The 41,052-nt window shown below is 64.0% G+C and carries 44 protein-coding genes and 1 tRNA gene (1 of these 45 running past the window's edge); 18 read left to right on the plus strand and 27 right to left on the minus strand.

Annotated elements, in window-relative coordinates; translation table 11 throughout:
• From M653_RS0106165 to M653_RS0106175, 3 genes are all read right to left on the minus strand, one after another.
• A protein-coding gene (locus tag M653_RS0106165) for an FAD-dependent oxidoreductase (RefSeq protein WP_027142538.1) crosses the window boundary here: on the minus strand, positions 1-577 show its 5' end (the start). Its footprint begins 1,115 nt before the window's first position; 577 of the gene's 1,692 nt are visible here — the first part of the coding sequence; its start codon is at positions 575-577; its stop codon lies off the left edge, out of view.
• A gap of 181 nt (positions 578-758) precedes the next feature.
• Positions 759-1,787, minus strand: a complete 1,029-nt coding sequence (locus M653_RS0106170; protein WP_032935039.1) for a hypothetical protein — start codon at positions 1,785-1,787, stop codon at positions 759-761.
• Positions 1,788-1,815: 28 nt separating this feature from the next.
• Complete coding sequence (locus tag M653_RS0106175; RefSeq protein ID WP_027142540.1) at positions 1,816-2,577, minus strand: DUF1883 domain-containing protein; 762 nt, start codon at positions 2,575-2,577, stop codon at positions 1,816-1,818.
• A 263-nt stretch (positions 2,578-2,840) separates the two neighbouring features.
• Between M653_RS0106175 and M653_RS0106180 the strand changes: the two genes are divergently transcribed.
• Positions 2,841-4,226, plus strand: coding sequence for a hypothetical protein (locus M653_RS0106180; RefSeq protein ID WP_156938154.1), 1,386 nt, complete (start codon positions 2,841-2,843; stop codon positions 4,224-4,226).
• Between the two features lie 461 nt (positions 4,227-4,687).
• Here M653_RS0106180 and M653_RS0106185 read toward each other — a convergent pair.
• The 9 genes from M653_RS0106185 to M653_RS0106225 form a co-directional block, all read right to left on the minus strand.
• A tRNA-Leu gene (locus tag M653_RS0106185) sits at positions 4,688-4,772 on the minus strand.
• 123 nt (positions 4,773-4,895) lie between these two features.
• Positions 4,896-5,516, minus strand: coding sequence for a 2,3-bisphosphoglycerate-dependent phosphoglycerate mutase (locus tag M653_RS0106190; protein ID WP_027142542.1), 621 nt, complete (start codon positions 5,514-5,516; stop codon positions 4,896-4,898).
• A 92-nt stretch (positions 5,517-5,608) separates the two neighbouring features.
• Positions 5,609-6,454, minus strand: a complete 846-nt coding sequence (gene dapB / locus M653_RS0106195) for a 4-hydroxy-tetrahydrodipicolinate reductase (protein ID WP_032935040.1) — start codon at positions 6,452-6,454, stop codon at positions 5,609-5,611.
• The gene (locus M653_RS0106200; protein WP_027142544.1) at positions 6,451-8,310 is read right to left on the minus strand and encodes an ABC transporter ATP-binding protein; all 1,860 of its coding nucleotides are present in this window, start codon (positions 8,308-8,310) and stop codon (positions 6,451-6,453) included. Before M653_RS0106200 ends, dapB begins: the two co-directional genes overlap by 4 nt.
• A 78-nt stretch (positions 8,311-8,388) precedes the next feature.
• Complete coding sequence (locus tag M653_RS0106205; RefSeq protein ID WP_027142545.1) at positions 8,389-9,435, minus strand: glucokinase; 1,047 nt, start codon at positions 9,433-9,435, stop codon at positions 8,389-8,391.
• A 187-nt stretch (positions 9,436-9,622) separates the two neighbouring features.
• A complete protein-coding gene (mepA, locus tag M653_RS0106210; protein WP_027142546.1) occupies positions 9,623-10,711 on the minus strand; it encodes a penicillin-insensitive murein endopeptidase in 1,089 nt (362 codons plus the stop codon).
• 58 nt (positions 10,712-10,769) lie between these two features.
• Positions 10,770-11,684 (minus strand): SDR family oxidoreductase, encoded by a 915-nt coding sequence (locus M653_RS0106215; RefSeq protein ID WP_027142547.1) that lies wholly within the window; start codon positions 11,682-11,684, stop codon positions 10,770-10,772.
• The gene (gene queG / locus M653_RS0106220) at positions 11,681-12,835 is read right to left on the minus strand and encodes a tRNA epoxyqueuosine(34) reductase QueG (protein ID WP_027142548.1); all 1,155 of its coding nucleotides are present in this window, start codon (positions 12,833-12,835) and stop codon (positions 11,681-11,683) included. Before queG ends, M653_RS0106215 begins: the two co-directional genes overlap by 4 nt.
• Positions 12,816-13,508, minus strand: a complete 693-nt coding sequence (locus tag M653_RS0106225; protein ID WP_015314714.1) for a glutathione S-transferase family protein — start codon at positions 13,506-13,508, stop codon at positions 12,816-12,818. Before M653_RS0106225 ends, queG begins: the two co-directional genes overlap by 20 nt.
• Positions 13,509-13,829: 321 nt before the next feature.
• Between M653_RS0106225 and M653_RS0106235 the strand changes: the two genes are divergently transcribed.
• Positions 13,830-14,636, plus strand: a complete 807-nt coding sequence (locus M653_RS0106235; protein WP_027142549.1) for an undecaprenyl-diphosphate phosphatase — start codon at positions 13,830-13,832, stop codon at positions 14,634-14,636.
• A 99-nt stretch (positions 14,637-14,735) separates the two neighbouring features.
• Here M653_RS0106235 and M653_RS0106240 read toward each other — a convergent pair whose 3' ends face one another.
• Positions 14,736-15,113, minus strand: coding sequence for a YraN family protein (locus M653_RS0106240; protein ID WP_027142550.1), 378 nt, complete (start codon positions 15,111-15,113; stop codon positions 14,736-14,738).
• Between the two features lie 105 nt (positions 15,114-15,218).
• A complete protein-coding gene (gene rsmI, locus M653_RS0106245) occupies positions 15,219-16,115 on the minus strand; it encodes a 16S rRNA (cytidine(1402)-2'-O)-methyltransferase (RefSeq protein ID WP_027142551.1) in 897 nt (298 codons plus the stop codon).
• Between the two features lie 168 nt (positions 16,116-16,283).
• Between rsmI and M653_RS0106250 the strand changes: the two genes are divergently transcribed.
• The gene (locus tag M653_RS0106250; protein WP_027142552.1) at positions 16,284-16,469 is read left to right on the plus strand and encodes a hypothetical protein; all 186 of its coding nucleotides are present in this window, start codon (positions 16,284-16,286) and stop codon (positions 16,467-16,469) included.
• Positions 16,470-16,476: 7 nt separating this feature from the next.
• Positions 16,477-16,665 carry a hypothetical protein gene (locus M653_RS0106255; protein ID WP_027142553.1) on the plus strand — a complete coding sequence of 63 codons (189 nt, stop codon included), beginning with the start codon at positions 16,477-16,479 and terminating at the stop codon, positions 16,663-16,665.
• A 58-nt stretch (positions 16,666-16,723) separates the two neighbouring features.
• Here M653_RS0106255 and M653_RS0106260 read toward each other — a convergent pair whose 3' ends face one another.
• The 5 genes from M653_RS0106260 to rph form a co-directional block, all read right to left on the minus strand.
• Complete coding sequence (locus M653_RS0106260; protein ID WP_027142554.1) at positions 16,724-17,047, minus strand: low molecular weight protein tyrosine phosphatase family protein; 324 nt, start codon at positions 17,045-17,047, stop codon at positions 16,724-16,726.
• A 3-nt stretch (positions 17,048-17,050) separates the two neighbouring features.
• Positions 17,051-18,229 carry a radical SAM family heme chaperone HemW gene (gene hemW, locus M653_RS0106265; RefSeq protein ID WP_027142555.1) on the minus strand — a complete coding sequence of 393 codons (1,179 nt, stop codon included), beginning with the start codon at positions 18,227-18,229 and terminating at the stop codon, positions 17,051-17,053.
• Positions 18,226-18,903 carry an RdgB/HAM1 family non-canonical purine NTP pyrophosphatase gene (gene rdgB / locus M653_RS0106270; RefSeq protein ID WP_027142556.1) on the minus strand — a complete coding sequence of 226 codons (678 nt, stop codon included), beginning with the start codon at positions 18,901-18,903 and terminating at the stop codon, positions 18,226-18,228. Before rdgB ends, hemW begins: the two co-directional genes overlap by 4 nt.
• A complete protein-coding gene (locus M653_RS0106275; RefSeq protein WP_027142557.1) occupies positions 18,903-19,313 on the minus strand; it encodes a VOC family protein in 411 nt (136 codons plus the stop codon). The genes rdgB and M653_RS0106275 overlap by 1 nt, the downstream gene beginning before the upstream one ends.
• Positions 19,314-19,495: 182 nt before the next feature.
• The gene (gene rph / locus M653_RS0106280) at positions 19,496-20,212 is read right to left on the minus strand and encodes a ribonuclease PH (protein ID WP_027142558.1); all 717 of its coding nucleotides are present in this window, start codon (positions 20,210-20,212) and stop codon (positions 19,496-19,498) included.
• A 290-nt stretch (positions 20,213-20,502) separates the two neighbouring features.
• Here rph and hrcA point away from each other — a divergent pair, with 290 nt between their 5' ends.
• The 6 genes from hrcA to M653_RS0106310 all read left to right on the plus strand — a co-directional run bounded on the left by hrcA (position 20,503) and on the right by M653_RS0106310 (position 26,174).
• Positions 20,503-21,585 carry a heat-inducible transcriptional repressor HrcA gene (gene hrcA / locus M653_RS0106285; protein WP_027142559.1) on the plus strand — a complete coding sequence of 361 codons (1,083 nt, stop codon included), beginning with the start codon at positions 20,503-20,505 and terminating at the stop codon, positions 21,583-21,585.
• 140 nt (positions 21,586-21,725) lie between these two features.
• On the plus strand, positions 21,726-21,923 hold the full coding sequence (locus tag M653_RS0106290) for a hypothetical protein (protein ID WP_015314792.1): 198 nt from the start codon (positions 21,726-21,728) through the stop codon (positions 21,921-21,923).
• 83 nt (positions 21,924-22,006) lie between these two features.
• On the plus strand, positions 22,007-23,353 hold the full coding sequence (locus M653_RS0106295; protein ID WP_032935042.1) for a sorbosone dehydrogenase family protein: 1,347 nt from the start codon (positions 22,007-22,009) through the stop codon (positions 23,351-23,353).
• A 129-nt stretch (positions 23,354-23,482) separates the two neighbouring features.
• Complete coding sequence (locus M653_RS0106300) at positions 23,483-24,100, plus strand: LysE family translocator (protein ID WP_027142561.1); 618 nt, start codon at positions 23,483-23,485, stop codon at positions 24,098-24,100.
• Positions 24,101-24,277: 177 nt separating this feature from the next.
• Complete coding sequence (cysK, locus tag M653_RS0106305; protein ID WP_027142562.1) at positions 24,278-25,258, plus strand: cysteine synthase A; 981 nt, start codon at positions 24,278-24,280, stop codon at positions 25,256-25,258.
• A 289-nt stretch (positions 25,259-25,547) separates the two neighbouring features.
• Complete coding sequence (locus M653_RS0106310; protein WP_027142563.1) at positions 25,548-26,174, plus strand: glutathione S-transferase family protein; 627 nt, start codon at positions 25,548-25,550, stop codon at positions 26,172-26,174.
• 34 nt (positions 26,175-26,208) lie between these two features.
• Here the strand turns inward: M653_RS0106310 and M653_RS0106315 are convergent, their stop codons facing one another.
• Both M653_RS0106315 and M653_RS0106320 read right to left on the minus strand, forming a co-directional pair.
• Complete coding sequence (locus tag M653_RS0106315) at positions 26,209-27,453, minus strand: RNA polymerase sigma factor (protein WP_027142564.1); 1,245 nt, start codon at positions 27,451-27,453, stop codon at positions 26,209-26,211.
• Positions 27,454-27,460: 7 nt separating this feature from the next.
• Positions 27,461-27,829 carry a YciI family protein gene (locus tag M653_RS0106320; protein WP_027142565.1) on the minus strand — a complete coding sequence of 123 codons (369 nt, stop codon included), beginning with the start codon at positions 27,827-27,829 and terminating at the stop codon, positions 27,461-27,463.
• Between the two features lie 257 nt (positions 27,830-28,086).
• On the opposite strand from M653_RS0106320, the gene M653_RS0106325 reads away from it, so the two are divergent.
• The 3 genes from M653_RS0106325 (at position 28,087) to M653_RS0106335 (ending at position 31,860) form a co-directional block, all read left to right on the plus strand.
• Positions 28,087-29,046: a TAXI family TRAP transporter solute-binding subunit gene (locus M653_RS0106325; protein ID WP_027142566.1), complete on the plus strand. Its 960-nt coding sequence runs from the start codon at positions 28,087-28,089 to the stop codon at positions 29,044-29,046.
• Between the two features lie 233 nt (positions 29,047-29,279).
• A complete protein-coding gene (locus tag M653_RS0106330; protein WP_027142567.1) occupies positions 29,280-31,400 on the plus strand; it encodes a TRAP transporter permease in 2,121 nt (706 codons plus the stop codon).
• A gap of 76 nt (positions 31,401-31,476) precedes the next feature.
• A complete protein-coding gene (locus tag M653_RS0106335) occupies positions 31,477-31,860 on the plus strand; it encodes a DUF1850 domain-containing protein (protein WP_027142568.1) in 384 nt (127 codons plus the stop codon).
• On the opposite strand, the gene M653_RS01000000132130 is transcribed toward M653_RS0106335, so the two are convergent.
• The 3 genes from M653_RS01000000132130 to M653_RS1000000135355 form a co-directional block, all read right to left on the minus strand.
• Entirely contained in the window at positions 31,773-33,500 is a 1,728-nt protein-coding gene (locus M653_RS01000000132130) for an SDR family oxidoreductase (RefSeq protein WP_084636460.1), read from the minus strand. The two genes, M653_RS0106335 and M653_RS01000000132130, sit on opposite strands and share 88 nt — an antisense overlap.
• Positions 33,501-33,591: 91 nt before the next feature.
• Positions 33,592-34,020 (minus strand): DUF393 domain-containing protein, encoded by a 429-nt coding sequence (locus M653_RS1000000134315; protein WP_245262067.1) that lies wholly within the window; start codon positions 34,018-34,020, stop codon positions 33,592-33,594.
• A gap of 172 nt (positions 34,021-34,192) precedes the next feature.
• Positions 34,193-34,333: a hypothetical protein gene (locus M653_RS1000000135355; protein ID WP_084636462.1), complete on the minus strand. Its 141-nt coding sequence runs from the start codon at positions 34,331-34,333 to the stop codon at positions 34,193-34,195.
• 401 nt (positions 34,334-34,734) lie between these two features.
• On the opposite strand from M653_RS1000000135355, the gene M653_RS0106355 reads away from it, so the two are divergent.
• From M653_RS0106355 to ligD, 3 genes are all read left to right on the plus strand, one after another.
• On the plus strand, positions 34,735-35,241 hold the full coding sequence (locus M653_RS0106355) for a ferritin-like domain-containing protein (RefSeq protein ID WP_027142569.1): 507 nt from the start codon (positions 34,735-34,737) through the stop codon (positions 35,239-35,241).
• Between the two features lie 100 nt (positions 35,242-35,341).
• The gene (locus M653_RS0106360) at positions 35,342-36,211 is read left to right on the plus strand and encodes a Ku protein (RefSeq protein WP_027142570.1); all 870 of its coding nucleotides are present in this window, start codon (positions 35,342-35,344) and stop codon (positions 36,209-36,211) included.
• A 9-nt stretch (positions 36,212-36,220) separates the two neighbouring features.
• Positions 36,221-38,743, plus strand: coding sequence for a DNA ligase D (ligD, locus tag M653_RS0106365; RefSeq protein ID WP_027142571.1), 2,523 nt, complete (start codon positions 36,221-36,223; stop codon positions 38,741-38,743).
• Positions 38,744-38,952: 209 nt separating this feature from the next.
• On the opposite strand, the gene M653_RS0106370 is transcribed toward ligD, so the two are convergent.
• Positions 38,953-39,627: a winged helix-turn-helix domain-containing protein gene (locus M653_RS0106370; RefSeq protein ID WP_027142572.1), complete on the minus strand. Its 675-nt coding sequence runs from the start codon at positions 39,625-39,627 to the stop codon at positions 38,953-38,955.
• Positions 39,628-39,637: 10 nt separating this feature from the next.
• Positions 39,638-39,841: a hypothetical protein gene (locus M653_RS1000000136590; RefSeq protein WP_027142573.1), complete on the minus strand. Its 204-nt coding sequence runs from the start codon at positions 39,839-39,841 to the stop codon at positions 39,638-39,640.
• 164 nt (positions 39,842-40,005) lie between these two features.
• On the opposite strand from M653_RS1000000136590, the gene M653_RS0106380 reads away from it, so the two are divergent.
• Positions 40,006-40,338 carry an NIPSNAP family protein gene (locus tag M653_RS0106380; RefSeq protein ID WP_027142574.1) on the plus strand — a complete coding sequence of 111 codons (333 nt, stop codon included), beginning with the start codon at positions 40,006-40,008 and terminating at the stop codon, positions 40,336-40,338.
• Positions 40,335-40,679 carry an antibiotic biosynthesis monooxygenase gene (locus tag M653_RS0106385; RefSeq protein WP_027142575.1) on the plus strand — a complete coding sequence of 115 codons (345 nt, stop codon included), beginning with the start codon at positions 40,335-40,337 and terminating at the stop codon, positions 40,677-40,679. Before M653_RS0106380 ends, M653_RS0106385 begins: the two co-directional genes overlap by 4 nt.
• Before the next feature lie 83 nt (positions 40,680-40,762).
• Here M653_RS0106385 and M653_RS0106390 read toward each other — a convergent pair.
• Positions 40,763-41,052: transposase (locus tag M653_RS0106390; protein WP_027142576.1), on the minus strand; the 290-nt coding region annotated here is incomplete at its 5' end.

Raw genomic sequence — 41,052 nt, forward strand, 5'->3', positions numbered from 1 at the left:
CATGGAAGTGCTCGAACAGGGTCTTCGCGCAAGGATCGGTTTTGGAATCGAGCACGCGGTGGGGCTGGCCGCTGCGGGCGAGAAAACCCTGCAGGCGAAGGACGTCGCCATTGTCGGCCGGTCCGACGATGATCGGACCGATCGTGCCGCTCTCGAGCAGCCCGACGCGGCGCAGGATCAGCGCCCGCATGATGCGCTCGCCGAGATTGGCCTCCTGCACCATCAGGTCGCGCAACCTCTGCGAGGAGATGACGAACGCCTGCACCGGCTCGGCCGCCTGCGCATTGACCAGCGCGGGACGGGCCGAAAGCTGCGCCAGCTCGCCGACGAAGCTGCCCGGACCATGGGTGACGATCGTCTCGCGCCGGCCGAGCTTGCCGTCCTGCGTGATGTCCACCTTGCCCGACAGGACGACGATCAACCCCGGAGACACATCGCCGGCCTCGAAAATGTGCTCGCCGGCGGCATAGGCGCTAGCCTCACCGAACCGGCGCATGCGATCGATGTCCGCCTCGGCCAGCGCTGGAAAGGCCTGGTCGCGGCGGGCGCCGAAGATCGCGGCGGCGGATTGAGACATGGGAGCGAGCGTAGCGAAGCAGGAGCGCGGTTTGAAGCGGTTTGTGTGGGGACTGGCCAGGAGGGGAGGTCACTGGCTTGAGCTTCTGAACCGATCGAACGGCTCGAAACGGCATTCTGGTGCCCAGAAGAGGATTGAGCTCTGCGCCTCTTCCATTTCATGATGTTGTAACACAGTGGCGTCACACACTGACAAATCCCGTTCCGTGTCCCGGAAAGTCCTCAGGGGGCTCGCCTAGGTCTTGGACTGAATGGCACAGCCGGCCGAATTCGGGATACGCAGTTTCGACGCGTCTTCGATCCTGTTGTTGGAATAGTGGGTGATTGATGGCTGTGATGATGGTTGTTGAAATTCTACCATTCGCGAATTTGCCCGTGGAGAAAGTGCCGTTAGTGAAAAACACGATGGATTGCGGCCAGAGGCGTTTTGGGTCCTGCCGGGACTCTAGCTCACTCAACGTAGTGCCGACCTCCCTGTGCCAGGGCACTCGATAAAATTCTGCGGTATCGTGTGGCAGGTTCACGTCAATGAATGTGATGCGCTCATGATCCGCTTGCTTGCCCAGCGCCTTCTGCACAAGTCGCAAAATTCCAGCCTGCTCTACGCCGCTGTCCGTCCGGTGCCGGCTTTTGGCCTCGACGGAATATGACTTCTGAGTGCTCTTGCTGGTGGCTGTAAATTCACAGTGCCTTCGCGTGGGGTCATCCTCTCGCTCGAATTCAATTGCAAAGCCCCCGCGCAAAAACGAGGCAGCCACAAAGACCTCGTATCGGGCACCCTGATAGAGCGACGGTTTCTTCAGACGCTCGATAAGCGCGGCTTGGACGCCAACATTGTCGGCTACGGTGAACAAGTCCCAGCTCAAATGAATAAACGCGTCCAATTCGCAGCTTACGCCTAAGAGCCGCGCCGTGCCCTCCCCCTCAGCGGTGACCAGGCGGGCAGCCATAAGTTGCTTGGCAAGGGAATGCTTCGGATTCTGCTTGTCGGTTTCAGCGTTGACGACGTGGCGGCCGATAACGCCTAATCCATAGGACAGGAGAAATTCGCGAAAGTTCCATGACAGCGGGACGCTGTAGATCACAGGGCCTGCTACCACCAATCGGTCGCCATCTAAGTCAAGTTGCAGCGGGGAACGTGACCCACCAAAGCGACTCAGCTGCTGCTGAAAATGACGGATACGCTCCTCAATGTCGGAATGGTCTGTCACAAACTCGTGCCTGTCACTGATGCGCCAACTATCTGCCGTCCAACAATTCAGCTATCTCGGTGGCGATTTCATCCGGAGTGTTGTCAAGGGTGCTACGTGCCACCTTGTCTACGAGGGACGGGCTAAAGCGCATTACGTCCGCTTTCGATACCTTGTGCCATATCGGCAGCAACTGTTGTTCACCGTTCACCGATCGGCTCACGATCCCGTCCAATTCGTAGTTCGTCCAACCCTTCTTGAAAAAAGCTTCCGACAGAATGACCAAGCCCACACGGCTGTTTGCAAGCCCATGGTCAATCTTGCGACGAAGGCTGTCCCCTATTCGAAGCTCAAATTCGTCATACCAAACTTTGAGTCCCCGCGAGCGAATCGCAGTCGCCAGTTCTCGAACTATTTCTTCTTTGTCTTCCGACGCGTGGGAAATGAATACGTCATATGCCCCAGCGAGGGCTAGGGCCTCAGGAGCAACGTCGCGGACAAGGCTGGGCACCGTCGAAAGCGGGGCCTCTCGAATTTCGGGAAGAGGCCCGGGGATTTTCCTAACCGACGACCTTGTACCATTTCGCAAGCCGTCCACATCGACGGTGACATACCAGTGACTTGAGTGTGGGACTTGAAGCCTAACGGGGGAGCGTGTCGCAAGCCCCCCTTGAAAACGATAAGAGCGGCCCTGCTTAAATGCAGAAAAGTTGGAATTATCCATTAGTCGGACGTTTGCGCCGTTGGTCAAAGTGACTTCGATTATTTCGCCACGCGAGCAGTGGCCCAAGTCGTATTGTGTGAATTGCATTGTCTTACCCCATCACAGGCTTCCGATTTATGAAGTGAGTCGGGGCAAAACTGGAGTCCCATCGTAGCTGGTCCCCTGAAACTTAGGGATCTTCCCGTTGCGCGAGGTCTTAGGACTAAACAGGCGGCCAGAGACAACTTGGGATCGGTCGCTACGCCGCGTCTCGTTGCCCTTGGCAACGCGAAGCTTTACTAAGAGTGGGCCTCCGAACGACTCGCAAAGTCCGTCAAATGCAGCACTTACAAGCCCTATTTGAGCGCTTCTTGGCTGAAGCTGATGCGTTCGCCGAGGCGCACGTTTCCCCCTCCTTTCACTATATCGCTTACCGGGAGGATCAGACCTGGAATCTGTTTCGGGGCCGTCTGTTTCTATCCAGTGATCCCGATGTCCCCCTTAAGCCAACGTTTAGTACGCCCCGGATTCGTGTGGGCGAATTCCGCTTGGCGAACGGCAAGGAAGCTGTGCGCGATGTGTTCGAAGAGTTTTGCGCGGGACAGATCAACACTCCTGACGGGCCGCTTGCCTTGTCGTTTGACGAAACACAACGATCAAGGTTCATTCCATTCCACGAGGAGGGCATAGCCGCGCAGAATCGGCTTAGCGTTCTCATCATCGAGCCGACCCAGATGGCTATGCCTTTCGCCGTCCCCGATGTTGATTGGGAATTGCGCTCGGCAGAGGTGCCCTTCGACAACGTTGGGGAACTATCAACGTATTTCAACATGGGCTTTCCGCAATCGCGGGGCGTTGTCTTCGAGATGATCGCCAACCCCGTCGCGTGGGTGGTTTACGCTTCTCCGATATCCGGCAAGACAGCCAGTCCGACAGTTCAGATGAGTCCTAGCCTCGATCCTGCAAGCGTCAGCTTGGGCATTCGTATAGAGAGTGGTGGCCGAGTGGTAGAACGCTATGTCATCCCCGGCGCAGAGTTGTCATGGTCACGTGACGGAAACTTCCTGCGCGGCGTGAAGGAGATACCCATCCCGGAGGGAGCGTTGGTGCAATGCATTGTCCGATATCGTGACCGAGCTGTGCACTTTGCTTGGATCAGAGATCAAAACCAGAGTCAGAACATACGGAGAGTGGTCTTCGAGACCTTCGACCCGCAGTCCAGCATACTGGCAGATTTTCTTTTCGCAGACCCCGGAAAATCCAAGTCAATGCGGTCTTCTGATTTTGAGCAGGCAGTCGCTTGGTTGCTCGGGTATCTTGGTTTCTCGGTCGCCCACCTAGGCAACTCTCCGAGGATGACTGACGGGCCCGACGTACTGGCTTTTACCCCTCAGGGGCGACTAGCAGTTATCGAGTGCACAACAGGTCTATTGCGGACGGAGAACAAGCTGGCCAACCTTGTGGCGCGAGTGAACCGCGTAAAGGAAGCCTTGCGGGTCTCAATTCACAGCGGGGTGAAGCCGTTACCCGTCATCGTAACGTCGAGAACTCGTGAAGAGATAGCTGCGGAGGTCGAGACTGCTGAGCAGCTTGGCGTCTTCGTAGTCACCCGGGAAGGATTACTTGAGGCGTTGAACGTCCGCTCTCCAATGCAACCCGATGCGGACAGGATGTTTGTAGAGGCCGAGAAATATCTAGCAGCTAAACGCGAGACAGCCGCAGCGACGGCTATCCCAAATCTTGCAACTCTCCAATGAAAATTGAGGCAAAAATGTACGGCCCCATCTCGCCTGAGCGTGGGGCGAGACTTCCCCCCCGTACCCCTATTGGCGCTGCACGGGAAAGCGCCACGGCCTATCGGTGCGACAAGACCAAAGGTGACTCTCGTAGGCCTTGGCATACGGTTTCCAAATAGCCGGTCACTTGGGCTTGGCGCATCTTGATTTCCCTTGGAGCGGAGGCCCGCAGCGACACGCGGACAGTATATCCTTGGAGGTGACCGTTTTCTTTACGATCTGCCGGCCAACCGGAATGTGGAGCGTGATGCCTACCGCACGTCCGCCGGAATGCGCTGATTGAATTGCTAGTTGATGGTGCCTGTTCGCTTCATGGATCTGACCAGACGGAAATGCATTGCTGCACACCTTTGTAACACACAAGGCGAGCGCATTGAATTCAAAAGGCTTATCTTCTTGATCCCGTTGGTAGTCGGGAAAAATGGTGCCCAGAAGAGGACTCGAACCTCCACTCCTTGCGGAACACGGACCTGAACCGTGCGCGTCTACCAATTCCGCCATCTGGGCTGGTGCGGGCTCAATAAGCGGGCAAGCGATTGCTGTCAACGCGCTTTTTGGAACAGGACGCCAAAAGCTGGGAAGTCGCTTTAGCAAAGCTGGTGGAGGCCCGCCACCGCAACTCGCCAGCCGTCAGCCTTCCAGCACTTCCTTCGAGGCCACGGTCGAATCGGTGTTGAGCTGGTAGATGACAGGCACGCCGGTGCCGAGCTCCAGCTTGACGATCTCCTCGCCCGACTTGCCGTCCAGCGCCATGATCAGCGAACGCAGCGAATTGCCGTGGGCGGCGACCAGCACGGTGCCGCCGCGCAGCACATGCGGCTGCAGATCGTGCAGGTAGTAGGGCCAGACGCGGGCGCCGGTGTCCTTCAGGCTTTCGCCGGCGGGCGGCGGCACGTCGTAGGAGCGGCGCCAGACATGCACCTGCTCCTCGCCCCATTTCTTGCGCGCATCGTCCTTGTTGAGACCGGAGAGGTCGCCATAGTCGCGCTCGTTGAGCGCCTGGTCGCGAATGGTCTTCAGGTCGCTCTGGCCGACGGCGTCGAGAATGTGCTGGCAAGTCTTCTGCGCCCGGACCAGTGCCGAGGTGAAGGCAATGTCGAATTTCAGGCCGCGCGCCTTGAGCTTCTGGCCGGCGGCCTTGGCCTCGGCATGGCCCTGCTCGGTCAGGTCGACGTCACGCCAGCCGGTGAACAGGTTTTTCAAATTCCATTCGCTCTGGCCGTGGCGCACGAGCACGAGAGTTCTCGACATTTTTGCTCCTCTGGGGTCTGAGCATTCCAGGAAAACTGTGTAGCGGTTTTCCGTCCGGACTTGCGTAAGAACGAAGATGGTTCAGGGTCGTTTCAGGCAAGCCCGAGCACATCCCGCATTGAGTAAAGGCCCGGCTTCCTGCCGCGCGCCCAAAGTGCGGCCTTGACCGCGCCGCGGGCAAAGATGGCGCGGTCCTCGGCATGGTGAGACAGCGTGATGCGCTCGCCGGTGCCGGCCAGGATCACGCTGTGGTCGCCGACCACCGAGCCGCCGCGCAGCGCGGCGAAACCGATCGAGCCGGTTTGTCGCACACCCGTGTGGCCGTCGCGTGAACGCACATCATTGCCGGCCAGTGCAATGCCGCGCCCGGCGGCGGCGGCCTCGCCGAGCAGAAGCGCGGTGCCCGAAGGCGCGTCGACCTTGTGCCTGTGGTGCATTTCAAGGATCTCGATGTCGAAATCATCGGCATCGAGCGCGCGCGCCGCCTGTTCGACCAGCACCGCCAGCAGGTTGACGCCGAGGCTCATATTGCCCGACTTGACGATGGTCGCGTGGCGCGCGGCGGCAGCGATTTTCGCATTGTCGTCGGCCGAACAGCCGGTCGTGCCGATGACATGGACGACGCGCGCCTGCGCCGCGTAGCCGGCGAACTCGACCGTCGAGGCCGGGGTGGTGAAATCGAGCACGCCGTCGGCCCTGGCGAAGACCGGCAGCGGATCGCTGCCGATCGGCACATCGATGCGGCCGACGCCTGCAAGTTCGCCTGCATCCTTGCCCAGATGAGGCGAATCCGCGCGTTCGACCGCGCCGATGACGCGGGCGCCCGGAATGGCATGGATGGCGCGGATCAGCGTCTGGCCCATGCGGCCGGCCGCGCCGACCACCACAAGTCCCATATCGCTTGCCGGCTCGCCTGATATTGCCGATGTTTCGCTCATGCCGTGCTCCCGGCGATGTTCCCGGTCTCTAATTCCTGAACCGAAATCTCGGCCGGCGCGCTGTCGTCGACAAGCCCCAGGCCCTTGACCCCCTGTATCCGGTGGAAACGGGCATAGACGCCGTGCGGGTCGGCCATCAGCGAGGCGTGCGTACCCTCTTCGACCAGATGGCCCTGTTCCAGCACGATGATGTGGTCGGCATTGACCACGGTCGACAGGCGGTGCGCGATGACGATGGTGGTGCGCCCTTCCATGACCTTGGTGAGCGCCTGCTGGACACGGGCTTCGGCCTCGTTGTCGAGCGCCGATGTCGCCTCGTCGAGCAACAGGATCGGCGCCTGGCGCACGATGGCACGGGCGATCGATACACGCTGGCGCTGGCCGCCGGAGAGTGTGGCGCCATTCTCGCCGACCGGCGTGTCATAGCCTTGCGGCTGCTGGCGGATGAACTCGTCGGCCGCGGCCAGGCGCGCGGCCTGTTCGATCTCGGCGTCGGTCGCCGAGGGGCGGCCATAGCGGATGTTGTCGCGGATGGTGCCTTCGAACAGATAGGGCGCCTGCGAGACATAGGCGATCGAGCCGCGCAGCGACTGTTTGGTGACCTTGGAAATGTCCTGGCCGTCGATCTCGATCGTGCCGCTCTCGACGTCGTAGAAGCGCTGCAGCAGCGCCACCAGCGTCGTCTTGCCGGCGCCGGACGCACCGATGACGGCGGTCATCTTGCCGGCGGCGGCGACGAAACTCAGACCCTGAAGGACAGGCGCCTCCTCGACATAGCGGAAGGACACGTTGCTGAAGCGTACTTCGCCGGTGGTGAAATGTGCCTGTGTGGCGCCTGGAGCGTCGCCCTGCTTCGGCTCGAGGTCGAGCAGTTCGTAGATCATGCGCGCGTTGACCAGCGCCCGTTCCATGCCGACCTGCATGCGCGCCAGGCGCCGCGCCGGGTCATAGGCCAGGATCAGCGCGGTGATGAACGAGAAGACCGCGCCCGGCGGCTGGCCCAGAACCAGCGCCCGGTAACCGGAATAGGCGATGACGGAGGTGACGGCGAGACCAGCCAGCATGTCGGAGATCGGCGACAGCCGTTCGGAGACGCGGGCAATCTTGTTGGAGCGCTGTTCGGCGTCGTTGGCGAGCTTGCCGATGCGGCCCGACAGCTCGTCCTCCATGGTGAAGGCCTTGACGATGGCGATGCCTTGCGTGGCTTCCTGAACCGCGCCGATCAGCCGCGAATTGATGAGCACCGATTCCCGGGTTATGCGCCGTACGCGGCGGGTGAGGTAGACGACGGCCCAGATCAGCGGCGGCCCGATCAGCAGCGAACTGAGCGACAGGACCGGATCCTGGTAGACCATGACGCCGAGAAGCCCGATCAGCGTCACGGCGTCACGGGTAATCGAGGTCAGCGTCAACGACAGCAGGTCGCGGATGCCGCCGACGTTTTCGTTGACCTGCGCCGCCAGCCGGCCGGAGCGTGTGTCGTTGAAGAAGCCGACGCCGAGCTTCATCAGGTGATCGAAGATGCGCTTCTGGTAGCGCGCCACCAGATTGTTGCCGATCTTGGCCAGCGCCACCGCCTGGCCATAGCCGGCGAAGCCGCGCAGCAGGAAGGCCGCCATGAAGCCGGCGCAGATCCAGACGATCGCATCGCCACGCCGTTCGTAGAAGATCTGGTTGACCATCGGGGCCATGATCCAGGCCGTGAAGGCGGTCGTGCCCGAAACGATCAGCGAGCAGGTGATGACCATCACATAGGTCCAGCGATAGTCATGGCTGTTCTCAGCGAGAATGCGGCGCAGCACCGCTGTGACCTCGCCGGGCCGGGCTTTCAGCTTGTTTGGAGTTTGAAGTGTCAAATCAGAGGGCTTTGTCGGTTTCGGCTTCCCGTGGCCGGGCAATTCGGCACCCCTATTAACGCCAAGCAGCCGGCTTGCCTATGCCTTGGGGTGACTAACTTCGTCGCGCCAGCGCCGGCCCGATGTCTGGACACCGAACAGCGAGGGGTTCCTGGCATAGGCGGCAAGGCCGAGGAGCGCCGCCAGCGGATGGGTGATGACATAGACCGGCATGGTGCGCATCAGCGCGCCGTGCGGCGCCTTGTCCTCGAAGGCGGCGCGGAAATTGCCCTTCTTCAGCGCCGGTACGATCTTTTGCGCGATGCCGCCGGTGAGGAACACGCCGCCCCGGCTCATGAACACCAAGGCAAGGTCGCCGGCGGTGCGGCCAAGGCAGGTGACGAAAGTCTCCAGCGCTTCCTGCGCCACAGGATCGGTCTTGGCCAGCGCCGCAGCGGTGACCTCGGCTGGCGTGGTGAAGGGCGATGGCTTGCCGTCCGCCCTGGCCACCGCCCGGTAGACGTTGACGAGGCCTCGCCCGGACAGGATCTGCTCGCCCGAAATGCGGCCGTCGAGCTTCTCGATGTGCGGGAATACCTGGAAATCGCGGGCCGAACGCGGCCCGATGTCCATATGGCCGCCTTCGCCGGGCACCGGTATCCAGTGATGCAGCGCGTGGACCAGCCCGGCGACGCCGAGCCCGGTTCCCGGTCCCAGCACGACGCGGCCGGCATTGGGCTCCGGCGTGCCGCCGCCGATCTTTTCCATCTGCTCTTCGCCGAGCGCGACGACGGCCAGCGCCTGCGCCTCGAAATCGTTGAGCACGACGATGTCGCTCAGGCCGAGGCTGGCGAACATCTGCCGGGGCTTGACGACCCAGGGACAGTTGGTGAGTTCGATCTCGTCGCCATCGACCGGACCGGCCACCGCCAGCACAGCCGAATTGGGTCGGACCGAGGAGCGATTGAGCACGGCCGACTGGATCGCCTCGTCGATGGTGCTGTAATTGGCGGTCTGGACGATGGTCGGCTCGCCGGCCTCGGAATTGGCGTCGAGCACGATCGAAAAGCGCGCATTGGTGCCGCCGATATCGCCGATCAGGATCGGAAACCGCAGCAAAGTCTCGTCATCGCCTGTGCTTGGCATGCTCTCGTCCGTCCCCCGGCGCCCTCGATGGCATTTCGCCGTTCTTCCGTTGACTAGCGCATGAGTTTGAAAAGGGAAACGGTTTTCGGACCCGGCGACGCGCAGGGAGAGGTTCTGCGGCCAAACGGCCACTGTTTCATGAAAGCAGGCAGCTAAACCGATTGAGCTTGCCGACGGCGCCCGACAATCACTTCGCGGGCGGGCGTGGACGCGGCACCGGCACGCCTACCTCGGGTGTCGCCGTGAAGGCGTTCAACGCGCTTGGCAGGCCGGCCGTGCTGCTGGCCGTGACGGCGGGCAGCGATGGCGTTTCGGGTACGGGCGCGGGCGCCACCGCGATCGGCACCGTGTCGCCGTGATAGGTCGCGGCCTCGGCCGAGGCAGGCCCCGGCGCGTCGAGCACCGCGCGGCATTCCTTGGGCAGGTTGGCCATCGTCATCAGGTCGCGGGCCTTGGGCGCATCCGGGTTCTTGTTGGGCCGCCACGGCTCCTGCGTGAACCACCAGGCCAGCGGCTTGCCGCAGCCGTCATCATCCGGTGTCGCTTCCTGCGCCTTGCAATTGGGCGAGCCCGGCTGACAGCCGATGCGCATGTGAAAATGATAATCGTGGCCCCAGAACGGCCTGATCTTGCGCAGCCAGGAGCGGTCGCCCTTGACGGTGTCGCAGAGCTTCTTCTTGATGCCCGGATTGACCAGGATGCGCTCGACCTGCGGATAGCTCGCCGCGCGCTTCAGCAACGCCGTATGCCGCGGCGTCCACAGCGCATCCTTCACCAGATGCGTCTTGTCGTCGACCATCAGCGTGGCGCTCATGGTCTCGCGCCGCGCCCTGCTCATCGTGCGGTCGGGCATCGGCGTCAGCCAGATGTCGGCGTCGAGCCCGATCTGGTGCGAGGCATGGCCGGTCAGCATCGGGCCGCCGCGCGGCTGCGCGATGTCGCCGATCAGCAGGCCGGGCCAACCGTCGGCGACGGCATCGCGCGACAATCTCTCGATCAGGGCGATCAGCGCCGGATGGCCCCAGCGGCGATTGCGCGATGGACGCATTACCTGCCAGGTCGGGCCATCCATGGGGATGGCGACGCCGCCGGAAAAACAGCCCTTGGAATAGAAGCCGAATGATTGCGCCGCGGCAGCCGTCGGCAGTTTCTCGGCGCCGAACAGGTCTTTTGCCCGTTCCTCGGCCGCTGCGGGCTGCGCGGCGAGACCTGCCAGGGCCAGCGCTGCCGCCAACACCGAATTTCTGGCGCCAGGCGATCGCGTCGATGATTTCATGAACCGCACCCCCGTGCCTCCAACGCCGAATCATACCACGCCAAGCGCCGCGCTTCGATCATCCTAATCCCTTCGCGGCCTTCATCGGACTGCGCGGCGCGCCATCGCGCCAGTCGCCGCTTGCCCACATATGGTCGAAGGCGGCGCGATAGTCGGGAAAGCGAAACCGATAGCCCGCCGCCTTGATCGCCGCGTTGGCGACCCGCTTGTTCTCGCCATAGAAGGACCGCGCCAAGGGCGAAAGTTGGGCGGTCTCGAAGGGAATTTCAGGCGGCGGCGCGACACCCATCAGCGAAGCGGCATAAGCGACGACATCCTGCGGCGGCGCCGGCTCATCGTCGGTGACGTTGAAGATGCCGCCCGTATTGCCGCCGATCAGATGCCACAGCGCGCCCGATATGTCGTCGCAATGGATGCGGTTGAAGACCTGGTCCGGCTTGACCAGCCGCCTGGCCGTGCCGTTTTCCAGATTGACCAGCGCGTTGCGGCCCGGACCGTAAATGCCCGACAGCCGCAGGATCGCCACCGGCCGGTCGATGTCCTCGCCAAGCGTCAACCAGTCCTGCTCGGCCTCGACCCGCATCGTCGAGCGCTTCGAAACCGGCCGGCACGCGGCCGTTTCATCGACCCAGGCACCGCCATGATCGCCATAGACCCCGACGGTCGAGAGATAGCCGATCCATTGCAGGTCAGGCATCCCTGCGATCGCCTCGCGGGCGGCATTCAGCACGGGATCGCCGGCTTCCTCCGGAGCGACGGAAATCACCAGATGGGTGGTTTTCTCCAGCGCTTCGCCGATTTCGCCGGTTAGCGCGCCATCGAACAGCAGCGGGCCGATGCCGGCTTGGCGCAGCGCTTCGAATTTTTCCTCGGAGCGTGTCGTGCCGAAGATCNGGGCGGCTCCCCTATTGGCGCGGCCAAAGGCCTTGCCCGAATAGCCGGCACCGAAGATGAGGATCCGCTTTTCGTTCATGCATGCATCCTGTTTGGCCGTGCCAGGCGCCATTCCTCGCGGACGGCGCCATCGCCCTCGCTCTTCAGGCCGTTCGCGGCCCGTTCGGCATATTCGGTTTCCGGCACCAGCCGCGCCAGCGCCCATATTGCCGCGCCCCGCACCAGCGGCGAGGCGTCGCCGAGCAGGTCCCGGACGCTATCGGCAAGCGCGGCCTCGCCGGAATTGCCGGCGGCGATCAGCACGTTGCGGACAAAGCGGTCGCGGCCGATGCGTTTGATCGGCGAGCCGGAAAAGAAGGCGCGGAAGGCAGCATCGTCGAGGGCCAAAAGGTCGGCGAGTTCAGGCTCGCGCAAATCGTCGCGCGCGGCGAGCTTGGCCTCCGAAGCCGCACTTGCGAACTTGTTCCACGGGCAAGCCGCGAGGCAGTCGTCGCAGCCATAGATGCGGTTGCCGATCGCCTCGCGGAATTCATGCGGGATCGGCCCCTTGTTCTCGATGGTGAGATAGGAGATGCAGCGCCGCGCATCGAGCCGATAAGGCGCCGGAAACGCGTCGGTCGGGCAGGCGTCGAGGCAGGCGCGGCAGGAGCCGCAATGGTCGATCTCGGCGCTATCCGGCACCAGCTCGGCCGTGGTGAAGATGGTGCCGAGGAACAGCCACGAGCCGTGCACGCGGCTGACCAGATTGGTGTGCTTGCCTTGCCAGCCCAGCCCTGCTGCCTCCGCCAGCGGCTTTTCCATGACGGGTGCGGTATCGACGAAGACCTTCACGTCGCCGCCGGCGCGCGCGACGATCTTGCCGGCGATTTCCTTCAGCCGACCTTTCATCACCTCGTGATAGTCGCGGTTTTTCGCATAGACCGAGATCGCAGCCCGGTCGCGCCGGGCCAGCACGTTGCGCGGATCATGGTCAGGCCCATAATTCATCGCCAGCACGACGATCGAGCGCACGTCGGGCCACAGCGTGGAAGGCTCGCTACGGCGCGCAATCGTTTCGGCGATCCAGTCCATGGTGCCGTGAAAGCCGTCGGCGACGAATTCGGCCAGCCGGGCCGGCGCCAGCGGGATCGCATCGGGAGTGGTGACGGCAACGGCATCGAAGCCGGCGCGCCGCGCCTCCGCGTCGATCAGCGCACGCAGTTTTGACGCGTCAGAAGTCGAGGTCCGCATAGTGCGACACCGGCGACAGGCCGCGCACGCGGTCGGTCAGGAGCGGCCGGAACGAAGGCCGCGATTTCACCCGCGTGTACCATTCGCGCGCGGCGGGGTGTTCGCGCCAGTCGATCTCGCCGAGATAGTCGAGCACCGACAACGTCGCGGCGGCCGCCAGATCGGCATAGGTGACCCTGCCGCCGGCCAGCCAATGACGGGTGCCGGCCAGCCAGTTGGTGTATTTCATGTGCTGGCGGATGTTGGCGCGCGCGGCGCGGATGGCGCCCGAATCGGGCGAGCCGCCGCCCGCCGTTTCCGGCATCACCGGCTTCAACACGCGCTCGCGCACCAGATGGCGCGTCACTTCGCTTTCGGCCTTGTTGAGATACCAGTCGATCAGCCTGCGGATTTCGGCGCGCTGCATCGGGTCCTCGGCGAACAGCCGCTTGTCGCGCTTGAGCACACCGCGCGTCTCGTCGAGATATTCCGAGATCACCGTCGCACCGATGATCGGCACGTCGCCCTCGGCCAGCAGGATCGGCAGCGTGCCGGCCGGATTCAGCGCCAGAAACTCCTTGCGCCGCGTCCACGGCTTTTCCTCGATCAGCGCCAGCTCCTCGCCATACTCGCCAAAGGCGAGGCGGACGAAGCGGCAGGTGGCGAACATGGGATGGTGGAAAAGCGTCAGCATGGTTCCGCGATGATAAAGCGCACTAATGTGGTTTGGATTTGAAGTTCCTGCCCCTCAATGGCATCCGCGTTCAGGAACTTCAAATCCAAACCACATTAGAACTCAAAGTTGACAGTGTGGCTCAGAATCCGGAATTCGCGCATCGCGCTCGTCCGGAGTGTGGCGAATTCCGGATTGCCACACTGGCGAATCGCAGGGCGCACCGGTAAGTCTTGGCCGCCCGGTTAGCGGGCCGTCAGGGGTGTTGCGACCTATAGGGGGACTTCGGCGCCATGACAAGCAAGCCATTCTGTTAGCCGTCACGCCAACGCCGAGGTAGAAATGGAAAGCCAGACCATCGTCGAAGCCCTGCTGCTTGGCCTGCTGGAAGGGTTGACCGAATTCATACCGGTGTCTTCGACCGGCCATATCCTGCTCGCCGGCCATTTCCTCGGCTTCCAGTCGACCGGCAAGGCCTTCGAGATCCTGATCCAGCTCGGCGCCATCCTGGCGATCCTCAGCGTCTATTTCCGGCGCCTGTGGCAGATGCTGCTCGACCTGCCGCATGACCGGCTGACGCGGCATTTCGTCATCGGGATCCTCATTGCCTTCCTGCCGGCCGCGGTCATCGGCGCGTTGGCGCACGACTTCATCAAGACGGTGCTGTTCGAATCGCCAAGACTGATCTGCATCATGCTGATCATCGGCGGCGTGGTGCTGCTGGTCGTCGACCGCATGAACCTCAAGCCGGTCTATCGCGACGTCGAGCGCTTTCCGACCAGGCTTTACCTGCAGATTGGGCTTTTCCAGTGCCTGTCGTTGATCCCCGGCACATCGCGCTCGGGTTCGACCATCGTCGGCGCGCTGCTCCTGGGTGTCGACAAGCGGGCGGCGGCGGAATTTTCCTTCTTCCTCGCCATCCCGACCATGGTCGGCGCGTTCGCCTTCGACCTGTTCAAGAACCGCAACGTGCTGACCTCGGCCGACCTGCCGATCATCGCCATCGGCTTCGTCGCCGCCTTCGTCACGGCGTTGTTCGTGGTGCGCTTCCTGCTCGATTACGTCTCGCGCAACGGCTACTCGCTGTTCGGCTGGTGGCGGCTGGTGGTGGGTGTTGTCGGCCTGGTGACGTTGATGATCTGGGGGTGAGGAGCGGTCCGCACCTCCGCGCCTTCGTCATCCACGGGTCTCCGCGACGTCGCTTCGCTCCTGCTCCGCCCATGGATGACGAAGCATGTTTTGCCGCTCTCAACTCCTCCCATAAAACGCATTCGGGACATGCACGGGCCAGCGCCAGGGCAGCACGGCAACCATGTCGAAGCGCATCGACAGCCTGCCATAGTCCGGCTGGCGCGACAGCCAAATGTCGGCCGCACCCTCGATACGGCGCTCCGATTCGTGGCCGATCGCGTCCATGGCTTCGATCAGCGTGCGGCGCGCCTTGACCTCGACGAACAGCACCAGGTCGCCGCGCCGCGCGATCAGGTCGATCTCGCCAAAGCGCGTGCGGTGGCGGCGCGCCAGGATCCGGTAGCCTTTCAGCATCAGCGCGGCAGCCGCCAGCCATTCGCCGCGATGGCCGCGCCGGTAGGCCTTTTGGCGGCTGGCGCTCGGGCGTTCAGCCATCGCCGGCTCCGGAACTTTGCTCGACCACGGCTTCTGGACAAACGAAACCGTTTGTCCGAGAAAACCGGCTTTCACTTTTTGCATTCGCTGACCCTCGGTTCGGGATCATGGTCTGTCCTTGAGCTCGAGCAGCCGCCGATAGAGCGCCTGCTTCTGGCCGCCGGTCATTTTAGCGGCTTCCGCCGCCGCCTTGGAGGCCGGCATTTCGGCGGCGAGCGACAAAAGCAGACGATCGATGTCTTCGGGTTCGTCGGCCTTGGCCTCGGCGGGGCCGATGCAAACGACGATCTCGCCCTTCGGCGTATCGGCCGCCGCATAATGGTCGGCGAGCACCTGCAGCGTGCCGGTGCGCATTTCCTCGAACGTCTTGGTCAATTCCCGGCCGATGGCGGCTTTGCGTTCGCCGCCCAGCGCCTCGACCATGGCGCCGAGCGACTCAGCCAGCCGGCGCGGCGACTCGAAGAAGATCAGCGTCGCCGGCACCGCCTTCAGTGTCTCCAGCCGTGACAGCCGCTGGCCAACCTTGACCGGCAAAAAGCCGGCGAACAGGAAGGCATCGGATGGCAGGCCCGACGCCGTCAGCGCGGCAAGCGGCGCCGACGGGCCGGGGATCGGCACGACGCGAATGCCCTGGTCGAGCGCCTCGCCGACCAGCCTGTAGCCGGGATCGGAGACCAGCGGCGTGCCGGCATCCGAAATCAGCGCCACGCTCTGGCCGGCTTCGAGTGCCGCGATCAGCTTCGGCCCGGCCTCGCCGGCATTGTGTTCGTGATAGGCGGTGGTGCGGCGGCGAATGCCGTAGCGGTCGAGCAGCACGCGCGAGACACGCGTGTCCTCGCAGGCGACGATGTCGGCGGCGGCCAGCGTCTCCAGCGCGCGCAGCGTGATGTCGGCGAGGTTGCCGATCGGCGTCGCCACCAGATAGAGCGCCGGATCGAGCGGACGAGCCGCGATCTCGGCCTGCCCGACCACATAGCTGCGCTTGCCCGTCTCGCCAGTCACCAATGCCGTCTCCGTTCAGGCCTGTCTGGCCCGCCAAATCTTGTTTGGCATGGCTGGCGCCGGCTTGCAAAACTCGCACCGATGTAAGGCAATCGCCATTCCTTCGCCACAGTAGGGAACGAAACCGGGTTTGGCAGATTTAGCCCCTGATTCCCAAGGGAGGACAGGATGGACAGCCTCACGATACAGGACGCTTTCGAGCCTTACTATGCCGGCCGCAGCCGGAGTGCCGCACGCCAGGACAAACGGCTGCCAGCCCGGAACGACACCAGCCTGACCAAGCAGGCCGCGAGTGCCTTGCCAACAGACGTCAGGCTTTCCGACAACAAACCCGATAGCACGACGGAGCACTGACCGGACGATGCCCAATCGCTTCGATATCTTCATCACCCGTCTTGAAACGAAAACCGCCCGCAACGGCGTACCGCAATCTCCGATAGGCGACCAGCACCGTGGCCGCCGCGACAAAGACGGCGCCAAGCCGGTCCGGAGCGGCGAGACGCATGCAGAGAAGGAGCGCGGAAAGCACCGCCACAAACACGACGCCTGATCTGGCTCAGATCGGCGAGGCGGCCGCGAAGGCGGAGGGGCGAACGCCGGCCAGGCGCTCAGTCCAGATATCGTGAAACGCGCGCCTTCAGAAGCGCTATCAGCTCCGGGTCCATGAATTCGTAGTCGTCCGGGATGTCGAGGCAGATGACCTTGGCCGCCTTCAGGCTGGCCTTGAATTTCTTCTGCAGTTTCGTCCGGTGGATCTTCTCCATGACAAAGATGATGTCGGCCCAGACGACAAGTTCGTGCGTCAGCGGAGTGTCGGCATCAGGATTGGTGCCGGCCGAGGCGACTTCTATGTCGCGCCGCGTGGAAAACACCTGCTCGGCGGTAGGGCTGCGCAAGCGGTTTTGGCCGCAGACGAAGAGGACGTTTTTCAATGGTTAGCGCGCCAGGTCCGCCACCACGGCGTCGAGCACGATCATGCCGGCCGGCGTGGCGCGCAGCCGCGCATTGCCGATCGGCGCCACCAGCCCCTCACCCTGCAGCACCGACAGCCGCGCGCTCGATAGGCCGCGTCCGGAAAACGCCTCGTAGCGGGAGAGGTCAATGCCTTCGGCGAGCCTGAGCCCCATCAAAAGAAACTCGTCGGCCTCCTCGGAGCGCGTCAGGAGTTCGCCGCCGGTGATGCCATGGCCCTTGGCCTCGACCAGATTGGCCCAGGTCTCCGGCATTCTCTCGGCAATCGTCACCACGCGATGGCCGTTCTCGATGAAGCGGCCATGCGCGCCTGGACCGACGCCGACATATTCGCCGTAGCGCCAGTAGGTCAGATTGTGCCGGCTCTCGGCGCCCGGCCTGGCGTGGTTGGAAATCTCGTAGGCCGGCAGGCCGTGCGCCGATGTGATTTCCTGCGTCAACGCGTAGAGATCGGCGGCGTGATCGTTGTCGGGAATGACAAATTTCTTCGCCGCGTGCAGCGCATGGAAGGGCGTGCCTTCCTCGATGGTCAGCTGATAGAGCGACAGATGGTCGGCGGCATGGCCGATCGCCTGTTCGAGTTCCGCCTGCCAATCTTCCGGCGTCTGCCCGGGGCGCGCATAGATCAGGTCGAAGGACAGGCGCGGAAAGATTTCGCGCGCGAGCCCAATGGCGTGCAAGGCTTCCTCGACATTGTGCAGCCTGCCGAGAAAGCGCAAATCCTTGTCGTTCAGCGCCTGCACGCCGAGCGAGACGCGGTTGACCCCCGCCGCCCGGTAGCCACGGAAACGCTCCGCCTCGACCGAGGACGGGTTGGCCTCGAGCGTCACCTCGATGCCATCGCGCACCGTCCAGTTCCTGGCCACCGCATCCAGAACCCTGGCCACCGTTTCCGGCTTCATCAGCGACGGCGTGCCGCCGCCGAGAAAAATGCTGGTCACGTCGCGCGGCCCGGTGCGCTGGCGCATCGTCGCCAACTCGGCCTCGAAGGCGGCGGCAAAGCGCTCCTGGTCGACCGGCTGGTGGCGGACATGGCTGTTGAAGTCGCAATAGGGGCACTTGGCCGCGCAGAATGGCCAATGCACGTAGACGCCGAAGCCGGGACTGCGGTCGAGCGCCATGGTGGCTGCGGGTCCGATCATGCGGAGCCAAGCCTGACCGAATCAAGCCGAGCTTGGGCGAATTTCTGGAAGGCGCGGGCGCGGTGCGACAGCGCCGTCGCCTGGCCTGGCTTCCAGCCGTGCTTTTCCTCGGCACTCATCTCGCCGAAGGTTTTGTCGAAGCCATTGGGCAAGAACACCGGATCGTAGCCAAAGCCGAGCTCGCCGCGCGGCGGCCAGACCAGCGTGCCCTCGGCCTCGCCGCGATAGTATTCGGCCTCGCCGTCGGGAAAGGCGAGGCAGATGACGGCGACGAAGCGGCCCGTGCGCCGTTCGGGCGTGGCGGCGCCGACTTCCTGCAACGCGACTTCGGTGCGCTGCATGGCCATGGCGAAATCGCGCGATCCCTCCGGCGTCTCGGCCCAGTTGGCGGTATAGACGCCGGGCGCGCCGTCGAGCGCGTCGACGCAGAGGCCGGAATCGTCCGACAGCGCCGGCAGGCCGGTCGCCTTTGCGGCGGCGAAGGCCTTGATGTAGGCGTTCTCCTCGAAGGTGGTGCCGGTTTCGTCCGGTTCGGGCAGGCCATACTCCTTGGCCGACTTCGCCTCGAAGCCGAATGGACCCATCAGGTCGGCGAATTCGCGCAGCTTACCGGCGTTGTGGCTGGCAACGACGATCTTCTTGCCATCTAGCGTATGGAGGTTTGGTGAATGCATCAAAGGCCCCAGATTCTTGGCTCGGCGAACTCGATCGAATTGCCCGAGGGGTCGCGTATATAGATCGAACGGCCACCTTGCGGCCATTCGAATTCGCTTTCGATGGCGATTTTCTTCGCCTGAAGATGTGTTCTCCAGCCGTCGATTTCAGCGGCGCTGGCGGCAAAGCACAGATGACCCTCGCCGACCGCGCCATGCGGCGGCACTTTCAGCTTCGCGTCCGGTGCGGGCGGAATTTTGGTCGCCTCGGCGTTGAAGACGAGCAGGACGCCAGGGCCGCTGCGGAAGAAAAGGTGGCGGCCGTCGACCTTGCCGAGCAGGGGGAGGCCGAGGACGTCGGTGTAGAAGTGTTCAGCGGCATTGAGATCGGTGACGTAGAGGGCGGATTCCAGGATGGCGGAGGGAGTCACGAGGCGCCCCCCTCTGCCCTGCCGGGCATCTCCCCCTCAACGGGGGAGATTGGCAATTTCGATGTTGTCGCACACCCAGCAACGCTGAAAACCAGCGAAGGCCGAGACCGTATCCGATCTCCCCCCTTGAGGGGGAGATGGCCGGCAGGCCAGAGGGGGGCGTTCAAGCTCGGCATTAAACCCTACGCCACCGCCATCTGCTGCAGGCTGACCAGCCGGGAAATGCCCTTCTTGGCCAGGCCCATAAGCGTCGCGAACTGGTCCTCGGAGAAAGGTTCGCCCTCGGCCGTGCCCTGGATCTCGACGATGCCACCCTTGCCGGTCATGACGAAATTGGCGTCGGTGCCGGCCGAGGAATCCTCGACATAATCGAGGTCGATGACCGGCTGGCCGTCATGGATGCCGCAGGAAATCGCCGCGACATGGTCTTTCAGCACTTTCGAAACGCTGGCCATCTGCCGGGCTTCCATCCAGCGCAGGCAATCATAGAGCGCCACCCAGCCGCCGGTGATCGAAGCGGTGCGGGTACCGCCGTCGGCCTGGATGACATCGCAGTCGACGGTGATCTGCTGTTCACCCAGCGCCTGCAGGTCGACCACGGCGCGCAAGGAGCGGCCGATCAGGCGCTGAATCTCCAGCGTGCGGCCGCCCTGCTTGCCGGCGGAGGCCTCGCGGCGCATGCGCTCGCCGGTCGAGCGCGGCAGCATGCCGTATTCCGCCGTGACCCAGCCCTTGCCGGAATTGCGCATCCAGCCCGGCACCTTTTCCTCGAGGCTCGCGGTGCACAGGACGTGCGTGTCGCCGAACTTCACCAGGCAGGAGCCTTCGGCGTGTTTGGAGACGCCACGCTCGAAGGAGATGGCGCGCATTTCGTCGAATTGGCGTTTGGAGGGGCGCATTCGGCCTGCTTTCTTGTCAGTTTCTTGAAATCGTGGCCGGCTTTTAGACGCAAGGGGGGCAGCGCGCAAAGGAAAACGGACCGGCGATCTGACACAGACACCGAGGTGATCTGGCACAGACACCGAGGTGATCTGGCACAGACACCGAGGTGATCTGGCACAGACACCGAGGTGATCTGGCACAGACCCCGAGGTGATCCGACACAGACAGCCCGGGGTGATCCGGCACAGACACCGGTTGCGCGCGGCCTAACGAAGTCTATATCCTTGAACCGGAGGTTTTTGGCCAAATGACCAAGCCAGTCGATCCCGCGTCGCAGTCGCCCGCGCTTCAATCGCTCGACATGCGCTCGCGCGACATCTTCCGGCGCATCGTCGATTCCTATCTGAGGGACGGCGAGCCCGTGGGCTCGCGCAGCCTGTCGCGCATCCTGCCGTCCTCACTGTCGCCGGCTACCATCCGCAACGTGATGAGCGACCTCGAGCATCTCGGGCTGATCTACGCGCCGCATATTTCGGCCGGGCGTCTGCCGACGCAGGCTGGCCTGCGTTTCTTCGTCGATGCCTTCATGGAACTTGGCGACCTCTCCGACGAGGAGCGCCGCGCCATCGAGGCCCAGGTGCGGGCCTCCGGCTCGGGCGCGACGCTGGAGCACATGCTGACCGAGGCCAGCCAGATGCTGTCGGGCATGTCGCGCGGCGCCGGCCTGGTGCTGGCCGCCAAGAACGAGGTGGCGCTGAAGCACATCGAGTTCATCCAGCTCGAGCCGACCAAGGCGCTTGCCGTGCTGGTGTCGCAGAATGGAGATGTCGAGAACCGCGTCGTCGAGCTGCCCGCCGGCATCACCGTCTCGCAGCTGCACGAGGCCTCGAATTTCCTCAACGCACATATCCGCGGCCGCACGCTGGCCGAGGCGCGCACCGAGATCGCCCGCATCAAGGAAGAGACGAGGGCGGCGCTCGACACGCTGTCGCAGGACCTCGTCGAGAAGGGACTGGCGGTGTGGGCGGGCGCCGAAAGCGGCCTGCCGGCCCGGCTCATCGTGCGCGGCCGCGCCAATCTGCTCGAAAACGTCACCGCCCAGGCCGACATCGAATTGCTGCGCCACCTGTTCGAGGACATGGAGACGCAGGATGGATTGATCCAGCTGCTCGACCTTGCCGAGGAGGGATCGGGCGTGCGCATCTTCATCGGTTCGGAAAACAAGCTGTTCTCGCTGTCGGGCTCGTCGCTGGTGGTGGCGCCCTATCGCGACAAGGACGCCCGCGTCGTCGGCGCGCTCGGCGTCATCGGCCCGACCCGGCTCAACTATGCCCGCATCGTGCCGATGGTTGATTATACGGCGCAGCTGATTTCCCGTATGCTGCGCTAAGGCATTGATATTCAGGTGATGCCGGCCTGCAAACGGCTGATACCTGCGCTTCCGGTGCCACCGTTTTCGACTCGGCCTGACCCGAATCTCGACATACCTTTGGTGCGACACCGAAGGACCGGCTGCAAAGGAGAAAAAGAATGGCGCTGGAATCATTCAAGGCCCAGATCAGCCTGCTGCTCGAAGAAATGGTCAACCAGCCGGAGGACCAGCACGAAATTCAGGAACAGCTGCGCGAAAAACTGCGGGAAATGCGCGCCATGGGCCTGCCGTTGCCGGCCGATCTCGTGGAACTGGAAAAGCGCCTGGACGACGATTTTTACGCTGCCGGGACCTGATCCCGGAAGTTTGCTCACCGTGCGTGACGGAACCCACGGACAAGCCGATCGTTAATTTCCTTCACGACCGAGCGGAGGAAGTGATGCGATTGGCCGGACTGGCGATGTCGGCACTGTTTCTCACAACCGCGACTCTCGCCCAGCAGGCCGACCGGCCCGTGCTCAAAGGCCCGGCGGCCTTCGGCGACTGGCGCGCGGACAAGCCCGGCGTGCGCCGGTTGATCAAGCCGGAAGACCTGCCGAGACCCTATGTCACCAAATCCGCCTCGAACGGCGCTGGCCTCACGGAGAGGCCGCAAGGCGCCAAGCCACAACTGCCGCCCGGCTTTTCGGCGGAACTCGTTGCGTCCGGCATCGACAATCCGCGGGTCGTGCGTGTCGCGCCGAACGGCGACCTGTTCGTCGCCGACAGCGAAGCCAACCAGGTCCGTGTCTACCGGCTGACGAACGGAAGCGCGAAAGCCGCGGAGAAAAGCATCTTCGCCGGCGGCCTCAACCGGCCCTATGGCATCGCCTTCCATCCACCCGGCAATGACCCGCAATGGGTCTATGTCGCCAACAGCGACAGCATCGTGCGCTTTGCCTACCGCAATGGCGATCTGAAGGCCTCGGGCGAACCGCAAACCATTGTCGGCAACATCCCGTCGAGCCACCACTGGACCCGCGACATCGCCTTTTCGCCCGACGGCAAGACACTTTACCTCTCCGTTGGCTCCGGCTCGAATATCGCCGAGGACATGGGCAAAAGACCCAGAGGCGGGCTCGACGCCTGGGTCAAGTCGAAGCCGCTCGGCGCCAGTTGGGGTTCCGAGGCGGGCCGGGCCGAGGTGCGGGCTTTCGACCCCGACGGCAGGAATGGACGCATCGTCGCCACCGGGCTGCGCAATTGTTCGGGCATGACCGTGCAGCCGGCGACCGGCGCGCTGTGGTGCGTCGTCAACGAGCGCGATGCGCTGGGCGACAATACGCCGGCCGAATACGCGACGACGGTCAGGGAAGGTGCCTTCTATGGCTGGCCGTGGTATTACATCGGCAACAATGAGGACCCGCGCCACAAGGGCGAACGTCCCGACCTCGCCGGCAAGGCTGATATTCCCGACGTGTTGATGCAGGCGCATTCGGCGCCGCTCAACATCGCTTTCTACGATGGCAAAAGCTTTCCGGCCGAGTATCAAGGCGACGCCTTCGTGGCCCTGCATGGCTCGTGGAACCGCGGCAACAGGACCGGCTACAAGGTGGTGCGGCTCAAGTTCAAGGACGGCAAGCCGACCGGTGAATATGAGGACTTCATGACCGGCTTTGTCGTCTCCAACGGCGAGGTCTGGGGCCGGCCGGTTGGCGTCGCGGTGGCCAAGGACGGGGCGCTGATCGTCACCGAAGACGGCAACGGCACAATCTGGCGCGTGACCTATAGTGACGGCCGGTCCTGATCCGTCTATTGGCAGCGCCGGCCCCCTCACCAGGTCTCACAGGGAGCTGGTGCAATCGAATCCAGCCCTCAGTAAATTCAATTCCATTCAGATATATGCGATGAAGCGCCCTCATCCGAGACCGCATCCATGACCCTCACCGGATTTCTTGCCTACAGCGCCGCGCTCGGCGTCGCCGCCGCCATCCCGGGCCCGGGCGTCGCGGCGCTCGTCGCACGTGCGCTGGGCTCGGGCTTTCGCTCTTCGCTCGCCATGTCCTTCGGCCTGATGCTTGGCGATCTCACTTATCTGACCGCCGTGGTGCTGGGCCTGGCCTTCGTCGCGCAGGAGTTCGGCATGGTTTTCCTGGCGATCAAATGGGCCGGCGTCGCCTATCTCGCTTTCCTCGGCTGGCGCTTCTGGACCGCCGGCATCACGCCCGAAACCATCGAAGCCAGGAAGGGCAAGGGCGGCTTGCTGTCGAGCTTCATCGCCGGCCTCACCGTGACGCTCGGCAATCCCAAGACGATGATCTTCTATCTCGCCATCACGCCGACCATCGTCGACCTGAAGACCATCACGCTTGCCGACTACGGCATTCTCGTCGCGCTGACGCTCGTCGTCCTGTTCGTCGTGCTGGTGCCTTACCTGGCGCTGGCGGCCAAGGCGCGCTGGTTCCTGAAGTCGCCGCGCGCACTGAAGGTGCTGAACCGCACAGCCGGCGCCTTCATGGTCGGCGCGGCGGCGGCGATCGCTGCTCGCCAGTAGGTCGTTTCGGCCGAACCATTCCCTGGCCCGGCTGTTTCGGGAAATGCTTTTCCGGGGGCCAGGCGTTTTCAGCACAGGCCCCACTCGGATATTTTCCAGCCGCAGCCTATCTTGCGCGGCTGAAAGCCCTATTCTGTCGGCTACTGCCAATTGCCTGAAATCCAGGGAGCGAAACCAATGAACAAGCCTGTCACTTCAGCCCGCGTGCCCGGCCGTGGCCGTATCTACGATTCCATCACCGACACGATCGGCGATACGCCCCTGGTACGGCTCGACAAGTTTGCCAAGGAGAAGGGCATCGTCGCCAATCTGGTCGCCAAGCTCGAATTCTTCAATCCGATCGCCTCGGTCAAGGACCGTATCGGCGTGTCGATGATCGAGGCGCTGGAGGCAGCCGGCAAGATTACGCCCGGGAAGACCACGCTGATCGAACCGACATCCGGCAATACCGGCATTGCCCTTGCCTTCGCCGCCGCCGCCAAGGGCTACAAGCTGATCCTGACCATGCCGGAGACGATGTCGGTCGAGCGCCGCAAGATGCTGGCGCTGCTCGGCGCCGAGCTGGTGCTGACCGAAGGCCCGAAAGGCATGAAGGGTGCCATCGCCAAGGCCGACGAACTGGCCGCGACGATCCCCAACGCCATCATTCCGCAGCAGTTCGAAAACCCGGCCAATCCGGAAATCCACCGCAAGACGACAGCGGAGGAAATCTGGAACGATACCCAGGGCGAGATCGACATCTTCGTCGCCGGCATCGGCACTGGCGGCACGATCACAGGCGTCGGCCAGGTCTTGAAGAAGCGCAAGCCCGCGCTGCATGTCGTCGCTGTCGAGCCGGATGCCTCACCGGTGCTGTCGGGCGGCCAGCCCGGCCCGCACAAGATCCAGGGCATCGGCGCCGGCTTCGCGCCCAAGATCCTCGACACCACGGTCTATGACGAGATCGTCAAGGTCTCCAACGAGGATTCCGTCGCCAATGCGCGCCTGATTGCCCGCCTCGAGGGCGTGCCGGTCGGCATCTCGTCGGGCGCGGCCCTGCAGGCGGCAATCGTCGTCGGCTCGCGGCCCGAAAACAAGGGCAAGACGCTGGTGGTGGTCATCCCCGACTTCGCCGAGCGGTATTTGTCGACGATCCTGTTCGAGGGGCTGGGGGCTTAACCCTCGCATTCTTCCCTTCTCCCCTTGTGGGAGAAGGTGGATCGGCGCGTAGCGCCGAGACGGTTGAGGGGTGTTCCAGCGGAGTGAGGCGTTGGTGTTCCCTGGAGTACCCCTCATCCGACCTCGCTTCGCGAGGCCACCTTCTCCCACAAGGGGAGAAGGAAAGGTCCCGCGAGCGCCTGGCCCGCTGAAAAACTCCTCGTGGCCGCCGGCGCGCAGCTTGAGCAGACCCTGCTTCCGGGTCATATCACCCCCCGGCCCGTGCAAGACGGCCCGAGGGGAGAATTCCATGTATAAGCTTTACACACGTCCCGGCAGCGGCGGCTTCGTCGTCGAAGCGGCGCTGGCGCTGATCGATGTGCATTTCGAACAGATCGACGTGCCGAAGACCGAGGCGCCCGATCCGGCCTTCCTCGCCATCAGCCCGTTGAACCAGGTGCCGGTGCTGATCTTGCCGGACGGACGCTCGATCACCGAATCGGCGGCGATCTGCATCCTGCTCGCCGAGCGCCACCCGCGGGCCGGTCTGGCGCCGGCGGCCGATGAACCGGCGCGCGCCGAGTTCCTGCGCTGGATGGCGTTCATGTCGTCGGCCCTCTATCCGGCGATCCTGCGGTTCTACTATGCCCATCGCTACACGGCGGATGCCGAAGGTACGAAGGCGGTGAAACAGGCGGCGGTCGCCGAGATGGACCGCGGTTTTGCCGTCGTCGATGCCGCCTTGCGCGGCCGTGACTGGCTCGCCGGCGACAAGATGTCGGTGGCCGACATCTATCTCGTCATGCTGGTGGCCTGGCATCCCGACATCGACAGAGCGCGGGCCGCCTGGCCTGATATCGAGCGCCTCTGGGCACGATTGCGGGAGCATCCGCTTATGAAGACGCTCAACACATCGCACGAGATGTGGCCGGCCTGAACGGACGGACCGAAAGGCCCCGCGCTCCAGGATATCACCGTGTTAGCGCGGTGCGTTTTTCCTGCAGGAAGCGGCGCACCGCCGGATCGCGCTCGAGGCCGATCGCGCGATCATAGGCTTCGACCGCCTGCGGTCCCTGGCCGAGCCTGGCCAGCAGGCCGGCACGCGCGGCCCAGTAGGGCTGGTAGTCATTGAGCCGCTTGTCGTCACCCAGCACGTAAAGGGTCGCCAATCCCGCCACCGCTCCCTCCGTCTCGGCGATCGCGACCGCGCGGTTGATTGCCACCACCGGCGACCCCGCGATCGAAAACAGCGCGTCATAGAGCTCGCGGATCGCGATCCAGTCGGTGCGGCCGGTCAGCCGCCGCGCCGCATGGACGGACTGTACCGCCGCCTCCAGCTGGTAGCGGCCGATGACGCCCTTGGTCGCGGCGCCGCGAAGACATGCTTCGGCCTCGTCGACCAGGGCATGGTCCCACAATGCATGATCCTGCTCGGCAAGCGGCACATAATCTCCAGCCGGGTCGCGCCGCGCCGCGCGGCGCGCCTCCGCGAATAGCATCAGCGACAGCAGGCCCAGCGCCTCGGGTTCGTCCGGCAGCAGCGAGGCAACCAGCCGGCCGAGCCAGATCCCTTCGGTGGCGAGGTTGCGGCGCCGCGTCTCGGTACCGGCCGGATCGGACCAGCCCTCCGTGAAAGCGGCGTAGATCGCCTCCAGCACCGCGTCCAGCCTTTCACCGAGTTCGGTCCGCTCCGGCACGCGGAACGGAATGCCGGTCTCGCGGATGCGACTCTTTGCGCGCACCAGGCGCTGGCCCATCGTGGCCGGCGAGAGCAGGAAGGCGGAAGCGATCGTCGCGGCATCGAAACCGAGGATGGTCTGCAGGATCAGCGGTGCCCGCACGCCGGATTCGATCGCCGGATGGGCGCAGGCGAACATCAGCCGCAATCGTTCGTCCGGCAGGTCCTCGTCGGTCATGCGTGCCTCCGCTTCCTCGGCAATCAGTTTGAGATGGTCACGGCCGGCTTCGCTGGTCAGCCGCCGCCGCACCGCATCGACACGCCGCCGCCTGGCTACGGCGAGCAACCAGGCTTCCGGCTTTTCCGGCACGCCGGTGCGCGGCCAGCGTTCGAGCGCCGCCGCAAAGGCATCGGCCAACGCATCCTCCGCGGCGGCGACGTCGCGCGTGCGCGCGGCGAGCCAGGCGACCAGCTTGCCATAGCTCTCCCGGGCGGCGGCCTCGGCGGCCGCCCGGGCGATATCCGGGCGACTGTCCATCACGCCGTCATTTCTTGGGCATATAGTCGGCCATTTCCCAGATCGGCCGCAGCTCGACCGTGCCGGTGCTGGCCGCCGGGCAGCGCGCCGCCCAGTCGATGGCGGTATCGATATCGGCCGCCTCGATCATGTAGAAGCCGGCAAGCTGCTCCTTGGTGTCGGCATAGGGACCGTCGATCACGTTGGTTTTGCCGTCGGCGATCCGCACCGAGGTCGTCGCCTGGGTCGGGCGCAGCCTTTCGCCGGCCAGCCACGCGCCGGACTTCTTCAACGCTTCGGTATAGGCAGCATAGGCCGCGCTCATCTGCTGGGCTTTCTCGACCGGCGTGTTCGCCAGCGCGGCTTCATCGTTGTTGATCAAAAGCATGTATCGCATGGGTCTTCTCCCGTGGTTTGGAAGGCCGCTTCGTTGCGGGCCGAACGTATGTCGCGCGTCGGCGACCGATTTCGACAGGTTGCGGAAAAAACTTTCGGCTCCGGCCGCACCTTGCGCAAGCGGGTATGTGTTTGGCGACCTCTCAACCATTCGTCTAACGCGTGGAATTGCGGGTTGGCATTTCTCTTTCGCTGTCTAAACTCGCCTCTCTTCGCATCAGGGAGGTGATGCGGCCACTATTTCAGGGAGGAATCCAGATGTTGAATTTCAGAACGAAATTCGTTGCTGCGGGCGCGATGGCCCTTTCTCTTGGCCTTGGTGCGGTGTCGGCCAAGGCGCAGGAATTCATCAATGTGCTGACCGGCGGCACTTCGGGCGTCTACTATCCGCTCGGCGTGGCGCTGTCGGAAATCTACGGCAAGGGCATCGAGGGTGCCCGCACGCAGGTGCAGGCGACCAAGGCCTCAGTCGAGAACCTAAACCTCCTGCAGCAAGGCAAGGGCGAGATCGCGTTCGCGCTCGGCGATTCCGTCAAGATGGCCGCCGAGGGCAGCGCCGAGGCCGGCTTCCCCGGCAAGCTCGACAAGCTGCGCGGCATCGCCGCCATCTATCCCAACTATATCCAGATCGTCGCCAGCCAGGAGTCCGGCATCAAGACGCTCGCCGACCTCAAGGGCAAGAGCCTGTCGGTCGGCGCGCCGGCCTCCGGCACCGAGCTCAACGCGCGTGCCATCTTCGCCGCTGCGGGGCTGAAATATGAGGACCTCGGCCGCGTCGAATACCTGCCCTTCGCCGAATCGGTGGAGCTGATCAAGAACCGCCAGCTCGATGCCACGCTGCAATCGGCCGGGCTGGGTGTCGCCTCGATCCGCGACCTCGCCACCTCCGTGCCGATCAATGTCGTTGCCGTGCCGCCCAAAGACGTCGCCAAGATCGGCTCGCCCTATCTGTCGGTGGTCATCCCCAAGGGCACCTATGAAGGCCAAAGCGAGGATGTCGCCACGGCCGCCGTCGGCAATTTCCTCATCACCCGTGCCGATGTCTCGGATGAGACCGCCTACCAGATGACCAAGCAGCTGTTCGAGCATCTCGACCAGCTCGCCGCCGCGCACGCCGCCGCCAAGGCGATCGATCCGGCCAAGGCGCTCGACGGCATGCCGGTGCCGCTGCATCCGGGAGCCGAGCGCTATTACAAGGAAAAGGGGCTGTTGAAGTAAGGGAGGGAGGCGCGGCAATCGGACATGTCTTCGCCAAGCACCCCCCTCTGGCCTGCCGGCCATCTCCCCCTCAAGGAGGGAGATTGGCCGTTGTTACGTCCTTCGCCAATCGCTGACGTTGCAGGACGAGCGCCCATATCGATGCCGCCGATCTCCCCACTTGAGGGGGAGATGCCCGGCAGGGCAGAGGGGGGCGCCTCGCACTGCAATTCGCCTGCTTTGGAGTGCATCCAATGAGCGAAACACCGTTTGGAGCGATAGCCGACGGCAAATCGTCCCTCTCTCATCTCCCCCCGGGCGAAGAGCAGGTCGAAGGGTTGCCGCCGGGCTTCGGCGACGGCATCGCCGGCAAGGCGGCGTTCGCCATCGCGGTCGCCTTTTCCGCCTTCCAGATCTACATCGCCGCCTATGGCAGCCTTCCGAGCCAGGTGGTGCGGGCCATGCATGTCGGCTTCCTGCTGCTGCTCGGCTTCGCCCTGATCGCCAATCTGCGCGCCACCAGCCTGCCGGCCAAGGCCGCGTTCTGGGCGCTCGGTGTGCTCGGCTTCGGCACCGGCCTCTATAACTGGGTGTTTTATACCGACCTCATCCGGCGCTCCGGCTTTCTGACCACGCCGGACCTGATCGTCGGCGCGGGGCTGGTGGTGCTGGTGTTCGAGGCGGCCAGGCGGCTGATGGGGCTGCCGCTGGCGGTCATCGCCTTCATCTTTCTCGCCTATTGTTTCGTCGGCAATCATCTGCCGCCGCCCTTCATCCATCGCGGCTATGATTTCGCCCAGCTCGTCGACACCTTCGCCTACGGCACCGAAGGCATTTACGGCACGCCGATCTACGTCTCGGCCGCCTATATCTTCATCTTCGTGGTCTTCGCCGCCTTCCTCGAACGCGCCGGCATGATCGCGCTGTTCAACGATTTCGCTCTCGGGCTGGTCGGCACCTGGCGCGGCGGCCCGGCGCAGGTCTGCGTGCTGTCTTCGGCGCTGATGGGGACCATTTCCGGCTCCGGCGTCGCCAATGTGGTGGCGAGCGGCCAGTTCACCATCCCGCTGATGAAGCGCTTCGGCTTTCGCTCGGCCTTTGCCGGCGCCGTCGAGGCGACGTCCTCGATGGGCGGCCAGATCATGCCGCCGGTGATGGGCGCGGTCGCCTTCATCATGGCCGAGACGCTGAACATCCCCTATGCCGACGTGGTCAAGGCGGCGATCATCCCGGCGCTGCTCTATTTCGGCGCCTGCTTCTGGCAGGTGCATCTGGAGGCCGGCAAGGCAGGCCTGCGCGGCATGGCCAAGGCGGACCTGCCAAACCCGTGGGACGCGGTGCGACAACACTGGCCGCTGGTGCTGCCGCTCGCGGCACTGATCTACCTGCTGTTCGCCGGCTACACGCCGGTCTTCGCCGGCACGATGGGCCTCGCGCTGACCATCGTGCTGATCCTCGGTACGCCGCTGGCGGCGCTGATCGGGCCGCTCGCCTTCCGCGTCGTCTTCTGGTTGGCGCTCGGGCTTGCCGCCGCCTCCTTCATGAAATTCGGCGTCAACATCCTCAGCCTTGTCATCGCGGCACTCGTCATTGCCTGCCTTGCCTTCAAGGGCGGCCGCGAGACGCTGCAAATCTGCATCGACTCTCTTGCTGAAGGCGCAAAGAACGCGCTGCCGGTGGGCATCGCCTGCGCCATCGTCGGCATCGTCATCGGTACGCTGACGCTGACCGGCGTGGCCTCCACCTTCATCGGCTGGATCATCTCGATCGGCGAGAACAATCTGTTTCTGTCCCTGGTGTTGACCATGTTGACCTGCCTGGTGCTGGGCATGGGCATCCCGACCATCCCCAACTACATCATCACCTCGTCGCTGGCCGGGCCGGCGCTGCTGTCGCTCGGCGTGCCGCTGGTGGTCAGCCACATGTTCGTCTTCTATTTCGGCATCATGGCCGACCTGACGCCGCCGGTGGCGCTGGCCGCCTTCGCCGCAGCGCCGATGGCCAAGGAGAGCGGCCTCAAGATCGGCATCCAGGCGACCAAGCTTGCCATTGCCGGCTTCGTCGTGCCGTTCATGGCGGTCTACACGCCGGCTTTGATGCTGCAGGACGCCGGGCCGATCACCGCCCAGTTCGGCTATCCCGTCGAGGTCGCCTACATCGTTCTCAAGGCGTGCATGGGCATCGTGCTGTGGGGCGCTGCCGCCGTCGGCTTCCTTGCCGCGCGCATGGCCTGGTGGGAGCGGGTCGTCGCCTTCGCCGCCGGCGTGCTGCTGGTGGCGGCGGTGCCGTTGACCGACGAGACCGGATGGGTGCTGTCGCTGGCCTGGATCGGCTGGCATATCTGGCGTGCGCGGCAGGCGCCGGCCAGGGCATGATCCCGAACCGAAGGTCAGCGAACGCAAAAAACGGGACCCGGTTTTCGCAGGAGATCCTGCTCAAACGAGGAAGCGCATGAGCCTGTGCATCCTCGCCGCCGGCAAGACGGTGACGCTTGGCGTTGCCACCTTCACGCTGGCCTGGACCCATTCGGTGGAACGGACGCGCTGGGAGGAGGACTGGAAGGTGACGCCGTCCGGCCTGCAAGTGGTCGAAGCCCGCATCAAGGGCTCGGGAGCCGGCATGGAGCCGCCGGACGATGCCCTGCTGCGCGACGGCTGGTGGGTTTATGCGCCCAAGGTGGGGGCGCAGCGTCGCGTCCTGCTCGCCGCCTCCGGCGCGACCGGCGATGGCTGGACGCTGTGCACGCTTCAGGGCTGCCTGGCACTCGGCAAGACGGCGGGCGACACGATCTCGCTCGAGCCGTGCGGACCCACAGGCTTCAGCCAGCCGCGATAGCGCACGATCAGGCCGGTGAGCGGGTGTGAAATCTCGACATGGAAGCGGAATTTTCCGTCCTCGACGGTCTCGAAGGCGGTCGAGCGCGGGCAGAGCCACATCGGCAATGGCAGGCCGAGAAGGCTCCAGCGCCGCAGGATCAGCTTCAGCTTGTCGCCTTCGGCCACCAGCGCCATGGCGAAGGTCAGCGGGCCGAAGCGCTCGCATAACAGGCGCTCAGCAAGCCCACGTCCCGCGAACTGGCGGCTGGAGAAGCTGCGCGCGCCGAATGTCCGCGTCCAGGTTTCTCCATCCGGGTCGACGTCGAAACGGACACGAACCCGGATGTCGGCGGCCGGCCCGGGGAACCCGACCAGCCATGCCGTTAGCCGGCCAAGAATGTTGCGTCCGCGCTCGACGCGGGCACGGCCTTCGGCCATTCCGGCCCGATCATGCATGGCGTGGATTTCGCCGGGCAAACCTTGCCAGGCGTCGCCGAGCAGATCGGCGTAGAGCGGCCTGTCGGTATCGCCGCTGTCATCGCGAAAGCCGGAATAGATCGTCCTGGAGGAGAACAGGGCCTCGTAATCGGCAAGCTCGAGGTCGTTGACGGCGGCCCTTGCTCCGGGCGCCGGCGCATGACCGTCGAGCGCCTTGCGGACCAGCGCCTCGACAGCCATTGACGGGATCAGCGGCCCGTCATCGCCTTCCGCCAGCAGATGCCAGGAGCGTTTGACCAACGCGCCGGTCGGGTCGGCACCCTGCACGGACACGAACATGCCGCCGCGATGCTCGCCCCAGCGGAGGCGATTGGACACCCAATGCATCAGCGGGGCGAGCGGCGACAGCGAGCGGACCAAGCCGATGCGCGCCAGCCAGGCAAGGCCGATCAGGGCGCGGTGCAGGGTTTCGGGAACCGGGCCGGCGCCCATCCAGATGGTTTTGGTCTGCGGCCACAATTCGCCCAGCGCGCGCAGGTCCGGCACGTCGACCAGCGAGAACAGCGTGTTCCTCAGCGGCACGCGTCCCGGCGGCGCGATGGTGGTGCGCATCTGTTCGGTCAGCGGATGGCCCCGCGCCTTGACGCCGCCGCGCAGCAGCGTGACCGGCTGTCCGGCGTAACCCGCGATGGCGCGGATGACGTTTTCGCCGACGCCGGCATAGGGGGACGGCGCGATGCCGCCCCTGATCTTGTCGACCCGCGCCATGCCGAATGAGAGCCGGCGCACCACCGCAGCAGTGAGCACCGGGAAGCTGGAGACGCCGGACAGCACGAACAGCCCTGCCCGTCTGGCGGCCGCGTCGAAGGCCGGCATGCCGGCGACGAAGTCTGGCCCGTCGGCGAGATCGAGATAATTGACGCCTTGTTCGATACAGGCCTCGACCAGCCGGTAGCAGCCCTCGCCATAGGCCTGGAACGGGCCGCTGGCGTCGACCAGCGTGTCGGGGCGCAGCGACGCCAGTTGCGCGGCGGGGTCGCCATCGCGATCGAACACGGCCGGCACCAAGCGCGCGGCGACTGATCCGCGGTGTCCGCACCAGGCCGCGGCCTTCGCCAGCGAACGGCCGGCGACCATGATGGTCAGCCGGGGCTCATTCTCCAGGAGCTGGACGATGCGGCCGCCGAAGGTGCCGTAGCCGCCGACGATGAGAAGCTTCATGCGCTTGCCCCCAAGCCAGTCTTACAGCTTCTGATTTCATGCATGTCGTTGCCGGAACCGAAGACGCTTCCGGGCGACATGCATTAGCCGATCAACCGCCCGCGCAGTTCGGCCGGCGGGACGTCGCAACTGTCCTTCCTGCCGAACAGGGCATAGCGATCCCTGGCGATGCGATCGTAGAGCCAGTCGCGCAGCGGGCGCGGCAACAGCAACAAAGCCCTGGCCGCTCGCCAAGCCATTCAAGCTCGGCCATCACGGCGACAAAACTATCGAGACGGGTGAAGGGAACGCCGCCGACAAGGACGAGATTGGTTTCGTAGCCGTTGGTCGGCAGGTTGTATTTGCGGAACAATGCCTCGCCGAGCGGCGATTGCGCGGTGGCGAAACGGAAGCGCGCCTTGCGATCGAGGCGCACCACCATGCGCACGAAGCCTGAACAGAACACGCAGGCACCGTCGAAGACGATCAGCGGATGGCTTGCATCAAAGGCTAGGGAAGGCGGCTTGGGACGGTCGGTCACGCTGGCCTCGGCTGCTTATGTCCCTAGGAACACTAAGCCAGCCGATGGCGACATCAAAGACGCGGCGATGTCGCACGCCGTCTGTCGGTGAAAGTCGGGCGATAGGCGGTGGCGCGGGTCTCGTTGCCCGGCCTGCAGATGCGGCTGTTGTGGCGGCTTTCGAAGGTCATGGTCAGTGCGCGCCCAGCGACGTGCCGCGACGGGCGCAGGCCGGACCCGGGCCGCGCATGTAATAGCGCTCGGGCCGATAGGTCGGCGCGACGAATTCGCGGATGGCGGCGACATAGCCGATGAGGTGCGTGAGGAAGTTCATTTTACCTGGTCCCTGTCCCGATTTTCGGATGTCCCTTCCGAATTGCGGGAACGATAGCATCGAGGCGTGAATACTCAGTGAACGTGATGTTAATTTCTGGTCGAAAACCCGTCGCTTCGTGGCCGGAATGCGGCTGATTCGGGGTGTTTCGGTGCCTTTTGTCGCCATTTCGCCCGGTGTGACTTTTGCATCACATATGTTTCGTTTGAATGTCGCCTTGGCGCGCTTGTGTTTCAGCTTTCGTGCCGCCCTTGGAATTTCCTTGCCGGGTGGAAGGTAGCCCGGAACCGCCCCGCGCAGCGGACGTTGGGATCATAGGACCGGCATTGCCGGCACGGAGGCACTGCCATTGGCGGGCCGCAACTCTCGACACAAGCAAGAGCAATGGAAAGGCTGAAATCATGGGTTTCTTTTCGAAGGACATCAAAACGCTGGACGATCTCTTCGTGCACACGCTGCGCGACATCTATTATGCCGAGAAGCAGATCGAGAAGGCGCTGCCGAAGATGGTCGGCAAGGCAACCGATCCGCAATTGAAGGCCGGCTTCGAAAAACACCTCGAACAAACCAAGGGCCATATCGAACGCGTCGAAGAGGTGTTCGAGCTGCATGGCGTAAAGGCCAAGCAGGTGAACTGCCCGGCCATCGACGGCATTCTCGAGGAGGCCGACGATGTCAGTGGTGATGTCGACGACAAGGATGTTCTCGACGCCGCGCTGATCGCCTCCGCGCAGGCGGTCGAGCACTATGAGATGACCCGCTACGGCACCCTGATCGCCTGGGCCAAGCAGCTCGGCCGCAGCGACTGCGCCAATGTGCTGGCCAAGAACCTTAGGGAAGAGCAGGCGACGGATCGCAAGCTGACCGAAATAGCGGAAAGCAAGATCAACCTGCAAGCCGCCGAATAGGGGCTGACAGCCGGGGCCGGCGGCAACCGCGCCGGCTCCAGCCTGTGGAACCATCGGGGTGGTCGTCCGTTGCAGCTGATCTTTGTCAAGGGAAATCATCATGGCGCCGCGCCCGGCCTGGAAAGGCTATCTGAAGCTCTCGCTGGTCACCTGCGCCATCGAACTGACCAATGTCATCACCCATGCCGATAAGGTCTCGTTCCACATCCTGAACCGCAAGACCGGCAACACGGTGAAGCGGATCTATGTCGACGCAGAGACCGGCAAGCCGATCGAGGAGGGCGACGAGATCAAGGGGTACGAGATCGACAAGGGCGATTTCGTCCATATAGAGGAGGACGAGATCGAGGCGGTGCAGATCGAAACCTCGCACACGATGAGCCTCGACGGCTTCGTCGACAAATCCTCGATCCGGCAGATCTATCTCGACACGCCCTACTATGTCGCGCCGGCCGACAAGGTTTCGCAAGACGCCTTCGCCGTCATCCGCGACGCCATGGCGGGCAAGAAGATGGCCGGGCTGGCGCGCATCGTCCTCTACCGCCGTGAGCGTCCGGTGGTCATCGAGCCGCTCGGCAAGGGCATGGTGCTGACCACGCTGCGCTACGACAATACGGTGCGCCAGCCGGAGACGGTCTTCGGCGACATCGAGGCGGTGAAGACCGACCAGGAGATGACCGACCTTGCCGAGCTCATCATCGACAAGAAGAAGACGAAGTTCGATCCCTCGAAATTCGAGGACAAATATGAGGAAGCCCTGCTCGAACTGATCCGCGCCAAGAAGGCGGGGCACAAGGCGCCGAAAACCAAGGCGGCGCCCAAACCCTCCAATGTCGTCAACCTGTTCGACGCGCTGAAGAAGAGCCTGTCGTCGGATTCAGGATCAACGAAGCCATCCTCGGCGAAAGCCAAGCCGGCGGCCAAACGCGTCAAGGCGAAAAGCGTCGCGCCGAAGCGCAAATCGGCCTGAGGATACGAGATGGCCAGCAGCCTCGAACAGTACCATTCGAAGCGCGACTTCAAGAAGACGGCCGAGCCGGCCGGCAAGGTTGCGCGCGGGAAGAAGCACGGCGGCATCTTCGTCATCCAGAAGCACGCCGCCACAAGGCTGCATTATGATTTTCGCCTCGAGCATGACGGCGTGCTGTGGAGCTGGGCGGTGACGCGCGGCCCCAGCCTCGACCCGCACGAAAAGCGGCTGGCCGTGCATGTCGAGGATCATCCCATCGACTATGCCGGCTTCGAAGGCACCATCCCCAAGGGCGAATATGGCGGGGGATCGGTCCTCGTCTGGGACGAGGGCACCTGGACGCCGGAGGGTGATGCGGCCCAGGCGATGAAGAAGGGCCATATCAATTTCGAGCTCGAGGGGCATAAGCTGCGTGGCAAATGGCATCTGGTGCGGCTGCGGCCGCGCCCCGGCGAGAAACGGGACAACTGGCTGCTGATCAAGTCCGACGATGCCGCCGCACGCCCCGGCGAGGACATTCTGAAGGACGAGCCGAAGTCGGTGAAATCAGGCCTGACGATCGAGGAGGTCGGCGAAGGCAAGGCGGCCAAGGGCGAGAAGCCGAAGGTCTGGCACTCGAACAAGCCGGCCGCCAGCAAGGCGAAAGACCCCGCCAGGAAGCTCGACTTCATCGAGCCGCAGCTGGCCACGCTGGAGCGGGACGCGCCGCCCGGCCAAGACTGGCTGCATGAGGTGAAGTTCGACGGTTATCGCATGCAGGCGCAGATCGCCGGCACCGAGGTGCGGCTCTTGACCCGCACCGGCCTCGACTGGACGGAAAAATTCGGCGGCGAGATCGCGGCTGAGATCGCCGGGCTGAAATGCAGCGATGCCATCATCGACGGCGAGATCGTCGTGCTGGCCGACAGCGGCGTGTCGTCCTTCGCGCTGCTGCAGCAGGATCTGTCGTCGAAGCGGACAAACCGCTTCCTCTACTACGTCTTCGACCTGATGCGGCTCGACGGCAAGGATTTGCGCCGTGAACCCCTGGTCGAGCGCAAGCACGCCTTGCAGGATCTGCTCGGCGAGCAGGCCGACAACGCGGCGGTGCGTTTCTCCGACCATTTTACCGAACCCGGCAAGATCATGCTGGAACATGCCTGCCGCATGGGGCTGGAAGGCGTCGTCTCGAAACGCGCCGATGCGCCCTACCGCGGCGGACGCGGTCCGACATGGGTCAAATCGAAATGCACGGCGCGGCAGGAATTCGTCATCGGCGGCTATCTGCCGTCGGACAAGACCGGACGCGGCCTGCGCTCGCTGCTGCTCGGCTATTTCGAGGACGGCAGCCTGCACTATGCCGGCCGTGTCGGCACCGGCTTCTCCACCAAGGGCGCCAACGACCTGAAGAAGAAGCTCGATGCGCTGAAGACAGACGCCTCGCCCTTCGATGCGGCCGTGCCGAAGGGCAAGGGCCTGGTCTGGGTCAAGCCGGAGCTGGTCGGCGAAGTGGAATTTCGCAGCTGGACGTCGGACCGTATAATACGCCATGCTTCGTTCCAAGGGCTGCGCGAGGACAAGCCGGCGGAGGAAGTCGTGCAGGAAAAGCCGAAGCCAGCGACAGATAAGGCAGCGACAGGCAAGGGCCCAGCCAAGGCCAAGCCGGCGGCAAACGCCAATACGGCAGGGACGGCGGCGAAAACCACCGTGAAGCTGTCCCACCCGGACAAGCTTCTGTGGCCCGACGAAAAGATCTCGAAGCGGGCCCTGCTCGATCATTACGCGCTGGTATGGCCGCGCATGAAGCAGTTCGTGGTCGAGCGCCCGCTCAGCCTGGTCAGGGCGCCGGATGGCGTCGGCGGCCAGCGCTTCTTCCAGAAGCATGCCTCGGCCGGCATGCATGCGAAGATCGAGAAGACCAGGGATCCCACGGATGGCGAGGAAATCCTGTTCATCCGCGATTTCGACGGCATCGCGGCGCTGGTCCAGCTGGGCGTGGTCGAGATCCACATCTGGGGCTGCACGATCGACAAGCTTGAACAGCCGGACCAGATCGTCTTCGACCTCGACCCCGACGAAGGCGTCGATGTGAAAGCGGTTCGCGAGGCGGCGCTCGACATCAGAGGCAAGCTCGACGAGCTGTCGCTGCCCAATTTCGTCAAGACATCGGGCGGCAAGGGCTTTCATGTCGTCGTGCCGCTGAAACCGTCGGCGGATTGGGCCGAGGTCAAAGGCTTCGCCCATGATTTCGCCAAGGCGCTTGAGCAAGCCGCGCCGGACCGCTACACGGCGACGCTGTCGAAGAGGGCGCGCACGGGAAAGATCTTCGTCGACTATCTGCGCAACGGCAGCGGCGCGACCACCGTCGCACCATACTCGTCGCGGGCCAAGAAGGGCGCGACGGTGTCGATGCCGGTGACCTGGGCCGAGATCGAGGCCGGCTTGCCGCCAAACGCCTTCCCGATCGGCGACAAGACGACGCTGAAACGGCTTTCGGAAGCCGATCCGTGGGCGGATTTCTTCAAGAAGGGCAAGGTGTTGAAGCGGGGCTAACTCGACTTTCGACGCCGTGGGGCACCACCCCCCTCTGGCCTGCCGGCCATCTCCCCCTCAAGGGGGGAGATCGATGTCACGACGGCTTTCGCTAATTTCCAACATCGGAAAGAAGGTGCCAGGCATCGAACTGCCGATCTCCCCCCTTGAGGGGGAGATGCCCGGCAGGGCAGAGGGGGGCGCTGTCCCGCCGAGGTCTCCGTAATCCATTACCCCAAAAACACCCTCTCGAACGCCTGCTTGCCCGGCGGCGAAAACACCACGGCGCGGCTGTCCTTCTCGCGGCGCGCCCATTTCTCGGCAAGTATCTTGTCGAGGATGGCGGCGCCCAGCGTCCCGGCGAGGTGCGAGCGCCGCACGCTCCAGTCGAGGCAGGCGCGGCACACCGGCCGCCGCGGCTTGGTGTAGACATCGATGCCTATCGCCGCGAAGTGTGATGCGGCGGAGGGCCCGAGCCTGATCTCCTTGTCGTCTCGGACCAGGATGTTTTTCTCGACAAGGCGATCCAGCATCTCAACGGCCTGCTCGCCGGCAAGGTGATCGTAGCAGACGCGCGCGATGCGCATCGCGCCGTCGCGAGGGCCCGGCCGTACGCGCTTGGGGCCAACGGCTTCGGCCACGCCGGTGATGGCTTCGATCATGCCTGCCACCTGCGGGCCGGCCAGCCCGTAATAACGATGCCGGCCCTGGCTGGCCAAGGTCAGCAACCCGCCCTCCACCAGTTTGGACAGATGCGAGGAGGCGGTCGGCAGCGACACGCCGGCCTCCAGCGCCAGTTCGCTCGCCGTCAATGCCGTGCCGCCCATCAGGGCGTTCAGCATGTTGGCGCGGGCCGGATCGCCGACCAGGCTGGCGATGCGGGCAATATCGGGTCCTTCACGCATGGTTTGATCCTCATCGAAGCATTCTTGTCAGGTAAACATTATTCTCCGACCAGATCAAGGAGACGACGATGGCCGCACGAATCGCTTTCACCCCCGCACCGTTGCCCCGCCGCCGATCGTTCCCGTTCATCAGCTGGGTCCGCTCGCGGCTGCCGGCCCGGTGGTATGACCCCGCCATTTGCAACGCCGCGACCTCCGCGAGATCGACGACCATCTGCCGCGCGACCTCNGCCTGACACGGGAAGATGTGAGCCGCGAATGCGCGAAATCCTTCTGGCAGGCGTGAGGCCAGGACATTTGCCTAGCAGATCGGACGATACAACGGTTCGACGCCGCTCGAACCATCGACGCAAAAACACTCTTCAAGGAGAGACCGAGATGACCATCACCTGCTTCATCCGCTACGAGATCGACCCGTTCGGCAAGGCCGCCTTCGAGGAGTATGCCCGTAACTGGGGCCAGGCCATTCCGCGCTGCGGCGCCGATCTGATCGGCTATTTCGCGCCGCATGAGGGCTCGGCCACGACGGCCTATGCCGCCTACAACATCGAGAACCTGGCCGCCTACGAAGCCTATCGGGCCCGGCTTGCCGCCGACCCCGCCGGCAAGGCAAACTACGAGTTCGCCCGCCGCGAACGCTTCATCATCAGGGAGGACCGCATGTTCCTGAAACTGGCTTCCGGCCCGCACGCGCCACTGGTGAAGCTATGATCGCCGTCATCTTCGAGGTGCAGCCGGCGGACGGACGGCGCGAGGCTTATCTGAGCATCGCCGCCGATCTGCGGCCGCTGCTCGACGGCATCGATGGGTTCATCTCCATCGAGCGCTTCCAGAGCCTGGCCGACCCGAACCGGATCCTGTCGCTGTCGTTCTGGCGTGACGAGGAGGCGGTCAAGGCCTGGCGCAATACCGAAGAACACCGACAGGCACAGAAGGCAGGGCGGGGCGGCATCTTTGCCGGCTATAGATTGCGGATCGCGCATGTGGTGCGGGATTATGGGCTGACGGAAAGAGACGAGGCGCCGGCGGACAGCCGGGCGGTGAATGGGTAGCGCGACGCTTCTTCCTTCTCCCCTTGTGGGAGAAGGTGGATCGGCGCGTCAGCGCCGAGACGGATGAGCGACTATCTGAGGTGTCAAGTTGCATTTGCGAACTCGCTTCGCGCATCGCGTGCTTTTGCATTGAGAATGACGAGCAGCTTTCTGGCGAGAGCGATGCGGATGACCATCTTTTCCTTTCCGGCGGCCTGCAACCTTTGCTGGAAAGCGGNCAGATGCGGATCATATTTGGCAACGATGCTGGCAACGAGGAAGAGGACGCCTCGCGGTCCCGCACGGCCGCCACGCACCGGTCTTCGGCCGCTGCGCTTGCCGCTGTCATTGGCGATCGGAGCCAGGCCGGCCAGCTTGGCAATGGCTCTATTGG

The sequence above is a fragment of the Mesorhizobium sp. WSM3626 genome (assembly GCF_000513935.1).
In the GTDB taxonomy this organism is placed as follows: domain Bacteria; phylum Pseudomonadota; class Alphaproteobacteria; order Rhizobiales; family Rhizobiaceae; genus Mesorhizobium; species Mesorhizobium salmacidum.

Excerpts from the sequence above, each read along its gene's own strand:
- M653_RS0106240 (WP_027142550.1), bottom strand. The coding sequence starts at position 15,113 with ATGGCTGAACGCCCGAGCGCCAGCCGCCAAAAGGCCTACCGGCGCGGC.
- M653_RS0106290 (WP_015314792.1), top strand. The coding sequence starts at position 21,726 with ATGGCGCTGGAATCATTCAAGGCCCAGATCAGCCTGCTGCTCGAAGAA.
- M653_RS0106310 (WP_027142563.1), top strand. The coding sequence starts at position 25,548 with ATGTATAAGCTTTACACACGTCCCGGCAGCGGCGGCTTCGTCGTCGAA.
- M653_RS0106295 (WP_032935042.1), top strand. The coding sequence starts at position 22,007 with ATGCGATTGGCCGGACTGGCGATGTCGGCACTGTTTCTCACAACCGCG.
- hrcA (WP_027142559.1), top strand. The coding sequence starts at position 20,503 with ATGACCAAGCCAGTCGATCCCGCGTCGCAGTCGCCCGCGCTTCAATCG.
- M653_RS0106225 (WP_015314714.1), bottom strand. The coding sequence starts at position 13,508 with ATGCTGACGCTTTTCCACCATCCCATGTTCGCCACCTGCCGCTTCGTC.
- M653_RS0106190 (WP_027142542.1), bottom strand. The coding sequence starts at position 5,516 with ATGTCGAGAACTCTCGTGCTCGTGCGCCACGGCCAGAGCGAATGGAAT.
- M653_RS0106255 (WP_027142553.1), top strand. The coding sequence starts at position 16,477 with ATGCCCAATCGCTTCGATATCTTCATCACCCGTCTTGAAACGAAAACC.
- cysK (WP_027142562.1), top strand. The coding sequence starts at position 24,278 with ATGAACAAGCCTGTCACTTCAGCCCGCGTGCCCGGCCGTGGCCGTATC.
- M653_RS0106250 (WP_027142552.1), top strand. The coding sequence starts at position 16,284 with ATGGACAGCCTCACGATACAGGACGCTTTCGAGCCTTACTATGCCGGC.
- ligD (WP_027142571.1), top strand. The coding sequence starts at position 36,221 with ATGGCCAGCAGCCTCGAACAGTACCATTCGAAGCGCGACTTCAAGAAG.
- M653_RS0106360 (WP_027142570.1), top strand. The coding sequence starts at position 35,342 with ATGGCGCCGCGCCCGGCCTGGAAAGGCTATCTGAAGCTCTCGCTGGTC.
- M653_RS0106235 (WP_027142549.1), top strand. The coding sequence starts at position 13,830 with ATGGAAAGCCAGACCATCGTCGAAGCCCTGCTGCTTGGCCTGCTGGAA.
- mepA (WP_027142546.1), bottom strand. The coding sequence starts at position 10,711 with ATGAAATCATCGACGCGATCGCCTGGCGCCAGAAATTCGGTGTTGGCG.
- M653_RS1000000135355 (WP_084636462.1), bottom strand. The coding sequence starts at position 34,333 with ATGAACTTCCTCACGCACCTCATCGGCTATGTCGCCGCCATCCGCGAA.
- M653_RS0106385 (WP_027142575.1), top strand. The coding sequence starts at position 40,335 with ATGATCGCCGTCATCTTCGAGGTGCAGCCGGCGGACGGACGGCGCGAG.
- M653_RS0106325 (WP_027142566.1), top strand. The coding sequence starts at position 28,087 with ATGTTGAATTTCAGAACGAAATTCGTTGCTGCGGGCGCGATGGCCCTT.
- dapB (WP_032935040.1), bottom strand. The coding sequence starts at position 6,454 with ATGAGCGAAACATCGGCAATATCAGGCGAGCCGGCAAGCGATATGGGA.
- M653_RS1000000136590 (WP_027142573.1), bottom strand. The coding sequence starts at position 39,841 with ATGGTCGTCGATCTCGCGGAGGTCGCGGCGTTGCAAATGGCGGGGTCA.
- M653_RS0106335 (WP_027142568.1), top strand. The coding sequence starts at position 31,477 with ATGAGCCTGTGCATCCTCGCCGCCGGCAAGACGGTGACGCTTGGCGTT.
- M653_RS0106300 (WP_027142561.1), top strand. The coding sequence starts at position 23,483 with ATGACCCTCACCGGATTTCTTGCCTACAGCGCCGCGCTCGGCGTCGCC.
- M653_RS0106330 (WP_027142567.1), top strand. The coding sequence starts at position 29,280 with ATGAGCGAAACACCGTTTGGAGCGATAGCCGACGGCAAATCGTCCCTC.
- M653_RS0106380 (WP_027142574.1), top strand. The coding sequence starts at position 40,006 with ATGACCATCACCTGCTTCATCCGCTACGAGATCGACCCGTTCGGCAAG.
- M653_RS0106320 (WP_027142565.1), bottom strand. The coding sequence starts at position 27,829 with ATGCGATACATGCTTTTGATCAACAACGATGAAGCCGCGCTGGCGAAC.
- M653_RS01000000132130 (WP_084636460.1), bottom strand. The coding sequence starts at position 33,500 with ATGAAGCTTCTCATCGTCGGCGGCTACGGCACCTTCGGCGGCCGCATC.
- M653_RS0106175 (WP_027142540.1), bottom strand. The coding sequence starts at position 2,577 with ATGCAATTCACACAATACGACTTGGGCCACTGCTCGCGTGGCGAAATA.
- M653_RS0106370 (WP_027142572.1), bottom strand. The coding sequence starts at position 39,627 with ATGCGTGAAGGACCCGATATTGCCCGCATCGCCAGCCTGGTCGGCGAT.
- rph (WP_027142558.1), bottom strand. The coding sequence starts at position 20,212 with ATGCGCCCCTCCAAACGCCAATTCGACGAAATGCGCGCCATCTCCTTC.
- queG (WP_027142548.1), bottom strand. The coding sequence starts at position 12,835 with ATGCGGACCTCGACTTCTGACGCGTCAAAACTGCGTGCGCTGATCGAC.
- M653_RS0106315 (WP_027142564.1), bottom strand. The coding sequence starts at position 27,453 with ATGGACAGTCGCCCGGATATCGCCCGGGCGGCCGCCGAGGCCGCCGCC.
- hemW (WP_027142555.1), bottom strand. The coding sequence starts at position 18,229 with ATGATCGGACCCGCAGCCACCATGGCGCTCGACCGCAGTCCCGGCTTC.
- rdgB (WP_027142556.1), bottom strand. The coding sequence starts at position 18,903 with ATGCATTCACCAAACCTCCATACGCTAGATGGCAAGAAGATCGTCGTT.
- M653_RS0106205 (WP_027142545.1), bottom strand. The coding sequence starts at position 9,435 with ATGCCAAGCACAGGCGATGACGAGACTTTGCTGCGGTTTCCGATCCTG.
- M653_RS0106355 (WP_027142569.1), top strand. The coding sequence starts at position 34,735 with ATGGGTTTCTTTTCGAAGGACATCAAAACGCTGGACGATCTCTTCGTG.